Below are 57,671 nucleotides of genomic sequence, written 5' to 3'. Positions count from 1 at the left end.
GTTCGGTTGCCATCAGCAGACACGCCAGCGGAAATGTCGTTTAATTTAATGCTCGAAGAGTTGTCGCAGTTATTTCATGATTATCGTGATATTGCCACGAAAATGGCCAATACCTCTGATAATTTAATGAATTTAAGTGATAAGACTCAGCGTTCAGTGGAGCAACAAACTCATCAAGCTCATGTCATAGCCGATGCTACGCAAGTGGTAATAGACCATTTTCAGCAAATGGCTCACGATAGCCAGTTATCTGCAGAGCAAGCTAAAGATGCTGCAAGTTCAAGCATTAGCGATCGGCAAAGTGCGCTTAGCATCATGAAAGACATGCAACTGCTTGAAACTAATACTACAGAGGTGACAGAGTCTTTAACCGAACTGACCAAAGATGTAGCGGCCATTACCTCGTTGCTGCAAGCTATTCGCAGCATTTCAGATCAAACTAATTTACTAGCGCTGAACGCGGCAATTGAGGCCGCTAGAGCTGGTGAGAGTGGCCGTGGCTTTGCAGTGGTTGCCGATGAAGTTCGTACACTAGCGCAACGAACGAGCCAATCTACAGATGGTATTGAAAAAGTGTTGAGTCGTCTAAACGTGAGTATGTTAAAAACAGTTGAGTCGATGGACCAAGGCAGAAAGCGCACTTCAGAAAACGTGCAGCATACTAATAATATTGCTAAGGGACTCGATTTGCGTTCCGCGCAAATTGGCCAAGTTTCTACCTTAAGCAACAATGTTGCCAATGGCACTCAAGAACAAGCCAATAAACTCAACCAAATTGGTGCAGAGATTTTAGAGAATGCCAAAGCAGTGGTGGTGTTATCTGAGCAAGTGCAGAAGCTTGCGGTTGGTGCTGTTGAAATGAAACGCATTACCGAAGATTATCAAACTAAGGCCGCCGCCTATAAAGTGTAGCGTTTAGAGTACGTAGGCTTTGAAATAAAACAGATGTCAGCATGACTGCTCACATCTGTTTTTATTTTATCTTAGATAGAAACATCTAAATATTGGCATAAGCGCTTAAAAATAGGTTTTTAAGTACTTTTTGGCGTAGCTGCGCAGTTTTTTATTGTCTGCGTTGTTAGCTATCGCTTCAATGACTGGTTTAAACTTATCGTTACCTGAGCTGGCTAAGGCTTTGGCTAACCAGGCATAGGTATCAATGGCTAAACGGCTGTCGTCAAGCAGGCGTGGCTGAGCTAATTGTTCACTAAGTTGAGTTAACATCACCTCGCTATATTCTCGTTCATACATGATCCGCTTAGCGGCAATGCGGATTAATATCAGGTCATCACTGGCTAAAGCGTTGCTGTATGCATTTAAACGTGGCGTTAAATCGACATGCGTTTGCGCGTGCAGAATGGGATTCCAAATGACGTATTGGCTAATATTAGTAATACCTTCATTGGCATATTTACGTAATTTTTTATGGTAATCACCTTCGGCGATTTGGCTTAACGTAGCACGATATTTCTCGTTGCCAGAATAGCCTAAACCTTTAGCAAGCCAAGATGAATAATCAATAGCCTGTTTGTCAGTTGCGCTGGCTAAACTCTGTTTAAGCGATGCTTCTACCGCGTCATATACACCGACATCTTGCGGCCCTGAAATGATTAAGGTTTCAATGGCCTGTATTTGTTGAGCGTGGTTGTCACTTTGAAAAATCGCGAGGTATTGTTGCTCTTGTACAATCGGTTCTTGTGCGCTGACTAACGGGGTGAATAACGAACTCAATAATCCTACGGCTATCAGTAATCCGCTGATAGCCATGTTGCTTAAATTCTTTGTCATGCTATGTCCTTTATCATGTGAGTAATTTCTTAGTTCCAGCGTTTAAAAATCAGTGAAGTATTGATACCACCAAAGGCAAAGTTGTTGCTCATGATGTATTGGGTATCAAGCTGGCGAATATCGCCCTGGATATAATCCAACTTGCCGCATTCAGGGTCAATTTCATTGAGGTTTAATGTTGGTGCAAACCAGCCTTCGTTCATCATTTGGATACTGGTCCAGGCTTCGAGTGAGCCACAGGCGCCAAGCGTGTGGCCGGTATAGCTTTTGAGTGATGATATTGGCGTATTTGCACCAAAAACAGCATGCGTTGCTGCGGTTTCGGCAATGTCGCCACGGTCTGTAGCAGTACCGTGCGCGCTGATGTAACCAATGTCTTGCGGCGACAGTTTCGCGTCTTTTAGCGCTAAACGTATGGCCACTTCCATGGTGTATGCATTGGGCTGAGTCACATGTTGACCGTCAGAGTTGGTGCCAAAGCCAACAAGCTCAGCATAGATTGTTGCCCCGCGAGCTTGAGCGTGTTCTAACTCTTCGAGTATTAACGTACAGGCTCCTTCTCCTATGACTAAACCATCACGCTGACAGTCAAATGGGCGTGGGGTTTGTTCGGGAGTATCATTTTGAGTGCTGGTAGCAAATAAAGTATCAAATACCACGGCTTCCGTTGGGCACAGCTCTTCACCGCCGCCGGCTAACATAATGGTTTGCATACCGTATTTAATCGCTTCGTAAGCATAACCTATGCCCTGGCTGGCAGAGGTGCAGGCACTGCTGGTGGTATGAATACGACCTTGTAAGCCAAAAAATACCCCAATATTTACCGCCGTAGTGTGGGCCATCATTTTGATATAGCTGGTGGCGGTCAGTCCTGACATTTCACCGGTTTTTAGCATGTCACCAAAGCCCATGATAGGGTCGGTACTGCCGGTTGATGAACCATAGGCTACTCCAACCTGGCCTGAGCTCAATACAGGGTCATTTAACAACCCTGCGTCTTCTAACGCCAGCTCGCTTGCGCGGGTTGCCATGAGTGACACCCGGCCCATGGAGCGAGTTTTTTTACGTGAGTAATGTGATGGCACTGCAAAATCACGCACGGGCGCCGCGAGGCGAGTGTTTAAGTCAGGATAGCGATCCCACTCGTCCATGCGAATAACACAATTATGCTTGGCTAATAAACTGGCTTTAATCTGTTGCCAGTCCTGGCCTAGAGCCGAAATCCCGCCCATACCAGTGACGACTACGCGCTTCATATCATGCCTCCATTGACCGAGATAACTTGGCGGGTGATGTATGCGGCATCATCAGACAATAAAAAGTTTGCCAGACCGGCTATTTCATTGGGTTTGCCCATGCGTTTCATTGGCACCATTTGGTTGACTAAATCGGTTGGGAAATCACTCACCATGTCGGTTTCGATTAACCCTGGAGCAATGCAATTCACGGTGATTTTGCGTTTGGCTAACTCAAGCGACAATGCTTTTGTTGCACCAATAATGCCTGCTTTAGAGGCGCTGTAATTGACTTGACCGCGATTACCGGCAATACCCGAAACCGATGCGAGGGTAATAATGCGTCCACCTTTACGGGCTTGCACCATCGGCATGATGGTGGGGTGAATCACATTGTAAAAACCGTCTAAATTAGTGTGGATAACACTGTCCCATTCGTTTTCTGTCATGGCGGGAAAGGCGGTATCGCGGTTTATGCCGGCATTTAAAATCACCCCGTAATAAGCACCATGCTCGGCAATATCGGCTTCAATGGCTTGTTTTACAGCAGGACGATCGCCGATATCAAATTGTAATAAACTCACATTAACGCCAAGGGCGCTGAGTGTTTGTTGTACCTCTGCCGCTGCGCTATGGTTGCTGTGAAAGTGCAGCGCAATATCAAAACCATTTTCGGCTAATTTAATGGCAATGGCCTTGCCGATCCCCCGGCTTGAGCCGGTAATTAATACTCTGTTAGTCACAAGTCTCTCCATGATGTGCTGTTTTATTATTATGAGTTGCTAGGTTCTGTTTGGTTTTCGTTAATATAGGCTTGAGTGTTTAGTGGTTGAAACACATTGACGTTTGCCGAGGCGACCACATGGTTTTGATGAAATATTTGGCAATCAAATACCGCTAAACCAGAAGGCTCTTGATAAAGGCGGCTTACCTTGGTGTGATAGGTTTGCCCAAGGATAAAATGGCCTATGTGCATCTGTAATTTACGGCTTCCAAGTAAAAAACCGACGCGTACTTTGTCACCCTTTAACTTGGCTTCAACGCCTGCTAATGCTGCAATGCTCTGCGCCATGTATTCAATGCCGACGTAATTGGGCACACCATTGATTGTGTTGTCAAAGTAAGCGCTTGCTTCGCTAATATGGATAGCCGTAAGCAGAGTGTCGGGTTGATGTTCGAGTAGCTTATCAATCAAAATCATTGGCGCTCGATGCGGCACAAACTCGCTGATATCGTGGCCTAATAGCGTGGCGTCAGCAATAAGGGTCGACATGGTTTTAGGCATCCTTTTTACAAAAAATAACGCTGGCGTTGCTGCCACCAAAGGCAAATGAGTTACTCATAATGTAGTTGAGTGACTTTGCTGGTTGTGACTTTGCTGGTTGTGAATTAGCTAGCGGTGAATTGGCGTGCTGTGAAGCGTTGTCGCTCACTAAGGGTATGCTTGGGTCGTTATTGTCAGCGTGACCGTCCCATATATGAGGGGGCAACTGTTGAAGATAATTATGTGGGCTGAGCAGTAAATAACAAAATGCTGCCTCAATGGCGCCAGCAGCACCCAAAGTGTGGCCTGTTAAGGGTTTGGTTGAGCTACACGGCGGTAATGCTGGGCTAAATACCTTGGTGATTGCGCGTGATTCCATGGCATCGTTTTTTGGGGTGGCAGTGCCGTGCAAATTAACATAATCGATTTGTTCTGGCTGAATATTGGCCGCGGCTAATGCGCTATGCATGGCGGCAATAGCGCCTAAGCCTTCAGGATGCGGCGCTGAAATATGGTGGGCATCGGCAGATTCGCCTATGCCCGCTAGCATGACGTCGCTTTGGCCACGCGCTAAGGTAAATAATGCGGCACCTTCACCAATATTGATGCCATCGCGGTGCTGACTAAACGGATTACAATGTGCTTTAGCAATAGACTCTAGCGAGTTAAATCCATTTACGGTTAATTGGCATAAACTGTCGACGCCGCCCACGATAACCATGTCACACAAGTTTGCTTGCAGTAATCGTTGTGCGCTGGCAAAGACTTTGGCACTTGATGAACATGCGGTCGATACTGTGTAACAAGGGCCGCTGAGCTCAAATAACTGCTTGAGGTAGTCGCTAGTGCTGCCCAGTTCTTGTTGTGAGTAATGGTAACTCGGTGGAAAGTGACCATGTTCGAGTTGATAGGCTAATGCCGCTTCTCCTTTGGAAATTCCCGAGGTACTCGTGCCTAATACTACGCCAATTCTATCAGCGCCATATCGTGCTTTTGCCTCGCTCACAGCCTCGGCAATTTGCATTGCTGCGGTATGGAGTAACTGATTATTTCGACAAGCAAACAACTGTAAATGCTCGGGAATATCAATAAGGCTATCATCATTTACGCTACCGACAATCGTTGGGCCGCTAAACAATAAATCATCACGGTATTGCATGGCACTGGTGTCGCCATTGACCAAGCGCTGCAACACTGTTTCAGGCGAGTTGCCTAATGGCGTACAAAGTCCGATATGGGTTATTGCAATTTGGTTATTCATATTGTGTGCTCAGTCTTTGTCATTGGTTACTCGAGTGGCGTGATGTGCAACAAAATGTCGGCTGATTTGATGGTGACGCTAATATTTGCTTGCCACGGGTTGAGATCACTATAGCTAATGCTGATTTGCTCGCCATCGGCATCGATTAACTGTTTGCATAATGCACTTGCGCAAGGTGTATCCAGCAACTGAGCATCTGTGAGTTGTTGATTAACTTGCTCCGTAGACCAGTAGACAAGCTGCATGATGGCCATTAAGTATTCGGCATTAAAGGCATCGCCTAACAAGCTGCTTTGCTCACTTTGTAAGGTTTGGCCATCGTACACCAGGGTAAACAATGCCTGGCCTAATGGCGCGAGCCCCACTAAGGTCATACGCTGTGAGGTGAGCTCTAATTGAGTCAGTAATTCATGATTATCCTGGCCGCGGTTCATGCTGATCATTTGGCTTAGACTGATCTCGCTTTGGTCATTAAGGGTCGTCACGGTAGGCGCTAGGCAATATTGAGCCTGACTGGTTATCGCCATACAGGTTTGTCGGGTAAATTGTTGGCTACAGCTTGCCAATGCGCACAGCAAAAACACTGCGCCAATCACCTTGATAGCACGACTACGCTTAAGCAACGTCTAACTCCCGACATAACTCAACGATAGTATTAAGGCGACGCTCTGATTCTTTAACAAAAGGATTTTTAGTGTCCCATGCGTAGCCTGCCAAAATAGAGCAAATCATTTGCTTAATATTGTTGTTCGCCTGTTGATAAAAAATCACATCTTGAAAACGGCCGTCATACCAGGCTTGAACATAAGTTCTAAAGGTATTAACCCCAAGCATTAACGGCTCAGCGTAATCCGCTTGCCAATCGACAGTTTCGCCTTTGAGCTGCTTATCAAGAGTTGCGCACGCCATGGCGGCCGACTGCATTGCAATAGTGACCCCAGATGAAAATACTGGGTCAAGAAACTCACCCGCATTACCCAATAAAGCAAACTTGTGAGTGGCAAGTGTGGTCACATTGGCCGAGTAACCCTGGAGCGTTGCACAGGGTTGCACTACTTTAGCATTAACAAGTAAGCGCTTTAAATCGGGTTCTTCAGCAATAATCGCCAGCAACTGTTGCTCCAGGCTGCCACTTAAATGCGCTAATAAATGTGGCTCGCCGACAACACCAATAGAACAGCGGTTATTGCTAAAGGGAATGAGCCAATACCAAATGTCTTTATGTTCGGGATGAACACTGATGAGGATTTTATTACGGTCAAATTCGCTATCGCTAATGTTATCTTCAATATGGGTAAAAATAGCACTGCGTGACGGTAAGTTTGATGGTCTTTCAAGGTTTAATAACCGGGGCAATACTCGACCAAAGCCGCTGGCATCGACAATGAACTTGGCATTGATTTGATAGTGTTGACCTTGCTCATTAGTAATTTGCAGTGTGGGCTCAGCGCTAATATCTACCGAATCAACCTGATGACCAAAGCGAATGTCGACGCCCTGGCTGATGGCGGTGTCGGCCAGTAATTTATCAAATTGGCCGCGCTGAACTTGAAATGTGGTGCCCGGGCCTGGAGTGAACTTATCGGTAAAGTCGAATGTGGTGTAACGGCCTTGATGACGAAATGCGGCGCCATTTTTAAACTGAAATCCGGCCTGATTAACCGCATCTAGCATACCGGCTTGTTCAATAAATTGCATACAGCAAGGCAGTAAACTCTCACCGATAGAAAAGCGCGGGAACTGTTGTTTCTCAACCACCACAACCTTATGACCTTGTTGGCGTAATAAGCTGGCAGCTATCGCGCCAGAGGGGCCGGCACCAATAATGGCGACGTCGACGTCCATGTTGCTGAGTGTGCTTGTTTGACTGCTTAACATTTACAGTGACTTCCTTGTAAAAAATGAGATAAACGGCGCTAATAAAAAAGCAAAACTGATACCAAATAAAAGCGTTAGGCCGAAAAAGTGAATCGCATGGGTTTGGCTCAGTGCCAGTAAACCAAAAGCTAATAAGGTTGAACAGGCCGACATAAATATTGCCATCATCACTCCATCACGAGTGTGTTTAGCTTCGGCAAAAAATAAGCTGTAATCAATACCAATACCCAGCACTAAAATGAAGGCTAGGGCATGAAACAAACTAATGCTTGAGCCAACTAACCCCAAACAAGCCAGGGTAAGTAACACGGCAAGTGCTGGTACCGCAACAATGGCGAGCGCCAGTTTAATGCCATATTTAACACTAAAGGCAATGCTGGCGAGCGCAAAAATCCACATTAACAACTGCAAAGTCAGTTGGCGATATTGACCCATCAACTTAGATATATCACCTACTTTATCAATCACTTTTACTTGCCCTAAAGGCCAATCTTGATTCGCGAGCCGCTGAGTTAACGCAGGCAGTGAATGGATACCGCCAAGTAATACAATTGCACCATACTGTTTAGTGGTGTTAGCGCTTGTAACATCACCCAACCACAAGGCTTTTAAGTCATCATTGGCGTGCTTAAGCACAGTTTGAGGTGTAAGCCATGCTGAGTTAGCCTGATTAAGCTCGGCCATTAAACTGGCCTTTATGCTGTCATCTAGGCCCATTTGCTCAATGATTTCAGCTAAGTGTTGTTGGTAAAGCTGTTGCTGTAGTTGGTAGTGATGCTGCTGACGTACCATGCTCGGCATAAAGCGGCTGATGCTAACCGCTTGATCTATTTCATTGTTCGAGATGGCCGTCTCTAATACTGGGGTTAGTTGCTCAAGTGTTTGCAGTAAGTCTTGTTCATTAGCGCTACTGACTAAAATAAATTGGTTATCTGTGCCGCCGCTGAGCAATTGTCTCAGCTGGTTTTCTTCAGTGGTTATCGCCTCTGGGCTCTGCTGCAATTGCCGAATGTCATCGTTGGCGGTGAGTTGCGATAACCCGAAAAACAGCATCATTAACACACCAACAGGCAGCAGCATTAATACGACTTTTTGTACCGGTTTTGTTGGGATAAATACGCGGTGTAGCCAGCTTAAATAAGCGTGAGCAAACCCAAGCCCTCGAGTCTGTTTTAGTGACTGATTACCCAAAAGCGGAAATATTAAAAGCAAGGTGAGATACGCGCCAATTAAGCCCGCTGCGCAAAATACCGCGACTTGTTGCATCCCTGGGAAAGGCGTAAAACCAATGGCGATAAATGCACTTGCGCTGGTGGCTAATGCGAGCGTCAGAACGGGAAAAATACGCTTGATGGTGTCACTGGCGGTGTCATTAGGGTGTGCTTGTTTTTCGCAATAAAAATGAAAGCTGTAATCAATGGCCACGCCAATTAAGCTGGTGCCAAACACCAATGTCAGTAAATGCAATTCACCAAATAGACTTAGGGTGGCGACAAAAGCAAACACGACGCCAGTGGTTAAGGTGAGTACCGCGGCTACTAATGGCATCACTGAGCGAAATGCCAATAACACCAATAATACAATGCCCAGCATTGAGATTAAGCCGATTCTGCTGATCTCTTGTTTGGCTGATTCGGTTGCAGCGATAGCATGAAACAATGCCCCAGCCTTGAGAACGCGGATTTGCGGATACTGTTGAGTTATCTGACTAAATGCAGATTGTAGTGCAAGCATTTGTTGTTGCTGAGCAGTAGGACTAAACGCGCTGTCACGACCTTTGGCCATAACAATTGCGGCGACTCCGCTATCCGTATCGGTGAGTAAAATACCCTGTTGGCTACGAAGTTTGCTATTCGGTGAAAGCGCCAACAAGTTTGCTGGAAACAATAACAGCGGGTCGCTCGCTAACAGTTGGCTGTTAGCAAAACCAAAGGCGCTATAAAGCTGGCTTTGCGCTGCGGCCAATAACTCATGCCAGTTATCTGTTTCTAGCGCATGTGTTTGCTCGAGAGTGAGTAAACGAAAGCGATGCTCAAAATACACTTTGGCTAACTCTTCTAACTGATTATCTGCGCCGCTTCGAATGGCGATAAACGGTTGTGATGACGGGCTTTGTAATGAGGTCATGACCTGCTGAGCCGCACTAATTGCCTGGTTGTCGTTCTCTGCTATCAGTGCAATATATACTTGATTCGCCAGCCTCTTTTCGACGGTATCTAATGCTGTTTCGGTGAGTTTGTCTTGTTGTAAATGTGGCAGCATGGCCAAAATATCAGTTTGGATCCGCGCGCCTTGCTGCCATTGCCAAGCGCCGCTAATTAACATGGCAAGCAGCAATAACAACCATACCGCAAAGCTGCTTTTGGCTGAGATAAATAGATTAAATGGGTTGCGAGGCATTACTGAGCTAACTCACTGTTTAGGCTAAATAGTGCAAGTTCGCTGTCGCTAAGCGGGCCATGTTCAGTATTGGTAAATTGTATATAGGTGTAGTCGCTGATATCCGTTTGCTGGCTGGTCATGATGAGTGAGCGAATGTGAGTGTCACCACTGAGGGTAATGTTACCCATAGCAGCATGCACTTGTGGGTCGTTAGCTTGTAAGCCGAGTTGCCACAGCGCGCCCGTTTTTTCTTCGACCATAAATAACGCAAAGTCAGCGTGTAGCGCTTCAATGTCGCCTGCCATGATGGCCTGCAATAAACGTGGCAGTTGCTGCGCGATAGGATTGCCGCTGGCTGCTGCGCTGAGTTGTTGCACTTTTCCCTGACTATTTTGCTGAATTAACTGCTGATCTTTAAGCACCATTAAACTGTTAAAGGGTTTAAGTTGTTGCCAAACTAAGCCTTGTGTAGGGCTGAAAATAAACCGACCCTGGCTTTGCAATGGTTTTTTGAGCACCGCTAAATGGCGTTGTTGCAGGAATTGTCCGCGAGTATCGGCTTGTAAATTCAGTTGCTGCGCTAACGCCTTAAGGGCTGAAGAGCTAGCCGGTTGTTGGTACAAACTGTTAATTTGCGCTAATTGAGCCTTTGTCAGTTGAGCCTCATCCTCTTGAGCCTTATCGTCAGTATGGGCTTGTGTAGATGAACTCTGTGACTGCGAACTTTCAGCATTGTTATCAGCAGCCATGGGTGCCGGGTTTGCGCTTACATTGGCAACTAGAGTGCTCCAGCAAAGTAGGAGACTTGTTAGCAATAGCGCCTTAATTACTGGCATCAGGCTTGGCTCTCATCTAATAACGGACGAATTTTTTGTTGAAACACCTCTGGCGTTACAAAGCATAACTCCTGAGTGGCAATTTCTACCGCGGCCTGGATGGTATAACCTTTGGTAATGCGCGCATTGGTTTGGGCATCGACAATTTGGTAGTTAATTCGCAAACGGTTTTCCCACTCAACAATGGCGGCAATCACTTTGACTTTTTGATCAAAGGTGCTGCTTTTAACATATTTAACCTGTACGTCGACAATCGGCCAGGCATAGCCTGATTCAAGCATAGTGCGATAGTTATAACCGAGTTTATCGAGTAATTGACAGCGTACAACTTCAAAATAGCGCAGGTAATTACCGTGCCAAGTAATGCCCATTGAGTCGACATCGTGAAACGGGATCACCATTTCCATTTCGGTGAGTAGTAAACCTTTCATTTAACATACCTCCCATTGACCGAGTTGAATTTTTTCAACCGTTTGGCGCAGTACTGATTCTAAAGGACGGTCTTCAGTGAGCAGCTCGCAATCGTTGCTCACTTGCTCAAGGGTTTTAGCGAGCGATGGGGTTAATGACTGCGGATCTAACTCTTGCTGTATCACCCGCAGTTGGATCCCCTGGCTCATGGCTAATAAGGCCGCTGCTGCCACTTGTTCTGTTAGTTGCAGTACGCGCATGCAATCTCGCGCGGCAATGGTGCCCATGCTGACTTTATCTTGATTATGGCACTCTGTAGAGCGCGAAAACACACTGGCAGGCATGGTGTTTTTTAACGCTTCAGCAGTCCAGGCCGACACGCCGATTTGTACCGCTTTAAAGCCGTGATTAATGGCGCGGCGCTCACCTGTTGCAGCCGATAAATTAGCCGGTAAACCATTATTAAATTTCGGGTCCATCACTAATGCCATTTGGCGATCAATCAAGTCGGCAATATTGGCCACGGCGTTTTTCATCGCATCCATAGCAAAGGCTATATGCCCGCCATAAAAGTGGCCGCCATGGAGTATGTGTTCGCCTTCAGCATCCACAATCGGGTTGTCGTTGGCACTGTTGAGTTCGGTTTCAATAAACTGGCGCATAAACGGCAGAGCATCTTGTAACACCCCGATAATATGCGGTGCACAGCGGATTGAGTAACGGTCTTGTAGACGGTCGGAATTACGCGGATGAGTGCGATGGTTTAAGTCTTCACGGATCCAACTGGCAATTTGGTTTTGCCCTGGGTGAGGTTTGGCGGCAAATAAAATCTCGTCAAAATGGTTAGCATTACCTTTAAGGGTTAACGACGCCATCGCAGTTATACGACTTGATAAACGGCTCAAATATTGCGATCTGTCATAGGCTAAACACGCCAGTGCTGTCATGACGGCAGTGCCGTTCATTAATGCGAGGCCTTCTTTAGGGCGCAACCTCAATGGCATCATGCCAAGTTGTAAATACACATCTTTAGTGGCTTGGCGTTTACCTTGGTACATGACCTCGCGCTCGCCCACTAATACTGCAGCAAGGTAAGACAATGGCGTTAAATCACCACTGGCACCAACCGAGCCTTCCTGGGGAATGATGGGGGTAATGTCGTTGTTTAATAGCCACTCAATACGTTGCAATAATAGATAACTCACCCCAGATTTACCCACAGCCAATGAGTTTAGGCGGCATGCCATAATGGCGCGTGATTGCATTGGGCTAAAACTATCGCCTAAGCCACAGCCATGAAAACGGGTTAAATGCAGTGGTAATTCGTGGACTAAATCTAAGCTTACATTGACGGTGCAAGAGTCACCATAGCCGGTGGTGACGCCATAAACTACGCCCTCTTCATGTAACAAACTATCAATGAAACGAGCGCCTTTTTGAATATATTCAACGTAGTCAGCGGTGTCAGTGAGCTTAACTTGGGCGCCTTTGGCGACAGCAACAATTTGTTCAAGGCTGAGATAGTGTTGACCAAAATGTACAGTGTTATCGGTAGCGTCTGCTGAAGATGTGTGGCTCATGAGATTATCTGTCCTGACTGGGGAATGGGGTTGCGCTTGAGTGTGAATGCTGGTTATTACGGATGACCAGCTCGTCTTTGCGCCAAAAATCGAAAAAGTTAAACCACTGCATCGGCGCGAGTTGCGCAAAATGGGCTAAACGCTGGCTATATTGGCTCATGGCAGCCGTTAAGCGTGCAGTTCTGCCTGAGCGAGGGCCTTTGAGCGTGTCACTTAAGTGCTCAACATGGACTTGATAACGGCCATGTTGGCGAATACAAAATAACGTATAAACCGGACAATCTAATAAACTGGCCAAAATAAATGGCCCTTGCGGGAAAGCTGCGTCCTGGCCTAAAAAAGGTAAATAAGTCACGCGACCCTGGCTACTTGATGAGGTGCGGTCGGCTGCAATTACCACTATTTCGCCCTGATCAATTTTTTGTTGTAACAACATCGCAGTGCTGGGGTCGAGCTCATTTACATGGATTAAATTCAGGCTACTTTGCGGATTAAGTTGCTGCATGACTTTATTAAAGTTCTCAGCATGTTGGGTCAGTACCATCACATTTACTTTGACTTTTTGCTGGTGGATGGAGATAGCGCGGCACAGTTCCATATTGCCTAAATGCGACACAATCAATACCGCACCGCGCCCAGTTGCCACTTGTTCAGCCAGAATGTGACGGTCGTTAAAGTCGACTTGCGCTAAGTTAATTCTGTCACACCAGGCATCTATTCGGTCGAGAGCGGCATTTCCAAAAGCAAAAAAATGTTTAAGGCTGTCGCGCCAATTTATTGGGCTGTTAAGCTGTGGATGATTGGGCTGTTGCTGTTGTACTCGGTGTAAAAAATCTAATGATGCATCACGAGCCGTTTTACCGGTAAGGAAAAAGTAACAAATCACCGGATACATAATAGCGCGGCACAACCAATGTCCACCAAGGCGATAGCATTGGGCTAAAAATTTAATACCCCAAAAGCTGCCGCGCTCGGTCATGGCAGACCAATGCTTAGTTGTAGCTTGAGTTGACTGATTTTCTTGATTAGGCTGGTTTGAACCTTGTGTTGTTGAGTCCTTTTTTGCTAAATGTGGTTTAGCGATAATGCCTGGCAAGCGGGCTAACATGCCGAAAAACAGCTTGGTGTGCATCCAACTAATACGCACATTGTCTCTTACGCCTTGGAAGTGGCTAATGCCATCTTCTGGGTAAATGACTTTTGTTGGCACATGCACCACGGGCGTACCTTGCCAGTACAGTTTAACCATGACTTCAATGTCAAAGTCCATGCGCTCACCCAGCGCCTGTTGGCTAAACAGCTGCTCGGTAGCCGCAAGCGGATATACTCTAAAACCACACATAGAATCTTGAATATCAAAGCTGAGAGTTTCTACCCACACCCAAAAATGGGTAATGTAACGGCCATATAAGCGACCTTTGGGTACCGACTCATCATATTGCGGTTGGCCTGAAATTAACGCGCGAGGATGTTGGTCGCTGGTGGATATCATCAAGGGGATGTCGGCTAAATTATGTTGGCCGTCGGCATCAACTTGCAATGCATGGCTAAAGCCATCGCGGTGCGCTTGGCGTAAGCCGCTCATTACCGCCTCGCCTTTACCTCGATTGTAAGGATGTTGAATTAAAGTCACCCAGCTAAACTTATCCGCTAATGCTTGGAGCACGTAACGGGTTTGATCGTCACTGCCGTCGTCGACCAAATAACAAGACAACTGGTATTGATCCAAATCGGTTAAGGTTTTTTCTATCGCGATATGGTGGTTGTAATTGGGGATCACTAACGCCAGTGTCATGAGTCACTCTCAGTATTCATGTCGGTATTAATGGCGGTGTTAAAGGCAATTCGACCAGAAGCAAAACGTTTGTCGCCATCACGGTAACTGAAAATCAGTTTCGACTTGTGTGCTTGATGTTCAATGACTAAATCAACGTAGGTATTAGGCAAAATAAGTTGCTGAAATTTAAGCACTTCGAGTGTGGCGATATTGGCACTATAGCCAAAGGCGTTACAGCCTAGTTTTACAGCCCAATCTAATTGCGTTACACCTGGCAGCACTGCCTGCTCAGGGAAGTGGCCATCAAAAAAAGCCAAGTCGCCACTAATGAACAAGCGCCAATGGCATTGTTCACCTTCGGCATGTTGATGAATAATTTGCGGTAATTCGGATTTAATCATGAATAAATAAAGCTGCTATATCGGCTGAAGTGCGTTTACCCTGGCTGTTAAGCGGCAAGGTTTTAGGGTAGCGCCAACGCTTAGGTAAAGTGATGCGCTCAAATTGGCTGAGTAAGTGATTCTTTAATGCGGTGTTAATCGCTAACTTACCTTCATCTTTGAGCGTTTGTCTGCCCAGTTCATTTAAGCATACGGCCGCGCCGAGCATGGTACGTGGTTGCTCTAATACGGTGACGGCCGCGTCGCTGACAAACGGGTGTGTTTGTAATAGATGCTCTAACTGCGCGAGTGATAAGCGCTTTTCTTCTATTTTGACAATACGATCTAAACGGTGCAGTAAACGAAATTGGCCATTTTCAACCAACTCGATTTTGTCATCACACTTTACCCAAGTATCTGGGCTTTCTAAATAAACAGACTGCAACATTAACGCGCCGTCTTGCGGATCTGCATCAACGTTAACTTGCTCAAACGGTTGCCATGTTTGCAATGCTTGATGCTGGCGACGATAGGCGATACCGCCAGTTTCGGTGCTGCCAAATACTTCAATGGGTAATTGTTTAAAGCATTGTTTTACCGCTTGCGCTGCCTCAAAATTTAACGGGCCACCTGAACTGAAAATTAAACTCGGAATCCGTTGTTGTGGCTGATTATCTAAGGCATCTGGCAAGCGAGTTAACTGCGCCGGACTGCTAATGAGACACAGGTTTGGCATGATGGCGAGGTAATAACTTAGAGTTTCAGGAAAGTCGATTTGTTCGCTTAAAAATGCGCGACTGGCAGCTAACGGCCATAAAATTTTAAACAATAAGCCATAAATGTGCTGGTGCGATACCGTTGATACCACAGAACAATGTGGCAAATGCTGGGCAAAGGTATGTTCTAAAATACTGACTTCGGCATCCAGTTGATTAAGGGTTTTTGTAATGGCTTTGGGCTGACCGCTACTGCCTGAGGTAAATAAAATTAACTCACCTAGGCTTTTGGCTTGTGGCCATTGTGCCGCAGGCAAGCTGAGCTCTTTTTTGAGGACGATAAACTCGCGCACTTCGCATAATGGTTTGTCAGCAATAATGGCATCAAACTCGTGATTGAGTTCGCTTAACGTGCCGCGCTGGGTATTGGAAGGCAATATGACCTGCTTACCTGCGAGCAAAGCCGCGCATAAGCCCGCAGCAAATAAATCACTCTTTTGCGCAGCCAGTAACCATCGCTTTGCATCGCTTTGACTGAGCTGTTTGTGCAAGTGAGTGACGTGGGCACAAAACAGCGCTCCCGTCATAATGTCATGATGGTCAAAGCTAATCAGCTGCTGAGCAGCAGGGCCATCGGTTAACCAGTTAAGCAAAAGTTTAGTCATGTTTTTTCAGCCAAAACCTGCGATAAATCCATTCACCACTGAGTAGCATGCCTATCAGCAAATAAGCTATCAGTCCGTTATAAAGCGTCCACATTTCAATGCTGCTAGCTATTGCTGTGTAGGCTGCTATGGCGCCATTGACAACAAATAGCCCGCACCATAACTTGGTAATAGTGCGTAAATATTCAATTGCTGAGTCTGGTAAATCAGGCTCTGTTATACGTGCTAAGCGCTCAATCATACTGGGGCCATGCATGAGCGAATAACTAAATAACCCCAATAAACTCATATTGATGACTACTGGGTAATACAATAACCAGTCATTACGCTGAGCAATAAAACTTGCCCCAGTTAAGCCAATCCCCACGATTAATGGTAATACCATTGCACGCACTTGTTGCTTAGTGACGAGCATACGCGTTAACAGCAGTACACACAGCAATAGTGCGATATACCCAGGTGGTAAATACTGTAATCCAAAATACACAGCTAACGGGTAAGCAACAATCACTAGCGTGGTAATAACTTGCAGGATCAGCCGCATTAGCTTTGCATTAACCCTTCAATAGCGTTGACTACGTCATTAACGGTACGAACGGTTTTAAACGCTTCGGGTTGAATTTTCTTACCCGTGAGTTGTTGTAGTTTAATCACCAAATCTACGGCATCGATACTGTCTAAATCCAACTCTTCATACAATGATGCTTCTAAGCTGATGTCAGCTGGGTCTATTTCAAACTCGTCCACTAAAATGGTGCTGAGCATGGCAAAAATTTGATCTCGGTTTTGCATGCTGGCTCCTAAACACGTTGTGATTCAATGAAGCTAGCTAAGCTAGCAACGCTGAAAAAGTGTGCTTTAGTTGCGTCCGAATTGGCTTCAATTTTGACGTCGAATTCTTTTTTTATCGCTAGACCCAGTTCTAGCGCGTCAATAGAATCTAAACCTAGGCCTTCACCAAATAGCGCTGCATCAGTATCGATATCATCAATGGTGACATCTTCTAGGTCTAAGCTGTCAATAATCAGCTGTTTAATTTGGTTGTGTAAGTTCATTATTTTGTTTCTTATCAGTATGGCTATCAATAGGGTTTGATAGGCTGTTTAAATAAAACTGTTGCAAGTCTCGGGTAAGTTGCCGAGCCATTTTTGCTTCGTTACCTTGGGTAATCTTATAGTCATGGTGCAGTACGCGGCTACCGATTTCAACTGACATATTGATGGTTTGTCGTGGTATTTGGTACCAGGCTTGTTGTTTTGTGAGCCCTGGAACATCAGTGCGTAAAACTACAGGTAAAATATCACTTTGGGTACGGATGGCAATATTTGCCGCCCCGCGCGCAAACGGGTTGATAACACTGCCGACCAGTGTGCGGGTACCTTCAGGAAAAATCACTAAATTTGTCGTGTTAGTTAATACTTGCTTACAATCTTGCAGTAATAATTTAGCACTGCGATTAGGAATATAACCGACACTGGAGAGTACACCTCTTATAAATGGATTACGCCATAAACCTTGTTTAACAATACAGCCAGCGTTGGGCATTAAGCTAATTAATACCACTACATCAACCAGTGTCGGGTGATTAGCAATAACGATATGGCCTTGAACGTGTTGTAACAAATGCAAATTTTTAGTGCTGACATTAATGACGCCAGCACCACTTAACATGGCAACAAAACCTCTAAACATTAAACTCACAGTACGTTGTACCCTTGCGGTACGCGCTTGTGGCGTTCCTGGCCAATAGCGCAATATTGGCAATATGGTTAATGAGCTGAGTAAACCACCTAAACCAAATGCGGCATAACACAGTACCCCTGCTATCCATCTTGGGATATACCTCAGCCCCGTTAGCTTGGTTGCTACAGGTTGAGTGGTATTAAGATGATTGGCGGGTTGTGCCGAATGCGGTGAGTTAACCATGATGCTCTAGCGACCAATACCAATGGCATAAATATCCTTGGATATTTTTTGCGATTGCGATGTGGTGTATAAGCTCACTTAGGCTGATGTTATGAGGTTTTTGCGCGTTAAGCGGGCGATCAGAGAGCGTTAACGTGACACCCTTTTTGGCTTCAATATCAGCGAGCGCGAGGTACAGACCAAACGCGATAGGCAATTCAACTTCATGAATAAATTCGCTGTAAACCGGCGGAACAGGGTCATCGCCAAAGATCATCAAAACAGGGGTTGGGTCTTGGGCCAGTTGAGCATAGGTTTCAATTAAGGCTTGCGGCAGGGTTTGTTCGCCTGCAGCGATAGAAGTTGAAGCAGCGGTGTTATGGTTGACAATGCCAAAGATACCGCTGGCAGTATTATGCACCGATTGACTAAAGGCCATAGGTGATAATGCTTGTTGTTGAGTAATGTCTTTAAGTAGGCCTAGCGTTCGTGTGAGCTCGCCGTGACGAGAAGAAAACACACTGCGAGTTTGCGCGGCGACCTGACAATCATGTGCGGCTGATAGCATCATTTTAGTTAAACGGCTAAATCGACGACGCTGCATGGCTGGAATATGCGGTAAGGCAGGGGAGGCTTGGTTTGCGGAAACCGTGGTGTTTGGCAATTGCCAATGCTGCCAACTTTCAATGGTTTGAAAGTCTGGTGACCATGCGCCCCATGAGAGAAGTTTAAATGTTAAGTGCACTACTTTGCCTCGATATCCGCCTAGCTATCCTTATCTAAGTATTAACCATCATCAGCTAATAGCTGAGCATGTGTTAACGGCGCTAATTGTACACCCAACAAGGGTTGTTTAAGAAGTCACACAACAGAAAAAACGATGTTTAGACTATTTGTTAAGCGTATTGGTTAAAAAATTGTTCAAAAAAATAGCGCAGCTAATTTAGCCGCGCTATTACAAAGGATTTTTTACTTTATCCCGAATAAATATTATTGTGCTGGAAAGCTAGCCTGAAGCTTTTTGACCGCAGCTTTAATTTTACGAGTATTTTCTGGCCCCATACGAATTAATAGCTTTTGCGCATTCGGCAGCGCTTCTAGGTTAGGATCGGCATAGTGATAGTTCACTGTAACAGAAGATAATTCAATTGGGTCTTCAATAATTGGAGCATCAGCAACCATCGTAAACACTGCTCGCATACGCTTATCAAAATCAACGTCACTGTAACCTAATTCGGTAAATGCTTCGGTAAACAAAGGTTTAAGTTCAGTATAAGTGGTGACTAAATCTTTTTCGTTCAAACCTGCAACAAAGTCTGCATATAAATCATAACGATGGTAACTGTCTGGATTTAAAAATATTTTATTGGTGATTTCGCTAACAGAAAACTCTGTTTCTGGGCCCTTTAATGGACTGGCTTTACGCACCAACTCACCTTGAGCTAGGTTATCAACAAACACTACAAATTGGCGAGCAATGTCTTTTTTCAAAATCATTGGCGCAATTTTCATTCCGTTAGCAATGGCTAAGGTTTTACTTTCGATAAAGTCATCTGACTCTATTAGCGCCGGTAATGGCTCAACGGCTACAGGTGTTGTCCCAGTCGTTTCAGGCTCGCCTGAAGGCACAACGTCATCCTCTGTCGTGGCGGCTGCTTGTTGCGGTTCTTCAATGGGAGTTTGTTCAATCGGCGTTTCGGGTAATGCTTCTGGTAGCTCAACCGGTGTCATTACAACAGGATCAAACTCTTCACTGTTGTCACTGGTAAAATAAAAATAGCTACTGGCAGCAAGCAACGCGATAACCGCAATAGCAATAAAGGCTATATTGGTACCTGATTTTTCATCAGTTTGAGGGGTAATTCTATCTTCTTCATTAACTTGCATTTCAATTCCTTGGCGTGTTTGCTATCGATATAAATATCTAGATGGAGTCGAAAAATACTGCGTCATACCATTTTGCAATATTCAACAGCGTTGTCTAGTGGTAACTGGTGATAATCGACAATAATTCATTTTTAGATCAAGCTTTACGCTTGGACGTACTGTTGGCGATCGCCTAACCATCGCTGAATGATGGCATCGATGTTTTGCGGCGCTTGCTGATTTATATGAACCGCTAACTTTTGGGTCGGGGCAATGAGGTGTTGGTCACGAATTAAATCGGCAATTTTAAGATCGGCCAATCCTGTTTGTTTCGTGCCAAGGACTTCACCTGGGCCTCTGATCTCTAAGTCTTTTTGTGCAATAACAAAACCATCATTACTGTCTCTTAGCACGCCTAAACGCTTAGTGGCGGTTTGCGACAAAGGTGCTTTGTAAAGTAATACACAATGGCTGGCTACTGAGCCACGTCCTACTCGCCCTCTAAGCTGGTGTAATTGAGCAAGGCCTAAACGTTCTGGATTTTCAATAATCATTAAGCTGGCATTGGGCACGTCAACGCCGACTTCTATGACGGTGGTGGCCACCAATAAGTTCAACTCGCCTGACTTAAACTGCGCCATGATTGCTTGTTTTTCAGCGCTTTTCAGTCGGCCATGGACCAAACCCACCTTTAACTCGGGCAATGCGATACTCAGTTCTGCTGCAGTGTCTTCTGCCGCTTGGCATTCTAATACTTCAGATTCTTCAATTAAGGTGCATACCCAATAAATTTGGCGGTTATCGTTTACGGCGGCATGCCTAACGCGTTCAATGATTTGCTCCCGACGCGTATCGGCAATGGCCACCGTGGTGACAGGTGTTCGCCCTGGCGGGAGTTCATCAATAATCGACGTATCGAGATCGGCATAAGCTGTCATGGCAAGAGTCCGCGGTATTGGCGTAGCTGTCATGATTAATTGATGCGGATGAAAACCTTGATTCATGCCTTTTTCACGCAAACCTAGACGTTGGTGCACGCCAAAACGATGCTGCTCATCAATGATGATTAAGGCCAATTTATTAAAGACAACGGCTTGCTGGAATATCGCATGAGTGCCGATAACCATTTGTGCTGCGCCAGAGGCGATATCTTCAAGTGATTGAGCTCTGGCTTTGCCTTTAAGTTTGCCGGCTAACCAGCCTACTTTGAGGCCTAAAGGTTCAAACCATGTGGCAAAGTTAGCTGCGTGTTGCTCGGCCAATAATTCAGTGGGTGCCATCATTGCCACTTGATAACCATTTTCTATTGCTTGCAGTGCCGCTAAGGCTGCTACTAAGGTTTTTCCCGAGCCAACATCGCCTTGAACTAGGCGCATCATTGGCCTTGGGTGTTGGAGATCTTGGTTGATTTCAGCAACCACTCTTTGCTGCGCGCCAGTAGGTGAAAAAGGAAGTTGAGTTAAAAAGGGTTGTAACAGTTGTCCTGTGGCTGGCATGGCAATGGCAGCGTCTTGATTGCTGCGTTGGCGTAGTTGCAACATGCTCAGGTTATGCGCGAGCAGTTCTTCTTGAATCAACCGCTGTTGAGCCGGGTGCTGGCCTTGTTCTAATTCATATGGCGATACTGAACTCGATGGACGGTGCAATATATGGAGTGCATCGCGCAGGCTAATATTATTGGGCTGCAAATTTGCTGGGAGTAACTCAGGTAAACCGCCGTTATCTAACATGATTAATGCTTGTTCGGTCAGTTTTATCCAACTGGCTTGTTTAACCCCTTCGGTAGTGGGGTAAATCGGTGTCAGTGTATCGCTGAGTGTGATGGTCTCTCCAGCATGGATTATTTGATATTCTGGATGGACAATTTCTTTGTGGTGATTGCCGCGACGGATCTCGCCGTAAGCTCGAATAATCGCACCATGTTCCATTGCATTTCGTTGTGCCATCGAAAAATTAAAAAAGCGCAGGCTCATCATACCGCTATGATCGCGGACATTGCACACTAACATGCGCCGCTTGCCTTGCATGATTTGAGTCGATTGAATTTCAGCTTCGATGGTACCGTAAGTGCCAGGCGGTAATGCTGCAATGGGGTGAATTTGAGTGCGGTCTTCGTAACGCAGCGGCAAATGAAACAGTACATCTTGTACTGTCTTAATACTTAACTTGGCGAGTTTCTCAGCGACCTTTTTAGCAACGCCTTTAAGGTCAGTGATTGGAACAAGATCCAGTCGTAGCAAATTTTGCGCACCTACATTGATGATTAAGATATAAAAACAATTGTGATTTCAGGCTGTAAAACCATAATCACTGTAATTATATACATGTGTTTAAGGTATCTTAGCAGAGTTTGCTAACAAGGCAATATGCTTTACAACCAACCCTTTTGTTTCGCTATTCTCGCAGCATCAATGCGATTGCTGGCGCTAAGCTTATTAATGGCTTCAGATAAGTAGTTACGCACAGTGCCTTCAGCAATAAAAAGTTGGGTAGCAATATCGGCAGTAGACAGCCCTTCGCTGGCGAGGCGTAACGCTCGACGCTCTTTGTCATTAAGCGGGTCTATTTCACCGATGGCGCTAAACGCTAATTCAGGATCGATGATACGTTTGCCTGCCATCACTTGTTTAATGGTGCTGATAAGCTCATCCGACGGCGCATCTTTAAGTAGAAAACCACTGACGCCATACTCTAAGGCCCGCTTGATGTAACCCGCTCGGCCAAAGGTGGTTAAGATAATCACCTTGGTTTTACTGCTTTGCTGCTGTAACCATTGGCTTAATTCTAAACCTGATTTACCGGGCATTTCTATGTCTGTTAACAATAAATCATAGTGTTGATTTTTAAGCATTGCCATGGCTTTGTCGCCGTCTTCCACCTCGGTGATATTGATATTATCTGCAGCGAGAGTCAGTAAGGCGGCCAGTGCGCCACGGACCATGGCTTGATCTTCTGCGAGTAAAATATTCATGTTGTCTCTGTTATTGGCAAAGTAATGGTGACGATAAATTGCGGGCTCAATTGATACTGTACATCGGCGTGTAAAATGGCGGCGCGCTCTTTTATTCCTTTCAGTCCGTTGCCTTCAGTAAAGGCATTAATCGCCGCGTTTTCAATATAGTTCACTAACAGGCTTGTTGGCTGTGTTTGGATTGAAATCATGCAATGGTCAGCTTTGCTGTGCTTAATGGTGTTGTTTACCAATTCGGTTAGCATTAGACACAGTTGCGATTCGGTGAGGTTATTTAATGTTGGCCATTGCCCTTCAATAGTGACCGCGACAGATTTGTCTCTTAGTGTTTGTGCCAGCGTATTAATGGTCTGGCTTAAGCCTTGGTGTTTGTAATTTGTTACGGTCTGGCGAATTTGACTTAAACAATCGCGTGTTATCTGGCTCACTTGATTGATTTGCTGCTGCGCCATATCAGTTTTACCTGCGGTAATGAGTTTATCGGCCAGTTCTGCTTTTAAGGCGATAGCGGCTAAATGGTGCCCCATGACATCGTGTAAATCACGTGCTATACGTTCGCGCTCTAGAGCGGTTGCGAGGTGAGATATTTCATCTTTAGACTGTTGCTGTTGGCGTTTTATGCGTTGGCGATTTTGCTCAATCACTCCAAATATACCCACACCCAGACAAATTCCCATGCCATATAAGGTAAAAAAGTAACCTGAGTAGCCTATGCTGATATTGAGGGTTAAAAGTAGAAGGCTAAGCGCGATAAAACTCAATATTGCCGTACGAAGTGAATAAAAAAAGGCAATAAAAAAACAGCTAAAACTGAATAATGATATGGCACCACTGCTGACGAATGACGATCCAATAGAGATGATAATCATGAGTGCGATGGGTTTAATAGCTTGCTGTTTAGTGCCGTTGTAAGCCCAAAAATAGGCCGCAATAAATGGCACGAGTAATACGACCGCAACTGAAATCTTTAGCCATTGACCAGCCATAAAATACAATGGAATAAAATAAAACCCAAGGTTAATCAGGTATATCCAAGCGGTTTTTTGCTCGTAACTTTTGTGATTATTTGTTGATAAATCCGATGTCATGATGCCTCCTAGCGCAGTTAATCATAGAGTAACTGCGCATTAACTCAAGTGTTGGCATTATTGCTTAACGGCTTGCTGGCTGAGTAAAAATTTAGCCCAGCCATATTGCGGGTCAATATCTAATGCTAGTTGCCAGTCTTGCATCGCACCAGCCAGATCACCTTGCTCTTGCTTGGCTAATCCTCTCCATGTGTAGGCTTCTGAGTGACCCCAACAAATTGTTTCACAGGGTTGCTCATATTGTGTAATCGCCTTGGTGGCTAAGGTTTGCGCTTTATTAATCCCGCCGCCAAATACGCTGGGGGTATAAAATGCATTGATTGCTTTTACCAAACTTACCCGTGGATTATTGGGGGCAAGCTTGGTTGCTTGTTGCAATAATAGCGCTGTTTTCATGCCGTATTCGGCGCCCTTGCTATTATCAAGGGCTATTTGCATTCCATACACCGCGGCGAGTAATGCTTGAGAGTCTGCTGAGGCTTGTTGTGTTAACAGGGCTTCTAAGGTGTCTTGTGCTTGGGTTAACGACTTGGCCGTAAGGGGGCGCTGGCCGATAATGTTGGCTGTCACAGCTAAACGATAATTTGCATAGGCATGTTCATAATCATGGCTGTTTTCGCTTAATTGAGTGAGCTGAGTGACATCCATTGTATTGGCAGCGTTATCGATTTCATTGATATCAGCAAATGCATTGTGACTGGCTAAGGTAAGGCTTGTAATAAGTAGTAAGGTTTTCATGGTTATCTCCTGGTTAACCCAACCAAGATGAGGCTGGGATAGGTCTAGTATGGAGAAACGCAGATGTGAATATCAGGCACAAAGGTCATCAAAACAGGGTGACAAATGTCATATTGTTGTGCAAATAAAAAAGGCCAACATTACTGTTGACCTTATTTGATTTATTCAATAGACGTCAAATAAGTGAGTTGATTACACCACTTGCATGACTAAATAGCTGGTATAGCCTAGGTATCCCGCGAGTAATACGCCGCCTTCGCGGCGGCCAATGCGTAAGCCACTCCAGGCAAAAGGCAGGACCATAAAGGCGAAAATGAGCATCGCGATAAAGTCTATTTCATTAAAGCCAGCAGCAGACACCGGATGAATTAATGCGGTCGCACCTAAAATACCGAGCACGTTAAAAATATTCGAGCCCACAACGTTACCAATAGCAATGTCGCTTTGACCTTTTAACGCAGCCATCACTGAGGTGACTAGCTCAGGCATACTGGTGCCTATCGCCACAATCGTTAAGCCAATGATGACTTCACTAATACCAAATTGTTTGGCTAAATCGACTGCGCCGTCGACAAATAGAATCCCTCCACCCACAAGCATGGCTATGCCTACAGCTATCAGTAATACTGAAATGAATGGTTTTTGTGGGCTAGTATCTACGTCTAAATCTTCTGGATTATTTTTGGAACTGATATAGCTAAAGCCTAAATAACCAAGGAGTAAGCTAAATAAAATGGCACCGTCTATAAAGCTAACATCGCCATCGAGTAATAAAAACCACACTAAAACAGATGCGGCAATCATGATAGGAATGTCACGTTTAACCATTTGTGATTGCACGGTAATAGGGCGTATCAGCGCAGTTATCGCTAGAATAAGGCCAATGTTGACGATGTTAGAGCCCACGACGTTACCCAGTGCAATACCTGGATTACCGGCAAGAGCTGATTTTACGCTAACAGCGAGTTCAGGAGCGCTAGTACCAAAGGCAACAATGGTTAAACCAATGATAAGCGGGGCAATACCTAAACGCAGTGCAACAGCACTAGCACCACGCACTAATGCCTCAGCGCCAAAGGTTAAAATAATAAAACCGCCAATAATGGATAACGCAATTAACATGATTATGTCTGCCTTGTAAGGGTAAGCGGCGCTACATTAGCACTGCCTATTTAATTGCGCGTATATTGACAGAATATGTCAAAAAAATACACGCTATTAGCGTGTATTTTTTTAGTCTATAAATGCAAAAAATCATTGCAAATTACAACTCATCTTCCCAGCGAATTTTTGCTCCGCGAACACCGTCGACTTTCGCGCTAAATGCTTTTTCAAGCACGTGACGTTTAATTTTAAGTGTTGGGGTTAACACATCATTTTCGATGGTCCATTCATCATTTACAACGACAATAGCATCAACATGTTCATGTGACTCTAAATGTGGATTCACGCTGTCGAGAGTGGCTTTTAATGATGTTCTGACTTCTTCGCGAGGTTGCAGTTTAGAACCTTCAGATAGTTGGACTAACGCTATAGGGTGCGGTAAACCGGAACCAATAACACAAATCAATTCAACGTGTGAGTCTTGAGCTAACTTACGCTCAATTGGCACTGGCGCAACATACTTGCCTTTCGAGGTTTTAAAGTTGTCTTTAACTCGGCCGGTGATTTCGATATAACCGTCTTCGTCAATCTCACATAAGTCGCCGGTATGGAAAAACCCATCTTCGGTAAAGGCAGCAGCAGTAGCTTCTTCTTGAAGGTAATAGCCACTCATCAACCCCGGGCTTTTAACTAACAGTTCACCTTGTTCGGTTCTGCGTACTAGGCTACCTTCAACTGGGCGGCCTACTGTACCAATTTTATTGGCATTAAATGGATAATTGATAATCGAGTAAGCGCTGTTTTCTGTCATGCCCCAGGCTTCACAAATATTCAGGCCGATGGAGTGGTACCATTGTATTAATGATGGTGGAATTGGCGCTGAACCCGAGCCATTCAAGCGAGACTGATCTAAGCCTAAGCCTTTTTTGATTTTGCGCTTAACAATGCTGCTAATAATGGGCAACTTAAGTAATGTTTTAAGCTTTTTCTCACCAATTTTATTAATAATATTGAGTTGGAATACGGTCCATAAACGCGGCACTGAGAAAAACACTGTCGGGCGGCAACGTTGAATATCATCAACAAATGAATCAAGACCTTCGACAAAAGAAACCGTAGAGCCTGAATAATACGATGAGCCTTCAATTGCGACTCGCTCAGTAATATGCGCAAGCGGTAAGTAAGACAGCAGACGATCTGTGGTATTGGTTTTTAAGTCGCGAACTACAGCTTCACATGCCCAAGCGTAGCTAGCAAATGTTTGAATGGCGCCTTTAGGTTTGCCCGTTGAACCCGAAGTATAAATGAGGGTCATCACCTGGTCAGTTGTTGGCAGAGGCTCATCAACTAATGGCTGCCCAAGTGTTAACAGCTGTTCCCAATGGTATTGGGCTGGCATTGTTTCATAAGGCATTGCTAAGCGTAGGATTTCGCCTCCGATAGCGGCTTCTTGTTCTGCCCAGTGATCGAGTTTACCGGTAAATACAGCCTTAACTCCGCTATGCTCAACAACATAACGAATGGTTTCAGCATTAGCTGTCGGGTAAATAGGTACACTAATATAGCCACCGTACATTAGTGCTAAATCGACAATGAACCACTCGGCGCAGTTTTTAGACAGCACGGCAACCTTGTCGCCACGCTCTAATCCTAGGTGACGAAGAGAGCCCGCAATTTGCTGCACTTTTTGTTGAACTTCGCGCCATGTTAAATCTACATATTTGCCGCCAACTGGCTGACGAAGGTAAACACTATCACCTTGTGTTTCTACCCAATGAGACAACATCTCAACAGGAGTTTTAATTAAATTTTCCATAGGCACTTCCATATTCTTTATTGTTATTTTGGCTTTCTTACTGGTCATATTAATGAGCTGAATCGTTCTAACGTCTCAAGCTTGGTTAATCTAAAGCGACTTTGTTTTGGAGGATCGCGCTTTAGCATTTAATATCACACTCTGCCTTCTAGCCTTCGTCTTGGTTAACGCTAATTGTAATTCCCCAGCATGACCAAACAGTTAATGCGTTTGATATTAGTCAGTTTAGTATGGCCATTTTTGTGCGCTGGCGCAAACAGTTTGCACAGTATGTGTGCAGAGTCACGCTGTAATTACGTTATCAGAGTCTGTTGAATAAACAATAGGTATTGAGCAATTACTCTACAGTGAAAAGTCACAGGCAATAAAAAAGGCGCCCAAGGCGCCTTAAAAAATAGCAGTAAATACTGATTAAATTTCCATAATGCCATCCATTTCAACCAATGACCCTTTAGGTAGTTCTCTAACGCCAATGGCAGCACGCGCAGGGTAAGGTTGTTGGAAATAACGACTCATTATTTCGTTTACAGTCGCAAAGTGAGATAAATCAGTTAAGAAGATATTTAACTTAACGATATCACTCATTTTTCCGCCGGCAGCATCACATACAGCGGTTAAATTTTCGAACACTTGTACAACTTGTTCTGCAAAATCATCGCTTACCATGGTCATGGTTTTTGGGTCTAACGGAATCTGACCTGAAAGATAAACGGTACTGCCGACTTTAACTGCTTGAGAATAAGTGCCAATAGCTTGTGGTGCTTTGTCGGTTGCGATGATAATTTTTTCAGCCATGTTGTGTTCTCTTTATGGTTATCTGTTGTTAGCGGTTTCTTGACGTTCGTAGTACTTCAGGTAAAACACGTATTCTGCGCATGACGTTGGCAAGATGGACACGATCTTTAACTGAAATACGTAAATTAATCAAATACACACGACCATCACGTTCTTCGGTACTGAGGTTGTGAATATTAGATCCAGCAGATGCTATGATAGACGTGATTTTAGCTAGCGCACCTTGATGGTTTACAATTTCAACCCGTAGATTGGCTTGGTATTCAGCGCCTTCTACGTTGTCCCAATGTACTGAAATATACTTATCAGGCTCGCCTTGATAGCCGCGAATATTGGCACAGCTTTCCATATGAACAACCAGACCTTTGCCTGGGCTCACATGAGCAATCACTGCATCACCAGGGATAGGGCGACAACAATTGGCGTAAGTGACCAACATACCTTCAGCACCACGGATTGGCATTTGAGGTTTTTCTTTGTTGTTATCATGCGAATCAAACTGCTCACCAACTAAACGTTGGGCAATCACAATGCTCATGGCATTGCCTAAGCCAATATCGGCTAGCAGCGAGTCTAGAGATGTGTGTTTGGTTTCTTTTATGACTTTTTCGAGCAATTCTGCAGGTATGGTTTCTAGCTTGGTATCACCCAAAGCATGATTTAATAAACGTCTACCGAGTGCTATTGCGTTATCACCTTTGAGGCTTTTTAATACTTGGCGAATTTTACCACGCGCTTTACCTGTTACCACAAAGTTAAGCCATGCAGCGTTGGGTCTTGCACCTTTAGCGGTAATAATTTCAACCGTTTGCCCTGAAATAAGCGGTTGGCTTAATGGGTATGCCTGGCGATTAACGCGTGCGCCAACACAGGTGTTGCCAACATCAGTATGAACTTCATAAGCAAAATCGACTGGGGTTGAATTCACTGGTAACTCTAAGATGCGACCTTCAGGGGTAAAGACGTAGATTTCTTCTGGGAATAATTCGGTTTTAACATTTTCAACAAACTCAAATGAGCTACTCGCACTTTGCTGTAACTCGAGCAAGCTTTGCATCCACTTGTGAGCGCGAACTTGAGTGGTGTTTTGTTTTGTCGCATCGGTATTATTTTTATACATCCAATGCGCAGCAACCCCTTTGTCGGCCATTTGGTCCATTTCTTCGGTGCGGATTTGCACTTCAACTGGAACAGCATGCGGGCCAAATAATGAGGTATGTAACGATTGATAGCCATTGGCTTTCGGAATGGCGATATAATCTTTAAAGCGGCCAGGGCGAGGCTTGTAAAGGCCATGCATTGCACCGAGCACACGGTAGCTGGTATCAATAGAATCGACAATAACTCTAAACGCGTAGATATCCATAACTTCTTGAAACTGAAGCTCTTTACTGCGCATCTTACGGTAAATAGAATAGAGGTTTTTCTCGCGACCTTTGACTTTAGCGGGAATTCCGGTTTCTTCAAGACGAGATTCGATAGCCGATTCAATACTGTTGATCAGCTCTTTGCGATTGCCTCGTGCTGCTTTTACCACATCGCGTATGACCCGATGTCGCATAGGGTAATAGGCTTGAAAACCTAAATCTTCAAGTTCGATTTTGATATTGTGAATACCTAATCGGTTAGCTATCGGCGCGTAAATTTCTAAGGTTTCACGAGCAATACGACGACGCTTGTCTGGACGAAGAGCCCCTAGCGTGCGCATATTATGAGTGCGGTCAGCCAATTTAATCAGGATAACTCGAATATCTTGAGTCATGGCCATCATCATTTTGCGGAAGTTTTCCGCTTGGGCTTCTTTTTTGTCGCGAAACTTAATTTTGTCTAGCTTAGATACACCTTCGACTAATTCTGCAACCGTAATACCAAACAGCTCAGTTAACTCTTCTTTGGTGACGGGGGTGTCTTCAATGGTGTCGTGGAGCAAGGCAGCCATAAGCGACTCGTGATCGAGACGCATGTCTGCCAAGATGCGGCTAACCGCAACTGGATGGGTAATATAAGGCTCGCCACTTGTGCGCATTTGCCCTTCGTGGGCATCACGCGCAACCAAATAGGCCTGCTTGAGTAATTCTACTTGTTCCGGCTCTAAATAGCTGGACGCTGACTCTTTTAGACCTTCAAACAGATACAAGTGGCGCTACTCCTTATAAAACGCGGCCTTCTGCAATGGCTGCGACAGCGGCAATTTCAGCTGCTTCACGTTCACGAACAGTTTGGCGCTCATCAGCATCTAAAGTGTTTGAGGTGACTAAACCTAATTCGATTTCACGTAAAGCGATAACCGTTGGTTTATCATTCATCTCATCAACCATAGGGTCTTTACCTTGCACAGCGATTTGGCGTGCGCGACGCGCTGCAACCAGGATCATATCAAAACGGTTGCCGATTTTGTTTACGGCGTCTTCTACAGTTACGCGAGCCATGTGTTGAAACTCCAGTGTTATCTATGGGAAAAAATGACGCAAAATTGTACACTATGACAATTAATCTGCCAAGAGATCAACAAGCATATCATTGTGGGTATGCTGCTGACTAGCACAGGTTAGCCTTTGGCTGCGAATAATCGCGGTTAAATCCGCCAACGCACTCTCAAAGTCATCATTCACAATCACGAATTCATATTGTGAAAAGTGCGACATTTCTGATACTGCCTGCGCCATACGTGAGTCGATGACGTCTTGGCTGTCTTGACCTCGACCCGTTAAGCGGCGTTCAAGCTCGGCTTTTGATGGCGGTAAAATAAACACCCCAATAGCATCAGGCATGAGCGTTTTAACTTGTTCGCCACCTTGCCAGTCGATATCTAAAAATACGTCGATACCTTTTGCTAGCGTTTGTTCTATTACGGTTTTTGATGTGCCGTAATAATTACCAAAAACTTCAGCCCACTCAATAAAAGCATCTTGTGCGATTAATGCTTTAAATTGCTCAACATCGACAAAATGGTAATGTTGGCCGTTTACTTCGCCTGGGCGAGGTTGGCGAGTGGTATGCGACACAGAAACCTGTTTATCGCTGGGTTTATCTTTTAACAGTGCCGAGATAAGAGATGATTTACCTGCGCCGCTAGGGGCTGACACAATAAAAAGATTTCCACGAGTGCTCATAAATTGGGTTTCTCATCCGAATATTCATTAAGAAAGCTTAATATTATACTCGTTAATAGTAAGGTTATGCTAGCGCTATAAACCTTTAGAATTACGTCTAGTAAGTGTGATGCAATAATTGAAATATTGGCATGGGTACTAAGATATGATTTCAATAAAATAATTACTTAAAACACGCGTTGGGTCTGGCTTTATAGGATAAATTCTGTAGGCTTTGCGCTATTGTGTGAAATGACTAGTTGTTGTGTCTTATTTGCCGCGTTTTCCAGCATTGTATCTGTTGTTTTTGTGGCATTGTATAAGGTTAATTCACTGTATTTATGATGTTTTGTATAATCCAACTCAGTAAACCAATATAGGAATGTTTGATGTTAGTAAAAACCCTGCTGTGCCGCGAAGGTCGTGACACGGGTCTAAGGTTAATGGCCATAGTATTTGCGGCATTTGCGTTGTTGAGTATGACAACCATAGTCTTTCCTGCAAGTGTCATCATTTTGATATTCACCTTAATGTCATTACCTGTTGTGGGTTTGTCTGCAATGCGTCGTTTATTTGATGCAAATAAAACCCGTAAATTGGCGATTGTGTGCTTATTACCTGTATTACTTTTTGGTCTATCGGCCTATTTTATGGCGCCATTTGGTGCGTTAGCAGGTTTATTTTTATTTGGTTTGGCTTGTGGCGCTTATTTGAGTTTTTTACCGAGCAAAAATCAAATCCAGTATGTACTAGGTTATTACGGCCCAGATATGGTTATGGCGTCTGTTCCTAGTGCTATGCATCGCCGTCAAGATCCAGTGATGAAAGGCCAAGCGTTAATTACGCCATCCTCAACGGATGCACCTATTAATGCATTTGAACATGTGTCACATGACCATGCGGAGCAACATAATAACGTTGTGCAGGCGGTTGCCGCGAGCCATTCAGTCGTTGAGGATGGCAGTCATAACGTGATGACGAATACTAACTCTATGCACGATGAACCATATATGCATGGTCATGTTGACGATGAACCCGACGGCGATATGTTTTCAACTAACCGTGAACGCAGCCATCAGCCATTATATGTAGATCAAGACGCATTAAAATCAGGGTCCATTACTGAGTTGGCTAAATCGTGGATTAATGTGGCAAAGTCGCATCAGGTAAAGTTGATTCTGGTGGGTAAAATTTTAGCGGGTATAGCGGTTGTTTGTTTAGTCATTTACCTTGTGATGTTAGTGGTCAATACTTTTTCAAATTCAGATGATGAAGGCGAGTCACAAATGACTCAAGGTGTCATTGAGCCTATGAGCATGACCCGGCAAATGGTTAAACTGCCCGACGGTTTTTGGCTTGCACTTGAAGGTGATGTGCTTATTTTGCGCTGGTTGGGTGATGCCGGTGATGCACAGAACTTATGGCGTTTAGCCAGCGCTGTGGGAGATAAAACCTGCGCAAATCTTGAATTTAATGATGGCAGTCAATTTAGACCCATGACAGTCGACTTAGTGGCTGATGGTGCGACAGAAGCCCGATTTACCCCGCTAGATAAAAGTGTCATGGTGAATCATGTGGCATTGCGTGGGAATTTCAAATTGTGTGGCTATGAATTCAGCCTTAAAGGCAGCCAAGCAGCATTAATGCAAAACGCGCAGTTTGAATCATTATTGAGTCAATAGTGTGTAGTGTTATTGTTTGTATGCCACCGCTTGAGAAGCCTCAGTACTAAGTGTCCAAAGCGTTGAGTAAGGTAGGGCTAATAATCGATGGCAATCTCAGATGGAGTGTTTGATTGATTGAGTTTATTAGGCAAGTTGTGTTGCCCCAATTTGGTATTGATGCGGCTAGTGCAACCATTAGCCGCCTTGGTAATGGCCATATTAACCACACCTTTTTGGTGACCGATTCGGTTAGCAAGATAGTGCTACAACGAATCAATACGTCAGTCTTTACCTTGCCAGATGTCGTAGTGAATAATGCCGCTAAAATTAGTCGGCATTTATCATCGAAGCGTCAAAATAATCAGTATTCGTTACATGTTGTCAGTCCAGTGGTAACAAGCTCTGGCGCGCTTAGTCTCAACTTAGATAAGCAAGGTTTTTGGCGCGCGATTGATTACATCGATTATAGCCATACTATTGAAGTGGTGACTCAGGCGCAGCAAGCTGAAGTGGCCGCTTATGCTTTTGGTCATTTTGCAGCAGTGCTCAGCGATATGCCCTCCGATAGCATTGTTGATGTTATCCCCAACTTTTTAAATCTACCTCTGCGTATCAATCAATTAACTCATGCGGTGACAGGTGATCCCCATAGCAGATTATCAGTGTGTCAAAAATGGGCTGATTTCGTGTTGTCGCAAACAGACATTTTGCTAATGTTGGCTGACTTTGAAGCAAAGTTGCCTAAGCGAATATGCCACAATGATACCAAAATCAATAATATGCTCTTTGATAAACGCGATATGTCTAGCCTGGCTATTATTGACTTAGATACTTGTATGTCTGGTTATTTAATGTATGACTTTGGCGATATGGTGCGGGCATTTTGTTCTCCAGAACCCGAAGACTCAACCGCACTTAATCATGTTTACGCTCGGCCTGAGATTATTATCAGTGCTACAAATGCCTATGTAAAAGCGCTAAACACAATTATTACCCCGTTAGAAAAGCAGAGCTTGTGGTTGGGTATTAAGGTGATGGCCTTAATGCTGGGTACACGTTTTTTAACTGACTATTTAAATGGGGATGTTTATTTTACTATTGTACACCCACAACATAATCTAGACCGCGCAATAAACCAGTTAACTATCTATCAAAGCCTAATTAAACAAGAGCCGCAATTAATGCCTTTATTTAGTTAACCTCAGCTTGGGGTAGAATGTTAGATATAGAGCTCTAAATGTCAAAACTTGGTCGATTCGATAGCAAACTAAAGGGCAATTTGATAACCGTTTATTAGCCCGAAATGAGGTTAGTTAACTCAAGTTAGCTTTTATGTCATAGAAAAATAAGGTTGTTTTGATGTCTACTTTACTAAATAAGTATAAATGGATTTTATTTGACGCAGATGAAACGTTATTTCATTTTGATGCTTTTGCAGGATTGAAATTAATGTTTTCGCGTTTTGATATTGAATTTAGTGCTAACGATTTTACGCTTTACCAGCAAGTTAACAAACCACTTTGGGTAGAATATCAAAACGGTTTAATTACCGCTGCGCATTTGCAACATACACGTTTTAATGAATGGGCAAGTAAGTTATCTGTGACGCCTCAACATTTAAATAGCCAGTTTTTAGCGGCAATGGCTGATATTTGTCAGCCGTTACCTGGTGCGCGCGAGTTAGTCGATTCATTAACCGGTAGAGTTAATTTAGGTATTATCACGAATGGCTTTACCGAATTGCAAAGTATCCGCTTAAGCCGTACTGGGTTTCAAGATGCGTTTAGTCCAGTGGTTATTTCTGAACAACTTGGTAAAGCAAAGCCAGATGTTGCCATCTTTAATCATGCATTTAGCTTAATGGGTGAGCCAGAGAAGCACCAGATACTGATGGTGGGTGATAACCTGCATTCAGACATCTTAGGGGGTAATAATGCCGGTATTGATACCTGTTGGTTGAATCATCATGGTGCCGCGGTGAGTGATGATATTGCGCCGAGTTATCAAGTGAGTAATTTGACTGAATTACACCAATTGTTGCATTCAAATTAAACTGTTCGTTAATCATTATTTAAGGCCAATGAGTGCGCCGCTGGAAGATAGTGATATTAAGAAAATAAAAAAGCCATTCGACTGAATGGCTTTTTTATTGAGGTCATTTACAATGACTTATTGGAATAAATCTTCTGCAACATTGTCGATAAAGATATCGCCATTTAGTTGGGTATCTGGGACGTACTCTTTAGGTTCGGTCCCTTCGACAAAATATTCAAACTCGGTTGTATGATCTGTTTTGCGAGTTAATTTACCTGTCGCTAAATCTATCCGTGCAGACACGATTCCCTTTGGTGGAATAACCGCATGTTCAGTTGTGCCTGCAAGCGCTTTATTCATAAAGTCATTCCAGCCTGGACCTGCTGTTTTGGCTCCTGCTTCACCACCTGAAATCTGGTCTGGCTCGCCGTTTGCTACCCAGCTTGAGCGACCTAGCTGACGGCCGTGGTCATCAAAACCAACCCAGAATGTTGCGGTTAAAGTTGGATTGAAACCACTAAACCATGTGTCTCTCGCTTCGTTTGTTGTCCCGGTTTTACCTGCGATATCGTGACGTTTAATCAGTTTCGCGGCGCGCCATGCCGTGCCGTTCCAACCGGTTCCGTGGCTCCAGTCACCACCACCCCAAATAACACTCTTCAGCGCTTCAGTAATTAAGAATGCGGTTTGCTCTGAAACCACCTTTTTAGCAAAGCGTGCATTAGGATTACTACAGACGTTTTCTTCTGCGCTCATTAATGCTGTTTGTGTTTCTAACTTATCAGTCTCTTGAGTAGCAAAGGGTTGCTCTATTTCCGGTTGAGACAACTCATCAGCCATGGCCGCAAACGGGTCTTCAACTTCGACGGCCACTTGAGCAGTATCTTGAGGCATATCGCATGCAATAGCAGGTATGGTTTGCTCAATCATATTGTCATAACCATCAGTAACATGGTCAATAAAATACGGCTCAACCAAATAGCCACCATTTGCAAATACGTTAAAGGCGGTTGCGACCTGTAGAGGCGTTACCGATGGCGAGCCTAACGCTAAAGATTCATTGCGAGGTAAGTCATTAGGATCAAAGCCAAATTTAATCAGCTCTTTAATCGTGTTATCTAATCCGGCATGACGCATTGCGCGAACGGACATCACGTTGATTGATTGTGCTAATCCGACACGTAAACGCGTAGGACCGCCATAAATATCAGGTGAATTTTTAGGACGCCATGCAGTGCCTTGACGAGTATCAGGCTTATTAATAGGCGCATTGTTAATAAGCGTTGCCAAGGTGTAATCTTTTTCAAGCGCGGCAGCATAAATAAACGGTTTAATGTTTGAACCAAGCTGACGTTTGGCTTGTGTTACACGGTTAAACTGGCTCTGGCTAAAGCTAAAACCACCGACCAATGTTTTGATTGCGCCGTTATGCGGCTCAAGTGAGACCGTTGCGCTAGAGACCAATGGAATTTGCGATAGTTGCCAATGCTTACCGTTGTTGCGGATCCAAACTTGTTGGCCAGCGGTGAGAATGTCGCTTGCTTGCTTTGGTGGCAGACCTTGGCGTTTGTCGCTAATAAATTTGCGCGCCCATTTTAAGCCTTTCCATTCTAAGGTGATGAGCTGGCCATCACTATCTAATACCTGTGCTTGTTGTTCACTGACATTCATGACGGCAGCAGGAATAATGCCCTGCATTGATGCTGTACGCTTTAAGGTATCAATAATCTCATCGCGTTGTAATGGGCTATCAGTCCATAACTCGGCTGCAGCACCACGGTAGCCGTGGCGTTGATCGTAGGCGAAAACATTATCGCGTAAAGATTCTTGGGCCATTAACTGCAAGTCAGATGAAATGGTGGTGTATACGTTATAACCGTTAGTGTAAGCGGCTTCTTCACCGAATTTTTGGATCATGTAATCACGCGCCATCTCAGAGACATATGGTGCGTATAAGTCAATTTCTGCGCCATGATATTTAGCCGTTGATGGACTGTTTATGGCTTCTTCATACTCGGCCTGGGTAATATTACGTTTTTCTAGCATGCGGCTTAACACCCAATTGCGGCGTGTCATAGCGCGTTCAGGGTTTCTTATTGGGTTTGCAGCCGATGGCGCCTGAGGGAGGCCTGCTATCATTGCCATTTCTGGTAGTGATAATTGGTTTAACTCTTTGCCGTAGTACACTTGCGCTGCAGCACCTACGCCATAAGCACGGTTACCTAAAAATGAACGGTTTAAATAAAGGGCTAAAATTTCTTTTTTGGATAATGCTTTTTCAATTTTTAAAGCTAAAAAGATTTCTTTTACTTTACGAATATACGTTTTTTCATTCGATAAAAAGAAACCTCGGGCAACCTGTTGCGTAATCGTACTTGCCCCTTGGCTTTTTTTACCTGTGGTAATCAAAATGGTTGCAGCACGGATAATCCCAATAGGATCAATACCTCTGTGTTCAAAAAAACGGGCATCTTCGGTATCAAGTACCGCATTAATTAATTGCACTGGTACGTCATCATACTCAACTGGAATACGGCGCTTCTCGCCAAACTGAGAAATCAGTTTGCCGTCCTGGCTGTATATTCGCAGTGGGGTTTGTAATTGGACCGTTTTTAATGAATTAACATCGGGCAAATCGGGCAGCACATAGAAGTAAGCTGCAGCAATAGCAGCGATTCCTAAAAGTGATAGGCTAAAAAAGGCAATCAATAAACGTTTAAACCACTTCACTCGATAATTCCAAGAAAAAACAAAAATAGTAGTGCTAGTATATAAGCCACAGTGTTTTTGGTGAAGTAAAACATGATCTAGTTAAAATAGTATTTGTAAAATGTCGAAACATTTTATACAAATACTTATAACGAGTTGATTATGTGCTAATCTCTTACAAAATAATAATAGAATTGTGATGACGGACTATGCTTTCTAAACTATGGAAGCGTCAAGCACCTCAGATGGTTGGGATTGATATTGGGTCTCATGAAATAAAAGCCATTTTGTTGAGCAAGACTGCGGATGGATATAAAATTCAAAATCATGCGTCAGTTCCTGTTAGAAAGGGAGCTGTAGTCGATCATGATATTCGTGATTCTGAAGCTGTACTGGAGTCGCTGCGACAGATTAAGCGTATTTTACCTAAGTCGGTAAAATTTGCTGCGGTAGCAGTATCAGGATCTGCTGTAATGACAAAAGTCATCTATATGGATGCAGCGTTAAACGAAGAAGAGATGGAAGCTCAGATTGAAATTGAAGCTGACAACCTTATTCCTTATTCGCTTGATGAGGTCAGTATTGATTTTGAACGACTGAGTGCCAACGTCACCGACCCAACAAAAGTCGATGTGTTATTAAGTGCATGTCGAAGCGAAAATATTGACTCTCGAGTTGACGCATTAGATGCCGTTGAACTGGATGTTAAAGTTGTCGATGTAGAAGCTTATGCATTAGGCCGTTCAGCTGAGTTAATTTATGGCCAATTGCCTGAAGGTGCAAAACAAAAGTCTATTGCAATGGTAGATATTGGCGCCAATATGACAACGTTCTCAGTTGTTGAAAAAGGTGAGACCACGTTTATTCGTGAGCAAGCTTTTGGTGGTGAATTGTTTACGCAATCTATTTTATCGTTTTATGGCATGCCACATGATGAAGCCGAACGTGCAAAAGTGACAGGACAACTACCTCGAAATTATATGTTCGAAGTATTATCTCCTTTTCAAACCCAATTGTTACAACAAATAAAGCGTACCCTTCAAATTTACTGTACCGCTAGCGGCCGTGAAAAAGTCGACTACATTGTGTTATGTGGTGGTACGGCAAAATTAGAAGGAATGGCGGAGCTACTAACAAATGAATTAGGTGCTCTTACCATTGTCGCCGATCCTTTTCAAGGCTGTTTACACGCAGACGATGTCATGAAAAGCCAACTTCAACCTACTATGAGTAAGTATATGGTGGCATGTGGTCTTGCGCTAAGGAGTTATGCTCAATGGCGAACATAAACCTATTACCTTGGCGTGAAGAAGCCAGAGAAAAACAAAAGCGTGATTATATTGGTGTGTTAGCGCTTGTTTTTTTGGTGACATCACTATTGGTCTATTTGTTTCTAAGCTTTTTAGAAGTCGTGACGGATGATCAGCGTCAGCGTAATGCTTATTTACAATCTGAAATTGCTTTGTTAGATACGCAAATTGCTGAAATCAGGAAAATCACTGAACGTAAGCAAGATATTGAACGTCGCACAGAGATTATTCTTAATTTACAACAATCACGTAATTTGCCCACTCATGTTTTAGATGAATTAGTGCGAATTGTACCGCCAGGGATTTACCTTTCTAGCATTGAAAAGAAAGGCAGTATCTTGTGGATAGAAGGCCGTAGTGAGTCAAACAATAACGTGGCCAATATGATGCGGAAGGTGAAAACATCTTCTTATCTAAACGATCCTAATATGCAATCAATCGTGACACAAAACGAAGAATTAAGGCAGTTACAAAGCTTTAAGTTACGTGTCACGATCCGTGATGATTCTCAGGCAACTGCTGTCGATACCAGCCAAGGAGCGAGAAAATGAATCTCGACCTAGATCAATTTAATGATATCGATTTTGAGAACATTGGTGGTTGGCCTAAATTAGTTAAAGTGGTGTTTGCCGCGTTTTTATCGCTTTGTGTTATTGGGGGCAGTTATTATTTATTTATTGCCGACTCAATTGATATTATGGAAGCTGAACAAGCTAAAGAAATTCAATTGCGTGAGGATTTTGAAACTAAATACCGTTTAGCTGCCAACCTTAAACTGTACCGTGAACAGTTAGTGGTAATGGAAGCTCAGTTTGCAGAATTATTAAAAATGCTGCCTTCTGAAAACGAAATGCCAGGTCTACTCGATGACTTAACATTTGTTGCTACCGATGCTGGGTTACGCATAAACAGCTTAGATTGGGATAATGAAATCGAACGTGATTTTTATATCGAATTCCCAATTAAAATGGCCGTAGAAGGCGATTATCATGAAATTGGCAATATGGTAAGCGGTGTGGCAAAACTGCCTCGTATTGTTAGTTTGCACGACTTTGTTATTAAGCGAAACGATGCTGGCGAGTTATCCATGGATATTCTGGCTAAAACGTATCGCTTTAAAGAAGGTGCTGAATTAACACCTGCAAATAAGGGGATAAAATAATGAAATTATTACCTCTTTTTGTAGTTATGGTGTTTTTATTAACAGGTTGTATTGGCGATCGTAGTGATTTAGAGCTATTTGTTACTACTACTAAGGCGCAACATGTCGCACGTATTCCGCCTTTAAAAGAGACACCAAAGTTTGAACATTTTGCATATCAAGCAGAACTTATGCGTAGTCCTTTTGTTCCGCCTTCAAGGGAATTAACAGAAGAAGTTATCGATACGTCTAAAGACTGTTTACAACCAGACTTAAAACGTCGAAAAGGGCGCTTAGAAACCTACGCACTCGACAATTTAAGAATGCGCGGAACACTGAGTGAAGACGGTACAATATGGGCGTTAGTTGAATCAACTGATGCCAATGTTTATCGTTTAGGTGTAGGTGAATATTTAGGGCTTTATCATGGCCGAATTGCTAAAGTAACTCCGCAATTTATCGAAATTATAGAATTAATCCCTGATGGTTCAGGTTGCTGGGCAGAAAGATCCAGTAACTTAGAACTTTCAGGAAAATAACGTGCGAAGGATGAGGGAATAATGGAATCTTCTGCCGCGATGAAAAAAGCAATAACAAACTCATCATTTTGTAGAGCGCTTATCGGTGCAGTATTAATCGTTGGTATTGTGCCAAACGCATTAGCTGCTAATCGTCTTATTGACGTAAAATATCATTCTATGGTGGATCACCAATTAGAATTAGAATTGGTTTTCGAATCAGAAGTGACATCGCCTACGGTCGATCTTTCTGCTGAACCTGCAGAAATTATGCTTAATTTTGCAGACACAATATCTAATTTAAATAAAGGTGTCATACCGGTTGATAGTGTGGGTGTTGAAAAACTTACCGCCCAGCAACAAGGTGGTGATCTGCAAATTATTGTTGCCTTAAATAAGGTTAAACCTTACCAAGGTAAAATTGTAGGTAATAGCTATCGATTAACAATTAACGACGATGTCGCTGGTCCAGATCAAGCTAATAACCCTTTTGTGAATGGTATTAAAAGTATTGATTTTCGCCGCAATAAAACCGGTGGCGGAGAAATATTATTTAATTTAAGTAATCGTTCAGTTGCTGCCAATGTTGAGCAGGTAGGATCTAAACTCGAAATCAAACTATACAATACTGATATTGGTAACGACTTACTGTATGTCATGGATGTACAAGATTTCGCTACGCCAGTGAGCAGCTTTGAGACCTTTAAAGACGATTTAACTGCGCGGGTAATGGTTGATATTAATGGTAACTATGATTACAACTATCGCCAAGATGGTGATGTATTTAAAGTGAGCATTGATAAAGTTGAGCGAGTGTCTGTTGCCAAAGAAGCTAAAAAATATAATGGACGTTCATTATCGTTAAACTTTCAAAATATTTCTGTGCGCACAGTGCTGCAGATTATTGCTGATTATAACAACTTTAACTTAGTGACCAGTGACACGGTTGAGGGAGAGATTACTTTACGTTTAGACGATGTGCCTTGGGATCAAGCGTTAGATCTAATCTTGCAAACCAAAGGTCTAGATAAGCGTATTGAAGGTAATATTTTAATGGTTGCGCCTAGTGAAGAACTGGCGATCCGTGAAAGTAATGACCTTAAAAATAAACAAGAAGTCAAAGAGTTAGCGCCTCTGTATTCAGAGTATTTACAAATTAATTATGCAAAAGCTATCGATATTGCAGAATTACTTAAAACCACAGACTCTACGTTATTATCTAATCGTGGCAGTGTGGCGGTAGATGAGCGTACTAATACTTTACTGGTTAAAGACACGACTGAGATTTTAGAAAATATACACCGTCTAATCGAAGTGCTTGATATCCCCATCAAGCAAGTGTTAATTGAAGCACGCATGGTGACGGTAAAAGATGATGTCAGTGAAGACTTAGGTGTTCGTTGGGGTATTACTGATCAACAAGGCTCTGATGGTACTTCAGGAACGCTTGAAGGCGCAGCAAGTATTGCCGGTGGCGTTATTCCAAATATCAGTGACCGCTTAAATGTCAACTTACCTTCAGCCGCGACTTCAGCATCGAGCATTGCATTCCATGTTGCGAAATTGGCTGACGGTACGGTACTTGATTTTGAATTGAGCGCCTTAGAGCAAGAAAACAAAGGTGAAATTATTGCCAGCCCTCGTATTACGACCTCAAATCAGAAGTCGGCATATATTGAGCAAGGTGTTGAGATCCCGTATGTTGAATCGGCCTCGAGCGGTGCAACTACTGTAAGTTTCAAAAAAGCGGTATTGTCACTGCGTGTGACTCCACAAATCACCCCAGATGACCGTGTTATCCTTGATCTAGAAATTACTCAAGATTCACAAGGTAAGACTGTTTCTACCGGCACAGGTGATGCCGTGGCAATTGATACCCAGCGGATTGGCACTCAAGTGCTCGTCAATAATGGTGAAACAATTGTACTTGGTGGTATTTATCAACAAAATCTCATTAGTAGTGTAAACAAAGTGCCTATTTTAGGTGATATTCCGTTGGTTGGATTTTTGTTTAGAAACACATCAGATAAAAATGAGCGACAAGAGCTATTGATATTTGTTACTCCTAAAATCGTAACAGAGAAATAGTAAGCTAAATCAACATGATTTACGTATGTTGAGTATCAAGAAACCAGCTACTTGTAGCTGGTTTTTTATTGTAAATTGTCCAGCTTTTATAAGCTGGAAATAGCGGTGTTTTATGGCGTAAATGAATTAAATCAGTTTAAATAGCGCCGATGGCTTGCAAGTAATAGCCCTTAACTGAGATAATCCTCCGTCAAGTCTCATTAGAGCAAGGTTAAATTATAGGTCGGCTTGAGTTTAAGTCGATAAGGCATTCTTCCATATAAGATTCAGACGTATACGAAATGGCTGAAAAACGCAATATTTTTCTGGTAGGCCCTATGGGCGCAGGTAAAAGCACAATTGGTCGCCATCTGGCGCAAATGCTGCATTTAGATTTCCACGATTCAGATCACGAGATTGAACAACGTACCGGTGCAGATATTGCCTGGGTGTTTGATGTTGAAGGTGAGGAAGGCTTCCGTAGACGTGAAGCTCAAGTCATCGGTGATCTTTCAGAAAGGCAAGGTATCGTTCTCGCAACAGGTGGTGGTTCTGTTCAGAGTAAAGATATCCGCAATTATCTTTCTGCTCGAGGTATAGTTGTTTACTTAGAAACAACGATAGACAAGCAAGTTGCGCGCACTCAGCGTGACAAGCGTCGTCCGTTGTTACAAGTAGATGATCCACGTGAAGTGCTCGAAAGCTTAGCTGAGATCCGTAATCCTTTGTATGAAGAGATTGCAGATGTCATCGTTAAGACTGACGAACAAAGCGCGAAGATCGTCGCTAACCAAATTATCGAGCAACTTGGCTTTTAGGTAAAACGCATGCAACAGATTCAGGTTCAATTAGGTGATAGAAGTTACCCCATTTACATTGGCCAGAATTTGATGAATGACAGCGAGATTTTTACTCGCTACCTACAACATAAAAAAGCCCTAATTGTTTCAAACGATACCATTGCTCCGTTGTACCTTAAACAGGTACAACAAGCGATGAGCGTTTGCACATCTATTGAAACAGTTATTTTGCCAGACGGCGAAAAATATAAAGATTTACAACACCTCGACTTAATTTTTAGTGGATTACTCGAACATAACTTTGCTCGAGATTCAGTATTAGTTGCCTTAGGCGGTGGTGTGGTTGGTGATATGACAGGCTTTGCCGCGGCATGTTATCAGCGAGGCATCGATTTTATTCAAGTCCCGACAACATTGCTCTCACAAGTTGATTCATCTGTAGGGGGGAAAACTGCGGTTAACCATCCTCTTGGTAAGAACATGATCGGTTCTTTTTACCAACCTAAATCAGTCATTATTGATACGTTATGTTTACAGACATTACCGGCAAAGGAATTTGCAGCAGGTATGGCTGAAGTGATCAAATATGGCATCATTTGGGATGCAGATTTCTTTCAATGGCTGGAACAGAATGTAGAGCCATTAAAAGCACTTGATACAGATGCATTAACTTATGCAATAGCAAAATGTTGCCAAATTAAAGCTGACGTTGTCGAACAAGATGAAACTGAACAAGGCGTACGAGCATTGCTCAATCTTGGTCATACCTTTGGTCATGCAATCGAAGCAGAAATGGGCTATGGAGTATGGCTACATGGTGAAGCTGTTGCTGCAGGCACCATTCTTGCTGCTCAAACGGCTCAAGAGTTAAACTTACTCGATGAAGTTTATGTGGAGAGAATTACTCTGCTCATGCAAGCTTTCGATTTGCCAATTAAAGCACCTAAATCAATGGATTTTGAACGCTTTATTAAGCATATGCGTCGTGATAAGAAAGTGTTAGGCGGAAAAATTCGCTTAGTATTGCCGACTCAAATCGGTCACGCTGATGTTTTCTCTGATGTCAGTGAAGACTTACTCAAACAGGTTATTAACCGCGCGTAAACTCAAGTGTGGTGATTCTTTGACTGCTTCAGGACTTTTATTACTACCCACTCAAGAAGCGCTAGTTCAGCGTTTACAACATATTGCCAGTTACAGTGAACAACTACTGGTGTTATGTGGCGATAAAGGTGCAGGAAAGTCTACGCTTGTTGCCGCATTGGCGAGTGAGTTAGATGACTATAATTCAGCTCTTGTTGTGTGCCCTCAGCATGCTGACAGCGCTGAAATACGTCGTAAAATACTGGTGCAATTAATTTCAGCCCCTATTTTTGATGACGAACGTCCCTTAATGGATACTGTGCTTAGGATCCAATCAAGTCTAGATAAACCGCTACACATTATTATTGATGATGCTCATTTGCTGCCAAAAGATATTTGGGCGGAATGTATTCTATTGAGCCAAATTCGCTGTGCCGGTAAACCTGTTGCTGTCACTATGACGATTGAGCCTAGTTTCTGGCGTAGCTTAACAGCGGATATTGCGGATAAAACCCGAGCTCTTTTACTACAAGTCAATATAGAGCCGCTCCCCATTGCTGAGCGCGACGGTTTATATCAAAGCTTATTACTACGTAGCCAAAAAACACCCTTTATACCTCGTGAAATCATTCATAAACAACTCGAAAAACAGTTAGGCACTCCTAAAGAAGTCGTTGATTTGTTGATGCTAGCGTTAGAGTCCCCTGAAGATATGCAAAAACCAAAATCTATGTTGGTTAAGTTTACGATTTCCACTGTAGTGGTATTATGTTTACTGGTGAGTGGCTGGCTTATCAATAACCACTTCTCGGCAGTAGACGTATCAAAACCCTCACTTGAATTAACGGCAACGCAGGCAGAGAGTAGAAAGCAAGCTCATTCATTCTTGGTGGAATATGGCGAACTTAAGTTAGCGCCTTACTTTACGCAACGTTATTTAGCACAGACTAAACAAATTGCTAATCTGCAAGCTGATTTGTTGATTAAACAACAAGTCGAAGCGAAACAAACCGACATAGAACTTAATGTTGATCCAGATGTTGTGCCTATCGACAATCATACCGATGTAGAGGTTTATTCTTCGCTAGAAGGGTTGTCTTTCCAGGGTAAGCTACCCAAAGCACAACCCCAAGCGGTTAGCCAGCCTCAACAGATTGTAGAGCGTGATAAGACGCCGCATAAAATCAAAGGCTTTACGCTTCAGCTCGCTAGCGTTAATGATAAGTCTTCATTGTCGCCTATTTTGACTAAGTTAGCTCAAGAGCCGCATGTGTATATTATGAGTTACAAACAACGATTTGTGATTTTTCTCGGAGATTTTGATACCTCCTCTGCAGCAGAAGCTAAATCGAAGCAAATTCAAACTCAATATCGCTTAGCAGCCCCCTGGGTAAGAAAGTGGGCCGATTTAACCGATTATCAACGGGTAGACTAATCCCTCACGGATTTTCAACTCGATTCAATAATGTGCATCTTCTGGTTATTTAATCGATTTTACCCGATGATAATTGCCACTAAACAGAGTACAATCATCAGCTTTAATTTTGCTGGCATAGTTCCTATTCATGATAAAAAAGCATAGAGCCTTTCTAAAGTGGGCGGGCGGAAAATACAAACTCGTTGATGAGCTAGCAAAGCACCTTCCTGCAGGAAACCGCCTGATTGAACCCTTTGTGGGCGCGGGGTCGGTTTTTCTTAATACTGATTATGAGCACTACTTGTTGTGCGATATCAATCAAGATTTAATCAATCTGTATAACATTGTTAAACAGCAGCCAGATGCTTATATTCAAGCGGCTAAGGCAATGTTTGTTGATGATATGAATAATAGCGAAGCTTATTATCGAGTCCGTACAGAGTTTAATGCCACGCTCGATCCGTTTATTCGTTCGGTGTACTTTTTGTATATGAACCGTCATGGTTTTAATGGTCTATGTCGTTATAACCGTAAAGGTGGCTTTAACGTGCCATTCGGCTCTTATAAAAAGCCGTATTTTCCTGAAGCCGAAATTCGTCATTTTTCTATAAAGGCGAAAAAAGCGACCTTTAAGTGTATTAGTTATGAGCAAGCTTTTGAATTAGCGGATGTGGGTGATGTGATTTATTGTGACCCGCCATATGCACCTTTATCAACCACAGCCAGTTTTACGACTTATGCAGGCCCGGGTTTTAGTTTGGATGATCAAGCGCTGCTCGCGCGTCATTCAAGACATATTGCGCACGAACGTAATATCCCAGTATTAATTAGTAATCATGATATTCCGCTGACTCGTGAGCTATACCGAGGTGCGGCTTTTTCGACTATTTCAGTGCAAAGAAATATTAGCCCAAAAGGCAGTTCACGCAATAAAGTCGATGAAATAATGGCGCTATACGATCACCATTATCGTCATGATGATTAGCGATTAAATTTGTGGGAATGGTACAGTTAACTCAATACCTGATTAACGATCAAGACTAAGGTTAACACTAAGCCTATCGCTAAAATGATGCCCATGATAATAAAAGGCAGTGGGGATTGTGACTTGAAGTCTTTTTGTCGATTGCGCTCTGTTTGCACCCCAAAAAAGGCTGCAACAGTACTACTGAAAACTTGCCATAAAGACATGCTATTTATATCTGCTTAGGGCTGCTAGAGGTAGGCATATCTTGGAGCGGTTTATCTTTATGTCCGTGGATCAGCTCTAGCAAATCGATAAAATGAAATTGGCTAGAACGACTATTGCCAGTTACCCAATTTCCCCAACTAACGTTATCTGATTGTTGTGCGCAACGGTTGGCAGGATGACTGCTTGGTAAACTGGCATTGTAGCTGTTGCTACTATCACATACACACGCTTTAGTGCTTGATGTTTCCGCTTCACTTGCCATCATGACTTGGCTAATGAGCAGCACACAAGCTGAAGTTGCAAATACAGCATAAACCGGTGTTGGTAAAAATTTACCATCACGACCAGAAATCTTGCTTAATAATTGCTTAACCATAAGGTATACCCTATCTGTGGTTTATGCTCGGCGCCTGAATATGTGTTGCAATAAACTCAAGCGAAGCTAATAGTTGCTAATGGTTTATGTGGCGACGGAGTATTCAGTCTTTAAAATCTAATCAATCGTATTCATGTGTTGCATTGAGTGCCGATCATCAACCCCGCACTTCATGTTTTATTGTTTGTTACTTTATGAGCTGTATTTTCTATTAGCTCTGACATAATAAGTAACATTTTTTATTATAGCAAAATAGCTTAGTTATTGAACACTGCTTTATGAGTAAAAAGCAACAAATCCGACTTCTGCTCTATTTTTTGACAAATATCCGTCACTCTAGGGCTTTTTTAGCTTTTCAACCTAGAGGCTTGTCGCTGCAAAGGGTAAAATGTCGTCACTTTGATCTGCCAATAGAGAAGATTATGCGCCCATTTTTAATAGCACCATCGATTTTGTCTGCCGATTTCGCCCGTTTAGGTGATGATGTTAAAGCCGTATTAGATGCCGGTACAGACGTGGTCCACTTTGACGTAATGGATAATCATTATGTTCCTAACCTAACAATTGGACCCATGGTTTGTACTGCTTTGCGCAATTATGGGATCACAGCAGATATTGATGTGCATCTTATGGTTAAGCCGGTCGACCGTATCATTCCTGATTTTGCTAAAGCGGGAGCATCAATTATTACCTTCCACCCTGAAGCATCTGAACATATCGACCGTACATTACAACTGATTAAAGAATCAGGTTGTAAAGCGGGCTTAGTGTTTAATCCGGCGACGCCACTGCATTATCTTGACCATGTTATGGACAAATTAGATGTCATTTTGTTGATGTCAGTTAACCCTGGTTTTGGTGGTCAGTCATTTATTCCACATACACTCGACAAGCTTCGCCAAGTTCGTGCGCTTATTGATGCCAGTGGTTTTGATATTCGTTTAGAAGTGGATGGCGGTGTTAAAGTTGACAATATCGCAGAGATTGCCGCAGCGGGTGCCGATATGTTTGTCGCCGGTTCAGCTATTTTCAATCAACCTGATTACAAAGTCGTAGTTGATCAAATGCGTGCTGAATTAGCCAAAGTGTAATCCATACAGGTAAACCAAAGTGAGGTTGTCGATGAATCAATGGACAAATATTCAAGCCATAGCGTTTGATTTAGATGGGACATTAATTGATAGTGTCCCGGATTTAACCGCCGCGACTAACGCCACTTTGGTTGAATGTCATTTACCCTCAGTATCAGAAGCGTTAGTCCGCAGTTGGGTAGGCAATGGTGCACAAGTGTTGATGCAAAGAGCGTTAAGCCATGCCTCTTCAACGGCACAAGATAGCGCTGAATTACAAACACAGTTAACACAGATTATGCCGCGCTTTATGCATCATTATGGTGAGCACTTACAGCAGCACAGCCGTTTGTACTCAGATGTACTCATCGTATTGCAACAATTAAAGCAAGCGGGTTATAAACTGGCCGTAGTGACCAATAAACCGTACCGTTTTACCGTACCATTACTCAGTGCGTTTGGTCTCGATGGATTGTTTTCTGAGGTATTAGGTGGCGACTCGCTGGCTAAAATGAAACCCGATCCAATGCCTTTGCAGCATTTATTACAGCAATGGCAATTAAATACCACGCAATTACTGATGGTGGGTGACTCAAAGAATGATATTTTAGCGGCCAAAGCGGCAAATGTCATGTCGATTGGCTTGACCTACGGCTATAACTACGGCGAAGATATCGGCTTAAGTGAACCTAATGCGGTATGCGAAAACTTTGCCGACATAGCGCAATACTTACTTTCTCAATAATTTGAATTTTATAAGATAATCTGGAGCAATAAAACACATGACCAAACCCATAGTTCTCAGCGGTGCACAGCCATCAGGCGAATTAACCATAGGTAATTATATGGGCGCACTACGTCAATGGGTTGCCATGCAAGATAGCCATGATTGCTTATACTGTGTCGTAGATTTACATGCCATTACGGTTCGTCAAGATCCGCAAAAACTGCGTGAGGCCTGTTTAGACACCTTAGCGCTTTATCTTGCTTGTGGTGTTGACCCTAAAAAAAGCACCGTGTTTATTCAATCTCAAGTACCACAGCACACCCAATTAGGTTGGGCGTTAAACTGTTACACCCAAATGGGTGAGTTAAATCGCATGACACAGTTTAAAGACAAGTCGCAAAAGCACGCCAATAACATCAATGTTGGTTTATACGGTTACCCAGTATTAATGGCAGCGGACATTTTGCTTTATCAAGCCAATGAAATCCCCGTCGGCCAAGACCAAAAGCAACACTTAGAGCTAACACGCGATATTGCGACTCGTTTCAATAACGCATACGGCGACACGTTTACTATTCCTGAGCCGTTCATTCCTGAGCATGGCGCTAAGGTGATGTCGCTGCAAGACCCGTTGAAAAAAATGTCCAAGTCAGATGACAACCGCAATAACGTGATTGGGCTACTTGAAGATCCTAAAGCGATTTTAAAGAAAGTGAAAAAAGCCATGACCGACAGCGAAGAGCCACCAGTTGTGCGTTTTGATATGGAGCAAAAGCCTGGTGTGTCTAACCTATTGAGTTTAATGTCTGGCTGTACAGGGCAATCAATTGCGTCTTTAGAAGCTGAGTTTGAAGGTAAAATGTACGGCCATTTGAAAGTGGCCACCGGTGAAGCTGTTGTTGGCATGTTAGAGCCATTACAAGCCCGCTTTAAAGAATACCGTGCAGATGATGCATTCTTAAGACAAGTCATGGCAGAAGGCGCTGAAAAAGCCCGAGCTCGTGCAGAAGTGACCATTAAAAAGGTTTACGACAAAATTGGTTTGATTGTATAAACCAAATCGATAACCACCTAAAGCCAGTGATGATTCACTGGTTTTTTTTATCCATAAAAAAGCCATCGATTGTCGATGGCTTTTCAATAATGGCATAGCATGGCTGAGGTTAAAGTTCTGTGTACTCAAACACCTTAACCACTTTACGTACACCGGCAGTATTGCGGGCAATCTCAACTGCGAGATCAGCTTGCTTGCGGTCAATTAACCCTAATAAAAATACTTCACCATTTTCGGTAATAACTTTAATGCGGGTAATGTCGAGCGACTTTTCGTTTAGCATGCGCCCTTTTACTTTGGTGGTTACCCAAGTGTCATTACTGCGCGTGGTAAAAGAGGTTGGCGTACCAATACGGATTTGATTATGTATTTTGCCGCCAATTTGTAAGTCTTGCACCACAGTAATGGCTTTATCACGCAGCATTGAGTTTGGCGCCTGGCCAATCATCAATACATTATTATTCATTACAACAGCAGCAATATTGGTTTGATTATTCAAGTCATCGTATTTAGACAAGGCGCTCGCAATCGTAAAGTCAGCATTGGTGTCGCTGATTTGCGTACTCATGCTGCGTTCATCATTTGCCATTTTAGCACCGCTCACAGCACCAACCATAACGGCACCAGCACACCCTTGTAGCAGTAATGCAAATACAGAGACGACGAATAATCTATTCATTATGCCTGCTCATCCTGTGGGAATAAGGTGCGGTCGATGTTATCGCACAAGCAATGAATGACCAGTAAGTGCACTTCTTGAATACGTGCAGTCACATTTGATGGTACACGGATTTCCACGTCACCCGCACTCATTAAGCCAGCCATTGCACCACCGTCTTTACCGGTTAAGGCAACAATGGTCATATCGCGGCTTAAGGCTGCTTCCATTGCTTTGATGATGTTGCCAGAGTTACCACTGGTTGAAATGGCCAGTAAAATATCACCCGGTTGACCTAAGGCTAAAATTTGCTTAGAAAAAATCTCGTCGTAGCTGTAATCGTTAGCAATAGCAGTAATGGTTGACGTGTCGCAGCTTAATGCAATAGCCGGTAACGGCGGACGCTCAATTTCATAACGGTTCAGTAATTCTGCTGAAAAATGTTGCGCATCGCCAGCACTACCACCATTACCACAAGATAGAATTTTATTGCCGCCAAGAAGACATTGCACCATCATCTCTGCTGCTTTTTCAATTGACTCAGGTAGCGCTTCAGCAGCATCAATTTTGGTCTGAATTGATTCGGTGAAACTATCTTTAATACGTTCTAACATGCAACAATCCTTACGATAAATAATCTCTACCCATATCGGTGACAAGCTTTTAATACGCTAATCAATCCGCGCCGGCAATGTGGATGTATGATGCCACAAAACCAAGTGATGGTAATCAGTTGTGGCTTAAAAACAGCCTTGTAGCCAGTTTATTTCATTAATACTCATCGCAATAACATCAAAGCGACAAGGTGGATTTACTTTTTGTCTTTGTAGGTAATGATCTGCTGCTAAACGAATGCGAGTGATTTGTTTCGCGGTCAGTGCATTAATGGCGCCGCCAAATTGGTTTGACGCCCTAAATTTCACCTCAACAAACACCCACACGTCTTGTTGGCGCATCACTAAATCAATTTCACCAAACGGATAACGTACGTTAGCCTCTACAAACGTCAGACCTTGTTGTTCAAGATAAATTCTGGCGCGTTGCTCTGCTAACTGGCCGCGATTCATAGCGGTTTTAGTTGCCCTTGAGTGTATTTGCCCCACGATAACTGGCGATCAATCACCCCATTAGACTTCACCGACAATGCACCGCTACGGCCCATAAATTGATAGCCCGGGAATGCCCGCATTTGAGCTAAGCGATTGACTAGCTCAAGTGAGTCAAATCCCATCACATAGAGCCGTTTTTGGCTGTTGTTCCAAGAGCTCCATAACTCAGACACCATTTGCGTTTCGCTGCTTGGACGCATTAACCACGGTATATCACTTATCATCAAGTTATTAAGATCTTGAGCCGCCTGGGTTGACTCGGTTTCTAAACGACTGCGACTGGTGGTGTATAACGCCACAGGTTCCGAGAACACACTAAAGTTAACGTCTAAAAATGGTTTTAATAACGCCAAGTCTTGTGAACCTGAAATCATGTAAATGGCATCAATATCTTGGCGAGAACGAAAATCCGACTCTAAGCGGCTGCCTAATAAATCTTTCATTCGACTAATACGTGCCTGGCTGTCGTTTACGCCCAATGCTTCTTGTACCGCAACTTTAATTTGGTCGCCCGGATCATAATAATGCACTTCGGCATTGTCGCTGGTTAACGTAAGCCAGGTTTGCTTAAAGCTTTCTGCCATGCGCTTACCAATCGGGTCGTTACTGGCCAATAAAAGCGGTAACTTCACACCGTCACTAAACAGTTTATGTGCTGCGTCACTGGCTTCTTGTGCTGGAGACAGCGAAAAATAAAACTGATTTGGCTGCGGATTAAAATGTTCTGTCTGATTTAAATAGAGCTGTGGAATCGAGCCCTTTTGCTTATCATTTAGTTTTTGCAGCTCTTCTACTTCATTAGGGAGCAAAGGCCCAATAATGAACTCAGCCCCTTGGGTGACTGCGTCATTATAAGCGGCAACAACACCGAGCTGAGTATCGTAAAAATTAACGGCAACATTACTGTCATATTCAGACAAGTAACTGGCGATAATCCCTTGACGGATAGGTTCGGCAACAGCGGCTCGCGGACCGGTTAATGGCAATAATACCGCAATGTTCTGTGGTCTAAATGGCTTGGCACTTAAGGCTTTTTCAAGATCGGCTGGCAGCTTAATGGCTGCTGGGTGATATGGGTTATTGCGCTGCCATTCACCTAAATAACGCACTAACTGAGTGGGTTCAACGGCATAATGTTTAGCGATATACGTTAACTGTAACCAGCCTGCAAAAATAGGATTTGACGGGTCGCGCATAAACGACTGTACCGTTTCTTCTTGCAGTGGCTGCAATATCGACCAAATGACATTGTTGACCGCGGTGGTTTCTGATTTAGGTAAATAGTTACTCAGTAAACTCAGTTGCTTAACCTGATCAATCGATTGTTGGGTGTTTTTATACAACTTGGCTTTATATTGGTGATAACTTGCCATCTGCCAACGAGGAAGCTGCCAATGTGGAGGATATTGCAATACCTCTAATGCGGCTTCAGGGCTTGTTGTTTTTTCTGTAATGCGAGCACGCAAGTAAATATGTTCAGCTTGAAGCGTCGGCACATTCACCATCGACTTTTGCATCGAGGTTAAAATACTGGTGGCTGAATTAACGTTACCATTATTAATGTAAGCATGAGCTGCCAGTAATAAATAACGGTCACGTTTTTCTGGTAAACTGCTATTTTTGGCTTCGGTTAAGTAGATTTTAGCCGGATGTTCGGCGGCAACCAACGATGTGCTTATTTCAACATACTCTCTTTGCTTTCGCTGTTGCTCAGTAGCACAACCTACCAATAAGACAGAGAAAATCATCGCGCACACTAATTTTGTTGTATTCAGTCTTTTTAACACTTGGCTTCACTCTGTTAAGATACTGGCACTAGTTTAACCTGCTCTTACGCTGGGCGAAAGTATCAGGTAGATTCATTATCGAGGTAATTATGGACCAAATGGTCGCGCTGTATATTGTTCCCACCCCTATAGGTAATTTAGGCGACATCAGCGCTCGTGCATTAGAGGTGTTGCAGCAAGTCGATTTAATCGCTTGTGAAGACACCAGGCACAGCGGAAAACTGCTGAGTCACTTTGGTATTGAAACCCGTAAAACAGCATTACATGACCATAATGAGCGTGACCGTGCTCAATGGATTGTTGAGCAACTTAATCAAGGCAAATCGATAGCGTTGATTTCAGATGCGGGCACTCCGCTTATTTCGGACCCTGGATATCATTTGGTTAATCATGTTCGCCAAGCTGGTCATCGCGTGGTGCCATTACCCGGAGCATGTGCTGCTATTACGGCGCTAAGCGCATCAGGCTTACCTTCCGATCGCTTTAGCTTTGAAGGCTTTTTACCTTCAAAAGAAAAAGCCCGTATCGATAAGCTTGAAATGCTAAAAGAAGATCCTCGCACTTTAATCTTCTATGAATCGCCGCACCGGATTGTATACAGTTTAAACGCTATTGCACAAGTATTAGGCGACGATAGGCAAGTGGTGATGGCGCGCGAAGTGACTAAAACCTTTGAAACCTTTTTAACTGGCACCGCCGCAGAGGTACTTGCCATGGTAGAAGCGGATGACAATCAGCAAAAAGGTGAAATTGTCTTAATGTGTCATGGTTTTGCTTTATCTGATGAAGAGGGCATTCCTGCGGTTGCAGTCGCGACGTTAAAACTATTAAGCGAAGAATTACCGCTTAAAAAAGCGGCCGCTATCGCAGCGCAAATTCACGGATTGAAGAAAAACGCCTTGTATAAATACGGTCTCGAGTTGGATTTATAACAGTGAGTGTTTTTTAGCATTGGTTTGTCGGCTTGCTTACGTTATAATCCGCGCCGAGTTGGCCAGACAGTTGCCGCGTACTTAGGTACGGGGAGGAAAGTCCGGGCTTCAAAGAGCAGGGTACCAGGTAACGCCTGGGCGGTGTGAACCGACGACAAGTGCAACAGAGAGGAGACCGCCATTTTGGCTTCGGCTAAAATGGTAAGGGTGAAAGGGTGCGGTAAGAGCGCACCGTGCGGCTAGCAATAGTTCGTAGCAAGGTAAACTCTACCCGAAGCAAGACCAAATAGGGTTCCATTACTTTAAATAGTATATGCGCTGCTCGCGTAGGAACCGGGTAGGTTGCTTGAGCCTGTGAGCGATTGCAGGCCTAGATGAATAACTGTCCACGACAGGACCCGGCTTATCGGCCAACTCACCTCTTTATATGAAAGGCCTCGCAGCAATGCGAGGCCTTTTGTTTTTATGGGCGAAAGCTAAAGCCTGGAAAATTTAATAAAGATAACTTGGTTAAACAAATAACATGCCATATACGGCTAGCCATCAATGGCGCGATTTATAGGCTAATAAAAACGAAGAGATTATTGCTCTTTTTCGATGATCAGCTTTCTGTGTGGGAAAGGAATTTCAATACCAGCTTCATCCAGTGCTTTTTTGATTTGCTCAGGGATTGAGTACAGGATGGCGAAGTAATGTTCACCATGACAGAAAGGGCGGACCAAGAAGTCCACTGAACTGTCATTTAAGGTTTCAACTTCAACAAATGGTGCCGGGTCTTTTAAAATATGTGGATGTGCTGCCAATACAGCATTAATAACTTTGCGTACTTCATCGGTATTTTCTTTGTAAGCCACACCAAAGTGCATATCTACTCCACGAATATCATGGAAGGAATGGTTAACGATTTGAGCCCCCCAAATTTGACTGTTCGGCACAATAATGTGCTGATTATCAAACGTTTTAAGGATCGTGGTGAATAAATCGATTTCTTGAACATTACCGAATCGATCTGCAGCGCTAATAAAGTCACCTACTTTATAAGGACGGAATAATAATAACATTACGCCAGCAGCAAGGTTAGATAATGTTCCTTGTAATGCTAAACCAACAGCTAAACCAGCAGCACCTAACAATGCCACAATAGAGGCTGTTTGCACGCCAAAACGATTTAACACCGCAATAGCAACAAAAGCGAGAATGATGTACTTCGCTACACTGCCTAAAAAACGGAATAATGTGTTGTCGAGCTTATCGTAACTTTCACCAATTTTATTGATGATTGAGCTCACTTTATTAGCAATATAAAAACCAACAATCAAAATTAGCCCAGCTAATAATACATTGATCCCTACATCAATTATTAACGGTAGGTATTGATTAATATCGATTTGTTCTACGTAGTCTTGCATTTAATGCCTCCTGCAAAAAAAGGAATATTTGCTTTATGTTTGACGAGCCACTTGTATTGGCTCTTACATTTGATTAGATATCAACTTGATATGTTAAATTTTATAACTCAATGTGACTATGTTGTTATCGCGGAAAGCTTAACACAATTATGAGGTAATGTGACGCAGATCACTTTAAGGGTGGCTGGAAAGAGTTTGTTTTTGCATGAATTAATGACGGGTATCATGACTTGGAAACCGAAATTAACTGCAAGCTTATATCTATTACATAACTTAGATCTATTACATAAAATGAACGTTAACGGAATAAATGACATGGTTACCCGCTATGACTACGAGTAACATGGTTTTATATAAAATAAATTTATTTTTTGTCAATGCGCCGCGACATCAAGCGGGTTTATGGACCCGGTATGATATCGACAGTTTGCAGTCGGCAATTGCTTTTGGTGCTGATTACGTCAGTGAGCAGGTTAGTGATGACGATCAAATAGTCAAGCCTTACACTGTGTTCGACATGAGCTGGACCACGACATGGCAACAAACCCAGTTTCAGCTGAATGTGAAAAACCTGTTTGATAAAGAATATGCTATCAGTGGATTCTCAGAGCGTAATGGCCACTTCCCTGGTGCACCAAGAGAAGTGGTCATGCAGGTCTCGCATCATTTTTAGTTCGATATTGAAATTTACACAGCTTGTTTAATAGCGAAAATATTTTGGGAGTGAATTTAATTTCACTCCCATTTTTATTCCTGCTGTAAAATATTTATATGATAACGATTAAAAACTGGCTTTTACGCCAAGATTAATAGTCGTACCTAAGGATTTTGTGTTGTAACCACCGTATGTATAAGCTTGCGAGCGTGCAGAAAAGTAATCTTCATTAAGTAAATTTTCTACCCCAAGCGAAAGCTGCCATTGGTTAAACTGATAACTACTTGATAGGTTCACTACGCTGTAATGCTCTATTGGACCTTGAGCGCCTACATATTGGTCATTAATTTTTTCAAAGCGATTACGGTCGCCTACATAAATATAATTAATGCCCAAATTGATTGCGTCGTT

At 43.4% G+C, this 57,671-nt stretch carries 56 protein-coding genes, 1 other RNA gene and 1 pseudogene (2 of these 58 cut by a window edge); 19 read left to right on the top strand and 39 right to left on the bottom strand.

Annotated elements, in window-relative coordinates:
- Window positions 1–912: the 3' portion of a methyl-accepting chemotaxis protein gene (locus ACROAE_RS07905; protein ID WP_432400501.1), read on the top strand. Its footprint begins 591 nt before the window's first position; the window shows 912 of its 1,503 coding nt (coding positions 592–1,503); the start codon falls outside the window, past its left edge; it ends in the stop codon at window positions 910–912.
- A 105-nt stretch (window positions 913–1,017) separates the two neighbouring features.
- Here the strand turns inward: ACROAE_RS07905 and ACROAE_RS07900 are convergent, their stop codons facing one another.
- From ACROAE_RS07900 to gmk, 30 genes are all read right to left on the bottom strand, one after another.
- Window positions 1,018–1,788 carry a hypothetical protein gene (locus ACROAE_RS07900; RefSeq protein WP_432400499.1) on the bottom strand — a complete coding sequence of 257 codons (771 nt, stop codon included), beginning with the start codon at window positions 1,786–1,788 and terminating at the stop codon, window positions 1,018–1,020.
- Between the two features lie 29 nt (window positions 1,789–1,817).
- Entirely contained in the window at window positions 1,818–3,044 is a 1,227-nt protein-coding gene (locus ACROAE_RS07895; protein ID WP_432400497.1) for a beta-ketoacyl-ACP synthase, read from the bottom strand.
- On the bottom strand, window positions 3,041–3,766 hold the full coding sequence (locus ACROAE_RS07890) for a 3-ketoacyl-ACP reductase FabG2 (protein ID WP_432400495.1): 726 nt from the start codon (window positions 3,764–3,766) through the stop codon (window positions 3,041–3,043). The genes ACROAE_RS07895 and ACROAE_RS07890 overlap by 4 nt, the downstream gene beginning before the upstream one ends.
- A 29-nt stretch (window positions 3,767–3,795) precedes the next feature.
- A complete protein-coding gene (locus ACROAE_RS07885; RefSeq protein ID WP_432400493.1) occupies window positions 3,796–4,296 on the bottom strand; it encodes a hotdog family protein in 501 nt (166 codons plus the stop codon).
- A gap of 4 nt (window positions 4,297–4,300) precedes the next feature.
- Window positions 4,301–5,548, bottom strand: coding sequence for a beta-ketoacyl-[acyl-carrier-protein] synthase family protein (locus ACROAE_RS07880; protein WP_432400491.1), 1,248 nt, complete (start codon window positions 5,546–5,548; stop codon window positions 4,301–4,303).
- Window positions 5,549–5,574: 26 nt separating this feature from the next.
- Window positions 5,575–6,171 carry a DUF3261 domain-containing protein gene (locus tag ACROAE_RS07875; RefSeq protein ID WP_432400489.1) on the bottom strand — a complete coding sequence of 199 codons (597 nt, stop codon included), beginning with the start codon at window positions 6,169–6,171 and terminating at the stop codon, window positions 5,575–5,577.
- Window positions 6,164–7,426, bottom strand: a complete 1,263-nt coding sequence (locus ACROAE_RS07870) for an NAD(P)/FAD-dependent oxidoreductase (RefSeq protein ID WP_432400487.1) — start codon at window positions 7,424–7,426, stop codon at window positions 6,164–6,166. The genes ACROAE_RS07875 and ACROAE_RS07870 overlap by 8 nt, the downstream gene beginning before the upstream one ends.
- Window positions 7,427–9,826, bottom strand: coding sequence for an MMPL family transporter (locus ACROAE_RS07865; protein WP_432400485.1), 2,400 nt, complete (start codon window positions 9,824–9,826; stop codon window positions 7,427–7,429).
- Window positions 9,826–10,557 carry an outer membrane lipoprotein carrier protein LolA gene (locus ACROAE_RS07860; protein ID WP_432400483.1) on the bottom strand — a complete coding sequence of 244 codons (732 nt, stop codon included), beginning with the start codon at window positions 10,555–10,557 and terminating at the stop codon, window positions 9,826–9,828. The genes ACROAE_RS07865 and ACROAE_RS07860 overlap by 1 nt, the downstream gene beginning before the upstream one ends.
- Window positions 10,558–10,643: 86 nt before the next feature.
- Window positions 10,644–11,075 carry an acyl-CoA thioesterase gene (locus tag ACROAE_RS07855; RefSeq protein ID WP_432400481.1) on the bottom strand — a complete coding sequence of 144 codons (432 nt, stop codon included), beginning with the start codon at window positions 11,073–11,075 and terminating at the stop codon, window positions 10,644–10,646.
- Complete coding sequence (locus tag ACROAE_RS07850) at window positions 11,076–12,635, bottom strand: HAL/PAL/TAL family ammonia-lyase (RefSeq protein WP_432400479.1); 1,560 nt, start codon at window positions 12,633–12,635, stop codon at window positions 11,076–11,078. It abuts the gene before it with no gap.
- Between the two features lie 4 nt (window positions 12,636–12,639).
- Window positions 12,640–14,430: a glycosyltransferase family 2 protein gene (locus ACROAE_RS07845; RefSeq protein WP_432400477.1), complete on the bottom strand. Its 1,791-nt coding sequence runs from the start codon at window positions 14,428–14,430 to the stop codon at window positions 12,640–12,642.
- On the bottom strand, window positions 14,427–14,813 hold the full coding sequence (locus tag ACROAE_RS07840) for a thioester dehydrase (RefSeq protein ID WP_432400475.1): 387 nt from the start codon (window positions 14,811–14,813) through the stop codon (window positions 14,427–14,429). Before ACROAE_RS07840 ends, ACROAE_RS07845 begins: the two co-directional genes overlap by 4 nt.
- Entirely contained in the window at window positions 14,806–16,173 is a 1,368-nt protein-coding gene (locus ACROAE_RS07835; protein ID WP_432400473.1) for an AMP-binding protein, read from the bottom strand. Before ACROAE_RS07835 ends, ACROAE_RS07840 begins: the two co-directional genes overlap by 8 nt.
- Window positions 16,166–16,717 (bottom strand): hypothetical protein, encoded by a 552-nt coding sequence (locus ACROAE_RS07830; protein ID WP_432400471.1) that lies wholly within the window; start codon window positions 16,715–16,717, stop codon window positions 16,166–16,168. The genes ACROAE_RS07835 and ACROAE_RS07830 overlap by 8 nt, the downstream gene beginning before the upstream one ends.
- Window positions 16,717–16,965, bottom strand: coding sequence for an acyl carrier protein (locus ACROAE_RS07825; protein ID WP_188957476.1), 249 nt, complete (start codon window positions 16,963–16,965; stop codon window positions 16,717–16,719). Before ACROAE_RS07825 ends, ACROAE_RS07830 begins: the two co-directional genes overlap by 1 nt.
- Window positions 16,966–16,973: 8 nt before the next feature.
- On the bottom strand, window positions 16,974–17,228 hold the full coding sequence (locus ACROAE_RS07820) for a phosphopantetheine-binding protein (protein WP_160051926.1): 255 nt from the start codon (window positions 17,226–17,228) through the stop codon (window positions 16,974–16,976).
- Entirely contained in the window at window positions 17,206–18,099 is an 894-nt protein-coding gene (locus ACROAE_RS07815; protein ID WP_432400469.1) for a lysophospholipid acyltransferase family protein, read from the bottom strand. The genes ACROAE_RS07820 and ACROAE_RS07815 overlap by 23 nt, the downstream gene beginning before the upstream one ends.
- Window positions 18,092–18,823, bottom strand: a complete 732-nt coding sequence (locus ACROAE_RS07810) for a beta-ketoacyl synthase chain length factor (protein ID WP_432400467.1) — start codon at window positions 18,821–18,823, stop codon at window positions 18,092–18,094. The genes ACROAE_RS07815 and ACROAE_RS07810 overlap by 8 nt, the downstream gene beginning before the upstream one ends.
- 245 nt (window positions 18,824–19,068) lie before the next feature.
- The gene (locus tag ACROAE_RS07805; protein ID WP_432400465.1) at window positions 19,069–19,965 is read right to left on the bottom strand and encodes a DUF3014 domain-containing protein; all 897 of its coding nucleotides are present in this window, start codon (window positions 19,963–19,965) and stop codon (window positions 19,069–19,071) included.
- Window positions 19,966–20,108: 143 nt separating this feature from the next.
- Window positions 20,109–22,184 carry an ATP-dependent DNA helicase RecG gene (gene recG / locus ACROAE_RS07800; RefSeq protein WP_432400463.1) on the bottom strand — a complete coding sequence of 692 codons (2,076 nt, stop codon included), beginning with the start codon at window positions 22,182–22,184 and terminating at the stop codon, window positions 20,109–20,111.
- Window positions 22,185–22,315: 131 nt separating this feature from the next.
- Window positions 22,316–22,915, bottom strand: coding sequence for a response regulator transcription factor (locus tag ACROAE_RS07795; protein ID WP_432400461.1), 600 nt, complete (start codon window positions 22,913–22,915; stop codon window positions 22,316–22,318).
- Window positions 22,912–24,003, bottom strand: a complete 1,092-nt coding sequence (locus ACROAE_RS07790; RefSeq protein ID WP_432400459.1) for a sensor histidine kinase — start codon at window positions 24,001–24,003, stop codon at window positions 22,912–22,914. The genes ACROAE_RS07795 and ACROAE_RS07790 overlap by 4 nt, the downstream gene beginning before the upstream one ends.
- Before the next feature lie 57 nt (window positions 24,004–24,060).
- Window positions 24,061–24,741, bottom strand: coding sequence for a hypothetical protein (locus ACROAE_RS07785; protein ID WP_432400457.1), 681 nt, complete (start codon window positions 24,739–24,741; stop codon window positions 24,061–24,063).
- A gap of 192 nt (window positions 24,742–24,933) precedes the next feature.
- Entirely contained in the window at window positions 24,934–25,863 is a 930-nt protein-coding gene (locus ACROAE_RS07780) for a calcium/sodium antiporter (protein WP_432400455.1), read from the bottom strand.
- A 142-nt stretch (window positions 25,864–26,005) separates the two neighbouring features.
- Window positions 26,006–27,661, bottom strand: a complete 1,656-nt coding sequence (locus ACROAE_RS07775) for an AMP-binding protein (protein ID WP_432400453.1) — start codon at window positions 27,659–27,661, stop codon at window positions 26,006–26,008.
- A gap of 411 nt (window positions 27,662–28,072) precedes the next feature.
- Entirely contained in the window at window positions 28,073–28,456 is a 384-nt protein-coding gene (locus ACROAE_RS07770; RefSeq protein WP_432400451.1) for a RidA family protein, read from the bottom strand.
- Between the two features lie 28 nt (window positions 28,457–28,484).
- On the bottom strand, window positions 28,485–30,593 hold the full coding sequence (gene spoT, locus ACROAE_RS07765) for a bifunctional GTP diphosphokinase/guanosine-3',5'-bis pyrophosphate 3'-pyrophosphohydrolase (protein WP_432400449.1): 2,109 nt from the start codon (window positions 30,591–30,593) through the stop codon (window positions 28,485–28,487).
- A gap of 13 nt (window positions 30,594–30,606) precedes the next feature.
- Window positions 30,607–30,885: a DNA-directed RNA polymerase subunit omega gene (rpoZ, locus tag ACROAE_RS07760; RefSeq protein ID WP_188957460.1), complete on the bottom strand. Its 279-nt coding sequence runs from the start codon at window positions 30,883–30,885 to the stop codon at window positions 30,607–30,609.
- A 60-nt stretch (window positions 30,886–30,945) separates the two neighbouring features.
- The gene (gmk, locus tag ACROAE_RS07755) at window positions 30,946–31,569 is read right to left on the bottom strand and encodes a guanylate kinase (RefSeq protein ID WP_432400447.1); all 624 of its coding nucleotides are present in this window, start codon (window positions 31,567–31,569) and stop codon (window positions 30,946–30,948) included.
- Between the two features lie 368 nt (window positions 31,570–31,937).
- Here gmk and ACROAE_RS07750 point away from each other — a divergent pair, with 368 nt between their 5' ends.
- The 3 genes from ACROAE_RS07750 to yjjG all read left to right on the top strand — a co-directional run bounded on the left by ACROAE_RS07750 (window position 31,938) and on the right by yjjG (window position 35,264).
- A complete protein-coding gene (locus ACROAE_RS07750) occupies window positions 31,938–33,230 on the top strand; it encodes a hypothetical protein (RefSeq protein ID WP_432400445.1) in 1,293 nt (430 codons plus the stop codon).
- A 113-nt stretch (window positions 33,231–33,343) separates the two neighbouring features.
- Window positions 33,344–34,411, top strand: coding sequence for a phosphotransferase enzyme family protein (locus tag ACROAE_RS07745; RefSeq protein WP_432400443.1), 1,068 nt, complete (start codon window positions 33,344–33,346; stop codon window positions 34,409–34,411).
- 160 nt (window positions 34,412–34,571) lie between these two features.
- Window positions 34,572–35,264, top strand: a complete 693-nt coding sequence (gene yjjG / locus ACROAE_RS07740; protein ID WP_432400441.1) for a pyrimidine 5'-nucleotidase — start codon at window positions 34,572–34,574, stop codon at window positions 35,262–35,264.
- A gap of 117 nt (window positions 35,265–35,381) precedes the next feature.
- Here yjjG and ACROAE_RS07735 read toward each other — a convergent pair whose 3' ends face one another.
- Window positions 35,382–37,976, bottom strand: coding sequence for a penicillin-binding protein 1A (locus tag ACROAE_RS07735; RefSeq protein ID WP_432400439.1), 2,595 nt, complete (start codon window positions 37,974–37,976; stop codon window positions 35,382–35,384).
- Window positions 37,977–38,164: 188 nt separating this feature from the next.
- Between ACROAE_RS07735 and ACROAE_RS07730 the strand changes: the two genes are divergently transcribed.
- The 9 genes from ACROAE_RS07730 to ACROAE_RS07690 all read left to right on the top strand — a co-directional run bounded on the left by ACROAE_RS07730 (window position 38,165) and on the right by ACROAE_RS07690 (window position 47,276).
- The gene (locus tag ACROAE_RS07730; protein WP_432400437.1) at window positions 38,165–39,244 is read left to right on the top strand and encodes a pilus assembly protein PilM; all 1,080 of its coding nucleotides are present in this window, start codon (window positions 38,165–38,167) and stop codon (window positions 39,242–39,244) included.
- Window positions 39,232–39,816, top strand: coding sequence for a PilN domain-containing protein (locus ACROAE_RS07725; RefSeq protein WP_432400435.1), 585 nt, complete (start codon window positions 39,232–39,234; stop codon window positions 39,814–39,816). Before ACROAE_RS07730 ends, ACROAE_RS07725 begins: the two co-directional genes overlap by 13 nt.
- On the top strand, window positions 39,813–40,427 hold the full coding sequence (locus tag ACROAE_RS07720) for a type 4a pilus biogenesis protein PilO (protein ID WP_432400433.1): 615 nt from the start codon (window positions 39,813–39,815) through the stop codon (window positions 40,425–40,427). Before ACROAE_RS07725 ends, ACROAE_RS07720 begins: the two co-directional genes overlap by 4 nt.
- Window positions 40,427–40,945 carry a pilus assembly protein PilP gene (locus ACROAE_RS07715; RefSeq protein ID WP_432400431.1) on the top strand — a complete coding sequence of 173 codons (519 nt, stop codon included), beginning with the start codon at window positions 40,427–40,429 and terminating at the stop codon, window positions 40,943–40,945. The genes ACROAE_RS07720 and ACROAE_RS07715 overlap by 1 nt, the downstream gene beginning before the upstream one ends.
- A gap of 21 nt (window positions 40,946–40,966) precedes the next feature.
- Window positions 40,967–43,012, top strand: a complete 2,046-nt coding sequence (locus ACROAE_RS07710; protein ID WP_432400429.1) for a type IV pilus secretin PilQ — start codon at window positions 40,967–40,969, stop codon at window positions 43,010–43,012.
- A gap of 281 nt (window positions 43,013–43,293) precedes the next feature.
- Window positions 43,294–43,809: a shikimate kinase AroK gene (aroK, locus tag ACROAE_RS07705; RefSeq protein WP_011635865.1), complete on the top strand. Its 516-nt coding sequence runs from the start codon at window positions 43,294–43,296 to the stop codon at window positions 43,807–43,809.
- Window positions 43,810–43,818: 9 nt separating this feature from the next.
- Window positions 43,819–44,895 (top strand): 3-dehydroquinate synthase, encoded by a 1,077-nt coding sequence (gene aroB, locus ACROAE_RS07700; RefSeq protein ID WP_432400427.1) that lies wholly within the window; start codon window positions 43,819–43,821, stop codon window positions 44,893–44,895.
- A gap of 19 nt (window positions 44,896–44,914) precedes the next feature.
- Window positions 44,915–46,309 (top strand): AAA family ATPase, encoded by a 1,395-nt coding sequence (locus tag ACROAE_RS07695; protein WP_432400425.1) that lies wholly within the window; start codon window positions 44,915–44,917, stop codon window positions 46,307–46,309.
- Window positions 46,310–46,439: 130 nt separating this feature from the next.
- Window positions 46,440–47,276, top strand: a complete 837-nt coding sequence (locus ACROAE_RS07690; RefSeq protein WP_432400423.1) for a Dam family site-specific DNA-(adenine-N6)-methyltransferase — start codon at window positions 46,440–46,442, stop codon at window positions 47,274–47,276.
- Window positions 47,277–47,302: 26 nt separating this feature from the next.
- Here ACROAE_RS07690 and ACROAE_RS07685 read toward each other — a convergent pair whose 3' ends face one another.
- On the bottom strand, window positions 47,303–47,482 hold the full coding sequence (locus tag ACROAE_RS07685) for a DUF2970 domain-containing protein (RefSeq protein ID WP_432400421.1): 180 nt from the start codon (window positions 47,480–47,482) through the stop codon (window positions 47,303–47,305).
- Window positions 47,483–47,487: 5 nt separating this feature from the next.
- Window positions 47,488–47,859: a hypothetical protein gene (locus tag ACROAE_RS07680; RefSeq protein ID WP_432400419.1), complete on the bottom strand. Its 372-nt coding sequence runs from the start codon at window positions 47,857–47,859 to the stop codon at window positions 47,488–47,490.
- Window positions 47,860–48,281: 422 nt separating this feature from the next.
- On the opposite strand from ACROAE_RS07680, the gene rpe reads away from it, so the two are divergent.
- Genes rpe through trpS form a run of 3 tightly spaced genes read left to right on the top strand, consistent with a single transcriptional unit; the run spans window position 48,282 to window position 50,710 of the window.
- Window positions 48,282–48,950, top strand: coding sequence for a ribulose-phosphate 3-epimerase (gene rpe, locus ACROAE_RS07675; RefSeq protein WP_432400417.1), 669 nt, complete (start codon window positions 48,282–48,284; stop codon window positions 48,948–48,950).
- A gap of 31 nt (window positions 48,951–48,981) precedes the next feature.
- Complete coding sequence (locus ACROAE_RS07670; protein ID WP_432400415.1) at window positions 48,982–49,674, top strand: phosphoglycolate phosphatase; 693 nt, start codon at window positions 48,982–48,984, stop codon at window positions 49,672–49,674.
- A gap of 37 nt (window positions 49,675–49,711) precedes the next feature.
- Complete coding sequence (gene trpS / locus ACROAE_RS07665; RefSeq protein ID WP_432400413.1) at window positions 49,712–50,710, top strand: tryptophan--tRNA ligase; 999 nt, start codon at window positions 49,712–49,714, stop codon at window positions 50,708–50,710.
- 109 nt (window positions 50,711–50,819) lie between these two features.
- Here trpS and ACROAE_RS07660 read toward each other — a convergent pair whose 3' ends face one another.
- The 4 genes from ACROAE_RS07660 to ACROAE_RS07645 all read right to left on the bottom strand — a co-directional run bounded on the left by ACROAE_RS07660 (window position 50,820) and on the right by ACROAE_RS07645 (window position 54,264).
- The gene (locus ACROAE_RS07660) at window positions 50,820–51,389 is read right to left on the bottom strand and encodes a BON domain-containing protein (RefSeq protein ID WP_432400411.1); all 570 of its coding nucleotides are present in this window, start codon (window positions 51,387–51,389) and stop codon (window positions 50,820–50,822) included.
- The gene (locus ACROAE_RS07655) at window positions 51,389–51,982 is read right to left on the bottom strand and encodes a phosphoheptose isomerase (protein WP_124017505.1); all 594 of its coding nucleotides are present in this window, start codon (window positions 51,980–51,982) and stop codon (window positions 51,389–51,391) included. The genes ACROAE_RS07660 and ACROAE_RS07655 overlap by 1 nt, the downstream gene beginning before the upstream one ends.
- 126 nt (window positions 51,983–52,108) lie before the next feature.
- A complete protein-coding gene (locus ACROAE_RS07650; RefSeq protein WP_432400409.1) occupies window positions 52,109–52,435 on the bottom strand; it encodes a YraN family protein in 327 nt (108 codons plus the stop codon).
- Entirely contained in the window at window positions 52,432–54,264 is a 1,833-nt protein-coding gene (locus ACROAE_RS07645; protein WP_432400407.1) for a penicillin-binding protein activator, read from the bottom strand. Before ACROAE_RS07645 ends, ACROAE_RS07650 begins: the two co-directional genes overlap by 4 nt.
- Window positions 54,265–54,353: 89 nt before the next feature.
- Here ACROAE_RS07645 and rsmI point away from each other — a divergent pair, with 89 nt between their 5' ends.
- Together rsmI and rnpB are read left to right on the top strand one after the other, a co-directional pair.
- Window positions 54,354–55,196, top strand: a complete 843-nt coding sequence (gene rsmI, locus ACROAE_RS07640) for a 16S rRNA (cytidine(1402)-2'-O)-methyltransferase (protein ID WP_432400405.1) — start codon at window positions 54,354–54,356, stop codon at window positions 55,194–55,196.
- A 54-nt stretch (window positions 55,197–55,250) separates the two neighbouring features.
- Window positions 55,251–55,618, top strand: an RNA gene (rnpB, locus tag ACROAE_RS07635) — RNase P RNA component class A.
- A gap of 159 nt (window positions 55,619–55,777) precedes the next feature.
- Here the strand turns inward: rnpB and ACROAE_RS07630 are convergent.
- Window positions 55,778–56,605, bottom strand: a complete 828-nt coding sequence (locus tag ACROAE_RS07630; RefSeq protein WP_432400403.1) for a mechanosensitive ion channel family protein — start codon at window positions 56,603–56,605, stop codon at window positions 55,778–55,780.
- A gap of 370 nt (window positions 56,606–56,975) precedes the next feature.
- Between ACROAE_RS07630 and ACROAE_RS07625 the strand changes: the two are divergent.
- Window positions 56,976–57,278: pseudogene (locus ACROAE_RS07625) on the top strand (TonB-dependent receptor domain-containing protein); the annotation flags it as partial.
- A 108-nt stretch (window positions 57,279–57,386) separates the two neighbouring features.
- On the opposite strand, the gene ACROAE_RS07620 reads toward ACROAE_RS07625, so the two are convergent.
- Window positions 57,387–57,671: the final stretch of a TonB-dependent receptor gene (locus ACROAE_RS07620; protein ID WP_432400401.1), read on the bottom strand. It continues 1,851 nt past the right edge of the window; the window shows 285 of its 2,136 coding nt (coding positions 1,852–2,136); its start codon lies beyond the right edge, outside the window — the gene reads right to left on this strand; it ends in the stop codon at window positions 57,387–57,389.

It is taken from the genome of Shewanella sp. MF05960, assembly GCF_050849305.1.
Taxonomy (GTDB): Bacteria; Pseudomonadota; Gammaproteobacteria; order Enterobacterales; family Shewanellaceae; genus Shewanella.
The sequence above is the reverse complement of the archived record's forward strand: the minus strand, read 5'-3'. Positions and strand labels throughout refer to the sequence as shown.

Coding starts and splice junctions, on each gene's coding strand:
- ACROAE_RS07900 (WP_432400499.1), bottom strand. CDS start 1,788: ATGACAAAGAATTTAAGCAACATGGCTATCAGCGGATTACTGATAGCC.
- ACROAE_RS07895 (WP_432400497.1), bottom strand. CDS start 3,044: ATGAAGCGCGTAGTCGTCACTGGTATGGGCGGGATTTCGGCTCTAGGC.
- ACROAE_RS07885 (WP_432400493.1), bottom strand. CDS start 4,296: ATGTCGACCCTTATTGCTGACGCCACGCTATTAGGCCACGATATCAGC.
- ACROAE_RS07880 (WP_432400491.1), bottom strand. CDS start 5,548: ATGAATAACCAAATTGCAATAACCCATATCGGACTTTGTACGCCATTA.
- ACROAE_RS07870 (WP_432400487.1), bottom strand. CDS start 7,426: ATGTTAAGCAGTCAAACAAGCACACTCAGCAACATGGACGTCGACGTC.
- ACROAE_RS07865 (WP_432400485.1), bottom strand. CDS start 9,826: ATGCCTCGCAACCCATTTAATCTATTTATCTCAGCCAAAAGCAGCTTT.
- ACROAE_RS07860 (WP_432400483.1), bottom strand. CDS start 10,557: ATGGCTGCTGATAACAATGCTGAAAGTTCGCAGTCACAGAGTTCATCT.
- ACROAE_RS07855 (WP_432400481.1), bottom strand. CDS start 11,075: ATGAAAGGTTTACTACTCACCGAAATGGAAATGGTGATCCCGTTTCAC.
- ACROAE_RS07850 (WP_432400479.1), bottom strand. CDS start 12,635: ATGAGCCACACATCTTCAGCAGACGCTACCGATAACACTGTACATTTT.
- ACROAE_RS07845 (WP_432400477.1), bottom strand. CDS start 14,430: ATGACACTGGCGTTAGTGATCCCCAATTACAACCACCATATCGCGATA.
- ACROAE_RS07840 (WP_432400475.1), bottom strand. CDS start 14,813: ATGATTAAATCCGAATTACCGCAAATTATTCATCAACATGCCGAAGGT.
- ACROAE_RS07835 (WP_432400473.1), bottom strand. CDS start 16,173: ATGACTAAACTTTTGCTTAACTGGTTAACCGATGGCCCTGCTGCTCAG.
- ACROAE_RS07830 (WP_432400471.1), bottom strand. CDS start 16,717: ATGCGGCTGATCCTGCAAGTTATTACCACGCTAGTGATTGTTGCTTAC.
- ACROAE_RS07825 (WP_188957476.1), bottom strand. CDS start 16,965: ATGCAAAACCGAGATCAAATTTTTGCCATGCTCAGCACCATTTTAGTG.
- ACROAE_RS07820 (WP_160051926.1), bottom strand. CDS start 17,228: ATGAACTTACACAACCAAATTAAACAGCTGATTATTGACAGCTTAGAC.
- ACROAE_RS07815 (WP_432400469.1), bottom strand. CDS start 18,099: ATGGTTAACTCACCGCATTCGGCACAACCCGCCAATCATCTTAATACC.
- ACROAE_RS07805 (WP_432400465.1), bottom strand. CDS start 19,965: ATGCAAGTTAATGAAGAAGATAGAATTACCCCTCAAACTGATGAAAAA.
- ACROAE_RS07795 (WP_432400461.1), bottom strand. CDS start 22,915: ATGAATATTTTACTCGCAGAAGATCAAGCCATGGTCCGTGGCGCACTG.
- ACROAE_RS07790 (WP_432400459.1), bottom strand. CDS start 24,003: ATGACATCGGATTTATCAACAAATAATCACAAAAGTTACGAGCAAAAA.
- ACROAE_RS07785 (WP_432400457.1), bottom strand. CDS start 24,741: ATGAAAACCTTACTACTTATTACAAGCCTTACCTTAGCCAGTCACAAT.
- ACROAE_RS07780 (WP_432400455.1), bottom strand. CDS start 25,863: ATGTTAATTGCGTTATCCATTATTGGCGGTTTTATTATTTTAACCTTT.
- ACROAE_RS07775 (WP_432400453.1), bottom strand. CDS start 27,661: ATGGAAAATTTAATTAAAACTCCTGTTGAGATGTTGTCTCATTGGGTA.
- ACROAE_RS07770 (WP_432400451.1), bottom strand. CDS start 28,456: ATGGCTGAAAAAATTATCATCGCAACCGACAAAGCACCACAAGCTATT.
- rpoZ (WP_188957460.1), bottom strand. CDS start 30,885: ATGGCTCGCGTAACTGTAGAAGACGCCGTAAACAAAATCGGCAACCGT.
- gmk (WP_432400447.1), bottom strand. CDS start 31,569: ATGAGCACTCGTGGAAATCTTTTTATTGTGTCAGCCCCTAGCGGCGCA.
- ACROAE_RS07750 (WP_432400445.1), top strand. CDS start 31,938: ATGTTAGTAAAAACCCTGCTGTGCCGCGAAGGTCGTGACACGGGTCTA.
- yjjG (WP_432400441.1), top strand. CDS start 34,572: ATGTCTACTTTACTAAATAAGTATAAATGGATTTTATTTGACGCAGAT.
- ACROAE_RS07730 (WP_432400437.1), top strand. CDS start 38,165: ATGCTTTCTAAACTATGGAAGCGTCAAGCACCTCAGATGGTTGGGATT.
- ACROAE_RS07725 (WP_432400435.1), top strand. CDS start 39,232: ATGGCGAACATAAACCTATTACCTTGGCGTGAAGAAGCCAGAGAAAAA.
- ACROAE_RS07720 (WP_432400433.1), top strand. CDS start 39,813: ATGAATCTCGACCTAGATCAATTTAATGATATCGATTTTGAGAACATT.
- ACROAE_RS07715 (WP_432400431.1), top strand. CDS start 40,427: ATGAAATTATTACCTCTTTTTGTAGTTATGGTGTTTTTATTAACAGGT.
- ACROAE_RS07710 (WP_432400429.1), top strand. CDS start 40,967: ATGGAATCTTCTGCCGCGATGAAAAAAGCAATAACAAACTCATCATTT.
- aroK (WP_011635865.1), top strand. CDS start 43,294: ATGGCTGAAAAACGCAATATTTTTCTGGTAGGCCCTATGGGCGCAGGT.
- aroB (WP_432400427.1), top strand. CDS start 43,819: ATGCAACAGATTCAGGTTCAATTAGGTGATAGAAGTTACCCCATTTAC.
- ACROAE_RS07690 (WP_432400423.1), top strand. CDS start 46,440: ATGATAAAAAAGCATAGAGCCTTTCTAAAGTGGGCGGGCGGAAAATAC.
- ACROAE_RS07685 (WP_432400421.1), bottom strand. CDS start 47,482: ATGTCTTTATGGCAAGTTTTCAGTAGTACTGTTGCAGCCTTTTTTGGG.
- ACROAE_RS07680 (WP_432400419.1), bottom strand. CDS start 47,859: ATGGTTAAGCAATTATTAAGCAAGATTTCTGGTCGTGATGGTAAATTT.
- rpe (WP_432400417.1), top strand. CDS start 48,282: ATGCGCCCATTTTTAATAGCACCATCGATTTTGTCTGCCGATTTCGCC.
- ACROAE_RS07670 (WP_432400415.1), top strand. CDS start 48,982: ATGAATCAATGGACAAATATTCAAGCCATAGCGTTTGATTTAGATGGG.
- trpS (WP_432400413.1), top strand. CDS start 49,712: ATGACCAAACCCATAGTTCTCAGCGGTGCACAGCCATCAGGCGAATTA.
- ACROAE_RS07660 (WP_432400411.1), bottom strand. CDS start 51,389: ATGAATAGATTATTCGTCGTCTCTGTATTTGCATTACTGCTACAAGGG.
- ACROAE_RS07655 (WP_124017505.1), bottom strand. CDS start 51,982: ATGTTAGAACGTATTAAAGATAGTTTCACCGAATCAATTCAGACCAAA.
- ACROAE_RS07650 (WP_432400409.1), bottom strand. CDS start 52,435: ATGAATCGCGGCCAGTTAGCAGAGCAACGCGCCAGAATTTATCTTGAA.
- rsmI (WP_432400405.1), top strand. CDS start 54,354: ATGGACCAAATGGTCGCGCTGTATATTGTTCCCACCCCTATAGGTAAT.
- ACROAE_RS07630 (WP_432400403.1), bottom strand. CDS start 56,605: ATGCAAGACTACGTAGAACAAATCGATATTAATCAATACCTACCGTTA.